Raw genomic sequence first — 57,334 nt, forward strand, 5'->3', positions numbered from 1 at the left:
AATTACCAAAGCCACTGTGATAATCTGCTTTGTAAATGTCGCGATAGGGGCGCCAACAATGCTAATTTTAAATAAATTTAATGAAAAATATGTAAGCGAATTTCCTGTGTATTTCACAAAAAGATAATCGATTAAAAGCAGTATTATATACGCAAAGCATAAAACGCAAGCCAAGAGCAATGAGGTCTTTGTGCGCAAAAATTTTATTAAAAAGATTGATAGTAAAAATAAGATTATGGAAAAATAAATCAAATCAGCCCTACAACAAATTTAAATCATTTATTAAATACTTTAAGAAGCGATTTGGCAATATCATAAATTTTAGTTAGATTTTCAACTTTGTCTTGGCTTTCAAAGATACAATCCGAAATATAGGCGAAAAGTTTTTTAAATTTTTCTCCTATGCTTGTAGATTTATCTATGATTTCTTGGAATTCTTTTTCATATTTTTCATTTAGTTTTTGGTTTTCTTTTAATCCTTTATATAATTCACCTTTATCGCCAAATTCGTTGAAAATTTCAGACATAAGGATTAAAAATTTTTCTGGATCAACTTTGATAATCTCGTTATTTATACCGTATTCCGCCGGCACATAACCACGACTTTTAAGAGCGTGTTGAAGCTCTCTTTTTTCTATCTCTTTTTCTAAAAAAAATGTTATTTGTTTTTCATTATCACTTAGTGCTTTCCCTTTTTCTAAAAATCTTTTAAAAATATCAAATAAAATTTCTATATGTCTTTCATCGTTTATTTCACCGTATCGCAAAGAAGCGTTAAGTTCTAAATTTTTAACCCTTGTTTCTGATATTTTTAAAAAATTTGATAATTCATAATTAGACGCGTTATCTATATTTTCTTTTATGAAACGAAAAAGTAAAATTTCTATATCGGTTTTGTTAAATTGTCCAAAACCTCGTTCCAGATAAGCTTTAACAAATTTTTCACCTATTATTTTATAAGCACTATTATCTAAAATTATCATTTGATTTATCTTTTAAATTATACAAATAAAAAAGGCTCGGAAGCCGAAGCCTCCGAGCCAAAGTTATCAAAGTATAATCCAATCGGATTATAATCCTACCACTCTACTGCGCTACCACCAGCTTGGTGATGTTTCATCTTTTTATCAGCTGTTAGCATGCCTGATTTGCTTAGTGCATTATTTACGCCAGCTACGATAGCAGTGCTACCACAATCAGCAGCAGGAGATACTGTAACATTACCATCTGTTGTTGTGCCAATCGCAACGCAGCTGTTACCTTTCGCTTGGACATTACCACTTTTTGTAGTATTTGTCATATCATCGATTTTAGCAGCAAAGCCGTTATTATGAGATGTATAATAAGCTGTCAAATCACTAACAGCAGTAGCGACATTTGTAACTACTTTTGAAACCTCAGCATCATCTCTCGTAGCTGCAAGTCTTGGGATAGCAACAGCTGCTAAGATACCTAGAATAACGATAACGAAGATCAACTCGATCATAGTGAAACCTTTTCTCATGGTTTCCTCCTTGTAAATAGATTTCATTTTACATACATATATGTAAAATGCTATGATTTACGAGGGATTTTTTGCGCTTTAAATAGCCTAAATTTGGGAATTTTAAAGCAAAATTTAGTTATTAAAATTTGCACTGAAATTTGGCTGAATTTTAAATTTTAAGCTCCTTTTAAGTGCAAATTTTAGAATTAAATTTGCGTCTAGTTTTGTCATAACGAACAATGATTTAATTGCGTGACAATCTACAAATTTTAAATTTAGTGTCAATATTTTAGCAAAATTTCATATAATTTTAAATTTTTATGAATTAAATGTTTGGAGATTTTTTCCCATAGCAATACAGATTAAAACTAAGAAAATTCTAAATTTTTTATCATATTGCTTTCTTTTGGGGTTATAATAAAATCGTTATTATAACCCCTACATTAAATTTGGCTAAATTTATAGCGATGCGTAGCGCACCATGAGGCAAGTGTCGAGTTTAGCAAGCTTTTCGAGGACTGATTTTTGCACCTGAGAATCGACCAAAATCACGGCTAGTGCGTTGCCGTCCTCGCCTCTGCCTAGGCGGAAGTCAGCGATATTGATATTCTCATCGGCTAAAATCGTGCTTATGTTTTTGATGACGCCAGGGACATCGGTGTTTTTAAAGATTATCATCTTGCCTTTTGGCTTGAAATCAGTTTTAAATCCATTGACATTTACGATGCGACCCTCTTTGCCGTCAAAGACCGTGCCCACGACGCTCGAAGTGTCCTTGTCTGTGATAATCGTAACACCAATCTCATTTTTGTAGATACTGCCCACGCACTCTTTATACTCGGTTTCGATACCCTTCTCATCGGCTAGGAATTTTGCATTGACATAATTTAGCGAATCGCCCAAACTATCGTGTAGTGCGCCCACGATAGCGAAAACTAGCATTGAATTTAGATATTGCGAAATCTCGCCGCTACCCTCGATTTTGATAGATTTTATCGGACCTTTGTTGATTTGGGCGGCTAGATAAGCCATTTTTGATATCAAATCCACATACGCTTCGATTGAGGCTGGTAAGTCCTCGGATTTGATAGGCAAATTTAGCGCATTTGGGTAGCTGATACCGCGTGCTGCGCTGATAGCTTGCTCTGCGGCCTCGACCGCGATATTTCTTTGTGATTCCAAAGTATTCGCGCCAAGGTGCGGAGTGGCGGTTAAATTTTCGATATCTAAGAAATCATGCGAAGTGGCTGGTTCTTTGTCGAAAACATCTATGCCTAGATATGCGATTTTGCCTGATTTTAGGTTTTTTACTAGGGCTGCTTCGTTGTATAATCCACCGCGTGCGCAGTTTATGAGGCGCACGCCGTCTTTCATCTTCGCAATTTGTGGCTCATCGATCATATTGATAGTTTCGCGGTTTTTTGGCGTATGGATTGTGATGAAATCGCACGCTAGGATATCGTCGAAATTCGTAGTATATTTCACGCCTAGTTTCGTGGCCTTTTCTGGATCGATATATGGATCATACGCGATGACGCTCATACCAAAGCCAAGTGCGCGCACACCCACGCGAGAGCCGATATTGCCGAAACCGATAATGCCTAAGCTTTTTTTGTATAGCTCGGTACCATACCATTTTTCGCGTTTCCAAATGCGATTGATTTTCAAATCATTGCACGAATTTACATATTTTCGCGCGGCATTTAGCAGGTGGCACATGGTCATCTCCACGGCGGCGATTGTGTTTGCCGTAGGGACATTCATAAGGATAATTCCACGCTTCGAGCAGCCGTCGATATCGCAGTTATCCACGCCCACGCCAGCGCGCACGATAGCTTTGAGATTAGTTCCTGAATTTAAGAATTTCTCATCTACCGCAGTCGAGCTTCTAGTGATTGCTACATCTGCATCGCCAAGCATGCCGTAAAGCTCGTCTTTTGGGACATCGGTAGCGTCGATTACATGGATATCTGATTCTTTTGAGAGAAGTTCAAAACCTATATTGTGGATTGCGTCGCAAACTATTACAGTTTTCATAAATTTCTCCTATTTTGTATGTGGAGTTGCAAGGCAAAACTGCCTTGCAAGCGGGGTTATTTTAGTTGATCTTTGATAAGATCTCCCAAAGTCATTTTTTCGTCATCGCTATTTACTTCGTTTAAAAGCTCGCGCTCTTTTTGGTGAGCTAGTCTGCGAACACTTAGGCGAATACGATTTTTCTTTTCGTCGATAAATGCAATCGCAGCTTCGATTTCATCGCCGATTTTGATCTCATCTGCGCTCTTATCGCCCAAATCCTCTTTGCGAAGTAGCGCATCTACGCCACCTTCTAACTCTACGAAGATTCCGAAATCTTTGATATCGCGAATTTTACCTTTTACGACATCGCCTTGTTTGTGAGATTTCGCATAATCGCTAATCGGGCTATCGCCTAGCTCTTTGCGATTTAGTGAAATTTTTTGTGTATCGTTGTCGATTTTGATAATTTTGACTTCTAGTTCATCGCCGATTTTGAATAAATTTTTGCATTTTTCGTTTCTATCCCAAGAAGCGTCTTCATTGTGCAAAAGACCCTCTACGCCGTCGATTCTAACAAATGCGCCGAAATTTGTGATTGTTGTGATTGCACCTTTTACCACATCGCCGACTTTGTATTTTGCCAAAAATTCATCAAATGGTTTTGGAAGCAAGTTTTTAAGGCTTACTCTTAGTCTTCTTTCATCTGGGTTGATTTCTACGACTTCTACATCGATTTCTTCGCCCTCGCTGATGAAGTCTTTTGGATTTTTGATATTTTTATCCCATGAAATTTCGCTAATGTGCAAAAATCCCTCGATATCGTTGCCTAAATCAACAAATGCGCCATAAGGCTCGATATTGCTGATTTTTACGCGGATTGTGTCGCCGACTTCTAGGCTGTCTTTGATCTCGTTCCAAGGATCTGGCATTGCAGCTTTGATTGAAAGAGATAGGTGTTTTTTGTCGCTATCGTATTTGACGACTTTGACTGGGACTTTGTCGCCGTCTTTATAAAGCGAGCTAGGATTTACAGGGCCTTTATATGAAATTTCGCTGTAATGAACTAGACCATCTACGCCGCCTACATCGACAAACATACCATAAGTTGTGATTTTCTTGACTGTGCCTTCGATGACACCCTCAGTAGCTACTATTTTTTCGATGATTTCTTTGCTAGCTTTGCGATCCTCATCAAGCAATTTTTTGCGTGAAACCACGATACTTAGCTCATCTTCATTTACTTTTAGAACTTTTACTTTAAAAGTCTTGCCGATAGCGCCATTTGGGTTTTTAAGCGCACTTTGAGAGCGTGGCATAAAAAACTCAACATCATCTTCGCTAACGCAAACATAACCGCCTTTGTTAAAAGAGACGATTTTGACATCATATACATTTTCTGCATTTTCATCGTAAGAATCGATAAACGCTTTAACTTTTTCTTTTTTTATAGCTTTTCTATATGATACGACCGGGCGACCACCTCTACTTCCGATTATCGCGACTTTAATGTCATCACCTACTTTTACACACAAGTTTCCTTGGGCGTCGCTCACTTCGGATACATCCAAAGCTCCTTCTAGCTTTCTACCCACATCTACGAAAATCTCGTTGTCTTTAACAGCGATAACCTTACCTGTGACTACCTCATCGTGTGATTTTTGGTTGTCATACTCTTCTAACAATTTCGCAAAATCTTCATCTGCGTGATTTTGAACTTTCTCGTTCACCTCGGCCATAAAGCTTCCTTTAAATTTATTTACATTTTTAACAAAAATGCTAAAAACTAAATCTTACCTAAATTTTGCTTTTAATCAACTAAATTTTTTTAAATTTTGATATGTTAAATTTGAGATGAAATTTTAAAATTTTGATATTTTTTCGATTTTTTCAACGACTTTTTTGATAATCCAATCAGGCGTGCTAGCCCCAGCCGAAATCCCGCATAAATTTTTGTTTTTAAACCAAATTTGCTCGATTTCGTCTTCGTTTTCGATCAAATAACTATCCTTGCAAAAGCTTTGCGAAATCAAAAAAAGCTGCTTTGTATTTGATGAATTTTTGCCACCCACGATTATCATAATATCGGCTTTTTTGGCTAGCTCGGCGGCTGCTTCTTGGTTTTCTAGCGTTGCGTTGCAAATTGTGTTAAAAATACGCACCTCGCGCGATTTTTGCATTAAATAATCCACGATTTTGACAAAATTTTCGATTTTTTTCGTAGTTTGCGAAACTACCGCAACCTTTGAATTTAGCTTAATCTCGTCCAATTCGCTTGGCTCTAAAACCACAAAAACTCTGCCCTTAGCATAGGATTTCACCCCTTTTACCTCTGGGTGGTTGCTATCGCCAAAAATCACGATATCATACCCCTCATCGCTCATTTTTTCGACGATTTGCTGTGGTTTGGTCACAAAGGGGCAGGTTGCGTCAATGAGCTCTTTATTTTGCTCTCTTAGGCGCGTCAAATCCTCTTTTTGGATACCGTGTGTGCGGATTATGAGCTTTTTTTCATCGCTTACTTCGCTAGCGTCTTTTAGGGTTTTAACGCCAAAATTTTGCCTTAGACGATTGATCTCTTCTGCGTTGTGGATTAGCTCGCCTATCGTCGAGGCTTCGCCTGCGTTTTCTGCGATTTTAATCGCTCTTTTTACCCCGAAGCAAAAGCCGTAGCTTTTGGCCATTTCAATCCTCAACGCTAGCTCCGATTTGTTTTAAAATTTCGCTGAAATTTGGAAAAGATGTCGCGATACATTTGGCATCTTCTATCATCATACCGCATTTAAGCCCCAAAATAGCGAAGCTCATCGCAATTCTGTGATCGCCATGAGGCGTGATGATTGCTGGGCTCATTTCTCCACCGCCTATGATTTCAAAGCCATCTTCTAGCTCGCTAGCTTTCACGCCACACGCCTTTAATCCCTCGACCATGACAGCTATGCGGTCGCACTCTTTGACGCGAAGTTCTTTTGCATTTTTTAGAGTGCTTTTGCCCTGCGCGCAGGCAAACGCCACGGCTAGGGCTGGGGCTTCATCTATCATCCACGGGATATTTTCGCTAACATCTACGGCGTGAAGCGGGGCGTAAGAAATTTCGATATCGCCGATTTCTTCGTAAATTTCATCGGTTTTTTTGTAGCTGATTTTCGCGCCCATTTTCTTTAAAATTTCGTAAGCTTCTATGCGAGTTTTATTTAAAAGCATATTTTTTAGCACGATATGTGAGCCCGGGATTATCGAGGCTGCCACAGCGTAATAAAACGCCGAGCTTGGGTCGTTTGGCACGAAAATTTCAAGCGGTTTAAGTGGCGCGCGTAGTGGCTCTACACGCAGTTCAAGGCCGTTTGTGCTAATATCCGCTCCCATAGCTTTTAGCATTTTTTCGCTATGATCGCGGCTTAGCTCAGGTTCGCTAAATTTGCAACCATTGCTATTAAGGGCGGCTAAAATCATAGCGGTTTTGACCTGAGCAGATGAAATTTTGCTATCAAATTCGAAATATTCAAGCCTGTTTCCCTCGATTGCAATCGGAGCTTTGTTCGCATTATCACGGCCGTAAATTTTCGCCCCTACTTTGCTTAGGGGACCCCCTATTCTGCGCATTGGGCGCTCATTTAGGTATTTATCGCCACTTAGGACAAAAAATCCCTTAACCGAGCTTAAAAGCCCCATAAAAAGGCGAATCGTAGTGCCTGAGTTCCCGCACTCTAATGGCATATTTGGCTCTTTTATCGCGCCTTTTGGCGTGATTTCGACCAAAGCACCCACTCGCTTAACCTCTGCGCCCAGAGCCTCTACGATTTTTAGCGTATTTAGCGTATCCTCAGCTAGCAAAAAATTTGAAATTTTGCTTGTCCTATCCGATAGAAGCGCGAAAATTGCGCTTCTATGAGAGATCGATTTATCTGAGCCGATATTTGAAATTTCGGCATTTAATGGCGATTTTTGAGCGAAAATTCTCATCGTAATTCTAATCCTAAATTTTGATTTAATGCTTGTAAAATTTTATCCATAAAGCCCGCTACTTCGTCATCTTCTAGGGTTTTATTATCGTCTTGGAAACTAAATTTAATTGTCAAACTTGCGCTATCTTTTAGGCTTTCGTCTCTGTATAAATCAGTCGGCAAAAATTCCTTCAAAGCGTCGATTTTAAGGGAGCTTATAACCTCTTTAATCTTCTCAAATCTAAGGTCATTTGGCACCAAAATACTTAAATCGCGCGAAATACTAGGGAATTTCGAATAAGCATTTGCCATGATTCTTTCAAATTTTAGCTTTTCAAAATCAATCTCGCACAAATATGTTTTTTCTAAATCGCGACTTTTTTCCACATCGCCATCTACGCGCCCTATAAAGCCCACAATTTCGCCATTTTGCTCGATTAGGGCTTGTTCAAATTCGCTTAAAAAGCCGATTTTTTGCTCTGGAATTTTCACGCTAAATTTGCCAATCACGCTTTGAATTAATCCCGCAAAGTATAGAAAATCCACAGCCGCAGGTTTCGCGCCGTTTGCGATAGAGCTTTCGTTTTTTAGTCCGCTTGCGACAAATCCCAGTTTTTGCGATTGCACGCCCTCAGCGTCAAAAACCGTGCCAAGCTCGAAAAGTTTGACGCTTTTTTTCGAATTTTTCAAATTTCGCTCAGATGAAGCCAAAAGATGATTTATCAGCGTTGGGCGAAGCGCGTCTAACTCGCTATTGATCGGGTTTAAAATCTCTTTTTTGCACGGCGCAAATCCAAGAGAGGCTAAAATTTTGCTATCGTCAAAGACATAATGCACGCACTCGAAAAATCCCAAAGCAGCCGCTTTTTTGCGCACTTTGCGTGAATTTTGCAAATTTATATAAGTTTCGTTTATGCGTGTTTTTTCCTCGAATTTCATCGGTGCTGAGGCGATATTATCAATGCCTACGATTCGCACGATTTCCTCGCAAATATCGTGTGCATTTAGCACATCGTGCCTAAAATGCGGAACTTTGGCGTTGATGAAATCAGCCTCTATGCTGATATCAAATCCTAGTTTTTTTAGAATTTTTACGATTTGATCGCGCGAAATATCTGCGCCAATCATTTTATTAATCTCTTTGTCGCTAAATCTAATCGTTACAGGCTCATACGCGCTCGAAATTCTTTGCGCGCCAGCATACGGCAAAATCGAAGGATTTTCGCCCAAAATGCGAAATAAAAGATCTGTGCCCACGCCAAGGCTTGGCTCGCTACCACGAGATGAGCGATAAACCTGCTCGTCGCCTTTCAGGCTTTTGTTTTCGTTTATGGCTTTTGCGATGACAAGGGGTTTGGTGTAGTTTGCCTCGATGATTACGATTTTTGCCTCATCGCAGGCTTTGAAATTTTCATCTTGACAAATTCCAGCGATACTTAGCAGTTTTTCACCGCAATACACGCCAAATTCGCCGTTTTGTAGCTGTTTAATGTCAAGTGAAATTTTTTCGCTTCCATTAGCGATTTTTTCGAAATCATACGCCCTTAGCAAAACTCCCGTCGCGTGTGTAACATAAGCTAAATAGTTTTGCACAGCGCAAGAGCCTAGCAAATCGGCAATCGCAAGACGCAAAATGTGTTTGAAGGAAAGGCCGAAATTTTTCTTTGCTTCAAAGGCGCGAAACGAAAATCTCGCGTTGCTTTCGGCGTTTGTATGGACATTTAGAATTCTACCGATTCCCGGGGCATTTTCAGGGTCTTTGAACTCGACTTTTTCTTTCAACGCTAAATTTAACCCAGCACTAAGATCTCGCGCGATACCTAAAATACTAAGGCAATCGCCCCTATTTGCGGTAAGCTCAATCTCGATTATGTCGTCGTTAAAAATTTCATACTCATTTAACGCCTTGCCAGGGATTAGCTCGCCGATACTTTCGTCTAAAATCATAATCCCGTCAAAGGTCTTAGGAAGCCCAAGCTCGGTCGATGAACAAATCATACCAAAGCTCTCTTCACCACGAAGCTTGGCTGGTTTAATCTCCAATCCGCCAGGAAGCTTCGCTCCCACGAGTGCTACTGCTACGAACTGCCCAGCATCGACATTTTTGGCTCCGCACACGATTTGGAGCGTTTTTTCGCCGACATCGACTTCGCAGACATTTAAATGGTCTGAATTTTCGTGGCGTCTTTTGCTTTTAACAAGCCCCACGACGACCAAATTTGGGATATTCATGCGAGTGTGCGCATCGACCTCTAAACCAATCGAATTTAGCGTAAGGGCTAAATTTTCTGATGAGACTTCGCTTAAATCAATCCAATCTTGTAACCAATTTTTCGTTATTATCATTTAAATTGCTCCAATAATCTAATATCGCCTTCAAAAAGTGAGCGCAAATCAGGAATTTTATGAAGTAGCATAGCAAATCTCTCGACCCCAAGCCCAAAGGCATATCCGCTCACATCGCTCCATTTTACCGCTTTAAACACATTTGGATCTACCACGCCACTTCCTAGCACTTCTAGCCAGCCAGTTTGTTTGCAAACACGACAGCCCGATCCGCCACAGAAAATACAGCTAATATCAACCTCTGTGCTAGGCTCGGTGAATGGGAAAAAGCTAGGGCGAAATCGCACCTTTACATCGCCAAACATATAATGCAAAAAATCCTCTAAAATGTATTTTAAATTTGCAAAGCTCACATTTGCGCCCTTTTCGACGACTAAACCCTCTACTTGGTGAAACATCGGCGTATGTGTCAAATCCATATCGCGTCTAAATACCGCACCTGGGGCTATCATACGCACTGGCGGAGTTTTGAATTTCTCCATTGTGCGGATTTGCACGCCGCTAGTGTGTGTGCGCAAAAGCTCGCCTGAATTTAGATAAAATGTATCTTGCATATCGCGCGCTGGGTGGTATTTCGGTAAATTTAGCGCTTCGAAATTGTGAAAATCATCTTCGATTAGCGGACCAGATTCTACGCTGAAATTTTGCGATACAAAATAATCGATTATCTTATCCATAGTCTCCATTACAGGGTGAAGTGCCCCGCTAGCGACATTTTCGTTAAATAGCGTAACATCGATCGCCTCTTTTTTCATCGCCTCTTTTTGCGCGATTGCCTCCAAGGCTGATTTTTTCGCACCAATTAGCTCGGAAAAAATATCTCGCTTTTGGTTTGCCTCTTTTGCAAATTCCTTTTTTTGCTCGGCAGGGACGGACTTTAACTGAGCGAAAAGCTCGGTGATAACGCCCTTTTTGCCAAATAATTCAAGGCGGATTTTTTCGATTTCATCTAAGCTAGTGGCTGCTTCGATTTTGGCTTTGATTTCTTGCAAAATTTATCCTTTTTGTAAAAAAATGAATTTTGCGATTGTAGTTAAAAATTGATAAAAACAAGGTAAAAATTCATAAATTTGAAATTTTTAGCTATAATTCGCCCTGATTTTTTAACCCAAAAAGGATTTATTATGAATATTTTCGAAAGAATTGTTTCAGGCGAAATTCCATGCAACAAAGTCCTAGAAAACGACGATTTTCTGGCATTTCACGACATTAGCCCAAGGGCGCCAATCCACATTTTGGCAATTCCGAAAAAATGCTATGAAAACTTCCAAGTAACCCCGCCAGAGGTCATGGTGGGTCTTAGCAGTTTTATCAAAGAAGTCGCTGTGAAAATGGGGCTAGATAAGACAGGTTACCGCCTAGTGTGCAACTGCGGCGAAAACAGCGGCCAAGAGGTCATGCACCTGCACTTTCATATCCTTGGTGGAACGAAACTTCCGTGGGATAACACAAACGGCGCGAATACGCACGATAAATTCTAAAACTCACAAATTTCACAAGTCGCCGAATTTGGCGACTTTTATTGAGGTTTTCAAAGATTATTTTGCAAGCATTGCATCAAGCATCCAAAGGCGTTTTTCATATCCACCAAGTTTGTCTTGTGCGAAATTTGATGTTACGATATCGCCTGCTTCGTCTGCGATTTCGGCTAGTTTTTTGAACTCTTTTAGCAAATATTCATAGGCTTTTTTCACATTTTTTAGCACCTCTTCTGCGCTATAATCGTCTTTTAGATCGATTGGAGCAGAGGCTAGTTTGATTAGCTCTTCGGCTTTGATTACTGGTTTGCCACCGATTTGCAAGGCTCTTTCAGCTGCGTCATCGAAAAGCACGCCAAACTCATCGTAAGCTTCCTCTGTGTAAGAGTGGATTGGCGCGAATTGAAGACCCTTGATATTCCAGTGATATGCGTGAAATGCGACAAATAGCGCGTGTGCATCTGCTTGGATTTGGTTTAGTTGTTTTGTTACTTTTGACATTTTCATGTCTCCTTTCTTAATTTAAATTCGGCGGTATTATAAACGATAAATTTAAATAAAAAGTATCTAATTAATAAATTTTATTATTTAGAACTCTCAAATTTACAAAATTTACATATAATTAAGGTTTTATATCAAAATTTAAAGAGCAGAAATGGTAAAAGTTTTTTTGATCGAAGATGACGCAGAGTTTGCTGGATTGATAGCCGAATTTTTAGGTTCGCGGGGCATTAGCGTGGAGGCGTGCGAGGATCCGTTTTTGGCGATTAGCACGGATTTGGCGCAGTTTGATTTGGTTTTATTGGACCTGGGGCTTCCTGGCATGGACGGGCTGGAAGTTTGCAAAGAAATCCGCAAAAAAAGCAAAATCCCGGTTATCGTTTCGAGCGCGCGCGCCTCGACCGTCGATAAGGTAAGCGCCCTGCAAATCGGGGCTGATGACTACCTGCCCAAACCATACGATCCAGACGAGCTATACGCGCGCATAATCTCGCTTTTGCGCAGGGCAAATGATTTTAAAGAAGAGAGCGAAAATTTAGCGTTTAGCGTGGATAAAAATCTAGGCGATGTGCTATTTAACGGCATAAATTTAGGGCTTACGCTGGCTGAGTTTGAAGTGCTTGGCGAGCTAGTTCGCAACTTCCCAGCCGCTGTGAGCAAGGAGCAAATTTTGCGCGCCTCGCCCTCGATTGTATCGGCAAATGAGAAAAATTTGGAGATGATAATCAGCAAAATTCGAGCCAAAATCAAACCTCACAGCGAGGCAAATCACATAATCTCGCTTCGTGGCAGAGGGTATCGCCTTGCCAAATAGCGAGCAAAATTTGGCGCAAAATTCGGCGCAGACAGATACGCAAAAGGGTGCAAAAATTTCGGCGCAGTATTCAGCGCAACCTAGTCTGCAAAACAGCGCACAAAAGTCCATTTTCAGGCGCATTTTGATACTTTTTTTGGTAGCGTTTTTGGGGGTAGTTTTTTTGTGGTTTGGCGTGCATAGCTGGAAGGATTATCGCTACAAAGAGACTTTGCGCCTAAATTTACGGCTAAATTTGCAAAGTTTCCAAGAAGAGCTTTTAAACGCTAGCTTGCCAAGCGATGAAATTTTGGCGCAAAACGGCTTTGTTTTAGCCGAAAATTTCGGCACCAAAAACGCCAAAATCATCGAGAGTTTCGGCGATAAAAATAGCGGCTATCAGATCGTAAAATCAGGGCGCGAGGAGCTGTTTTTCATATACACGCCGATTAATTATATGGTTTTGCGCGCCTTGGATAATGACCGAGATTTCGCGGTTTTCGACATTTTTTTCTGCGTTTTGCTAGGTATTTTGGCACTACTTTTTTTCTTTTTAAATAAGGCTTTGGCGCCATTAAATTTGCTTTATTCAAATTTGCTAAATTTAAAAAACGGCGAGTTTAAAATTTTGGAAATCAAAAGCGATTATAAAGAAATTTCTCGTATCCAAAACGCCTATAATAGCGCGATTTTGCGCATAAAACAGCTTCTTGGCACCAGAGAAATGTTTAACAAAATCTTTATGCACGAGATGAAAACGCCCCTTGCCAAGGGCGCATTTTACCTAAAAAACGCTCCCAGCCCGCAAAATCAGGGCAATTTGGCTAGGCTTTTTGCGCAGATAAACGAGCAGTTAGAAAATTTCAGGCTTCTTGAAAGTCTGGTTAGCTCCGAGGCGGTAGAGTGCGAGCAAATGGGCTTTGGCGAGGTTTTTGAGCGCACACGCGAAAAGCTAAATTTGCGCGAAAATGATAAAATTTGCATTGATTTAGCGCGCGATTTTAAAATTTATGGAAGCGCCGAGCTGTGGGAGATATGTCTTAAAAATTTAATCGAAAACGCACTGAATTACTCGCCAAATCACGAGATTAAAATTTACGCCACGCATGGCGCGATAGTTTTCGAAAACAGCGGCGAGCCCTTAGCCAAGGACATTTCTAGCGCGAACGGCGAGCTGGAACTAAACTGGAAATTGGATAAAAGCGTGCGCCATAAAAGTTCGAGCGGGTATGGATTTGGGCTATTTATCATACAAAAAACAGCGATTTTAAACGGCTACAAAATCGCCTATTCGCACGAAAATGGCGTGAATTTTATAAAATTTATAAAAAAGTGAAACAGAATTTGCGTAAATTTGTTAAAAAATTTTTTAAATTTATCGCTATATTGATGGTGATATATTTTTTACCGATAGTTTTGTTATTTTTTAGAGAACCTTTCATTATAAAAGCGATGAAAGATGATTTGATAAATTATGAGTTGTATTACCTAAAAAGTCATTATAACGCTAAACTTAAAGCACTAGATAAAAGCGATGATGAGATAGAAAAGCTAACAAAGGAGTATGATAAGATTTTAGAGAAACAAAGAGATAAATTTTATAAAACTTGTAAAAAGTATGTTAGCTATACGCTTTCGCATTTTGATTCTGTATATTTTTATGTTACTTGTAAATTTGATGATGAAACCAAAAAATTATATTCGGATTTGCAAAAAGTTATTAAAATCAATGATGAATATCGTTTAATTACTAAAAAAGGGGCTCATATAATGTTTTCTAATATGCCTGCAATGTATTCTTATGAAGTGCAACAAAAACATTTAAATCACGATGAAGAAATATCATATATGGAAGTTAGCAAAGATATGCTTTCAAAATCCGTTCAAATACCTGATTATTTTGAGGCAAATGATATTAAGCCAAGAATATTTGTTTATGATGAAAAACAAGAAATTTACTTTAAAATCAAATAAAGGAAACGAATTGCAAACTGCGAATTTAAAATTTTAGTAGTTAGGTGTCGGCTCGCAATGACAGCAAATTTAGCGCAAGGAATTTTATGCTCGTAGATTGCCACGAAACGGCTTGCGCCGTTTCTCGCAATGACAATAGCGAGCATATCGGCGCAGTATTTCAAAACTCCAAATTTATCGTAAATTTCTGCCAAAGTTAGCTTCGGTTAGCAACGCGTGGGTTTTGGGGTTAGTTTGCGCGCGTATAATCACGCCAACTTTAAAGTAAAGGAGAAAAAATGAAAAAGTTAGTTCTATCATTAGCGTGCGCTGTTTTGGCAACTGGGGCTTTCGCACAAGATCCGCAAGGCGGACAAACTCCGCTTCCATGCGCAAACGCCCAGCATAAATGCGCTCCAAATTTAATGCCAAAAATGGGCGGATTTAAGGGCGGCTTCCACGAGGATTTCAAAGGTGGTGCAATGCCGTGCGCTGGCGATATGAAAAACTGCCAAGCAAAGGGAGCGAAATTTGGCCAAGGTATGAAAAAATTCCACAAAATGGGGCACAATGACCGCTACACAGGCGCGATTATGCGCGAGCTTCCACGCCTTGATCTAAGCGATGAGCAATGGGCGAAGGTGCGCAGAATAATGTTTGAGGCAAACGAAGCGCGAATCGCCAAAAAATCAGAGCCACGCGAGAATTTGCTAGAAGATATCGCTAATTTTGACAAAGCAAAATTTATCGAAAATAATAGCAAAAAATTTACCGAGCAAATCACCGCCGAAGCTGGTGTCATCGAGGCTTTGCTTGGTGTGCTAAGCAGCGAGCAAAAGTCAAATTTGGCTAAAAATTTAAAAGAGCGCAAGGAAAAAAGAGAGGCGCAAAAAGAGCTTAAAAAAGATAAAAAATAAGCCTTCCTAAAATAATTTCATACTCCCCTAACCCTGCGAATTTCGCGGGGTTTTTTAAATTTATCACTAAATTTAGCACCAAATTTTCAAAACTGCGCAAATTTCAAAATTTAACTCACACAAAAATATTTCGCTTCGTATTTTAAGTAACAAAAGGGTAGAATTACAAAATTTAGAATTTTTAAGGAGAAGAAATGGGAAAATTTGTGAATAATGTCGATGAATTTTTCAAATTTTGCGAAGAAAACGAAGTTAAATTTGTCGATTTCCGCTTTACGGATATGAAGGGATTTTGGCACTCTATCAGCTACAATATCAAAATCGTCGAACCAGATCAGTTCAAAAATGGTATCCCAATGGACGCTAGCTCGATGGACGGCTGGCAACCAATCGATAAAAGCGATATGCTAATGATGCCAGATGTGGAGACTGCATTTTTAGATCCATTTACAGCTGATCCTACGGCTGTGGTTTTTAGCGATATTTTCGATATTTACAAGGGCGAACTTTACGAAAAATGCCCTCGCTCAATCGCCAAAAAGGCTATGAAATACCTAAAAGATAGTGGGCTTGGCGACGAGGCGTATTTCGGGGCTGAAAATGAATTTTTTATCTTTGATAATGTCAAAATCGTCGATAGCACAAACTGCGCTATGTATGAGATAGACACCGAAGAGGGCGAGTGGAACGACGATACGAACTTCTCATCAGGATACAATAGCGGCCACCGCCCACGCAAAAAAGGCGGATATTTGATGACTCAGCCAATCGATACAGCCACTGATTTAAGAGCTGAGATGATGCAGGTTTTGGAGCAAGTGGGCTTAGATGTCATGCTAGGACACCACGAAGTAGCCCAAGGCCAAAACGAAATCGGCGTGAAATTTGGCAATCTAGTCGAAATGGCTGACAATGTGCAAAAACTCAAATATGTCATCAAAATGGTAGCCCAACTAAACGGCAAAACCGCAACTTTCATGCCAAAACCGCTTTATGGCGATAATGGCAACGGAATGCATGTGCATCAATCAATATGGAAAAACGGCAAAAACCTATTTTACGGCGAGGGAAATTACGCGAATTTAAGCGATTTCGCACGCTGGTATATCGGCGGAGTGCTAGCTCACGCAAGAAGCGTCGCAGCCTTTACAAACGCCAGCACAAACAGCTACAAACGCCTAATCCCGGGCTTTGAGGCTCCGTCGATTTTGACATATTCTAGCCAAAACCGCTCAGCTTCTGTGCGAATTCCTTATGGCGCAGGCGAAAAGAGCGTGCGGGCTGAATTTCGCTTCCCAGATAGCACTTCAAATCCATATTTAGCCTTCGCTGCAATGCTAATGGCAGGACTTGATGGCGTGAAAAACAAAATCGAGCCAGCAGGGCCAATGGACGAAAATCTATTTAAACTCACCCTTGATGAGATTCGCGAGCGCGGTATCGAGCAGTTCCCGCACACGCTTCGTGGCTCGCTAGAAGCGCTGATTCGCGATAGAGCGTATCTCAAAGATATCATGAGCGACGATTTTATCCAAGCTTATCAACACATGAAATTTAAAACCCAAGTTTGGCCATACGAAGCACGCCCTACTCCGTATGAGTTTAAGATGAATTTTTCGTGCTAAGGGCGCGTGGGCGAAAGTGATTTCGCCCAAATTTCAAAATTTTGAAACTCAAACTCTTTTATAACAAAAAAGAATTTTGCCTATTTTCGCTTTTTATCGTTTTGATTTTTGCGCTAAATTTGGCGTTTAAATACCACGAATTTTGCGAATTTAAATCAAATTCTCGCATATTTTTACAAAGCCAAATTTTAAATTCCTACGACAAAACAAACGCCAAAGGCCGCACATACACCGTGCTAAAACTAAAATCAGGGAATTTTACGATTTATACCACGACCAAAACCGGGCGCAAATTCCCACGATTCGCGCGCCTAAGCGTGGGTATCATCACGCAAAATTTGAGTTTTTTGGATTTTGTGAAGGCTAGATTTTATGCGCCAAATTTTAAAATTTCCGCCCCGTTTTACGAAAACTCGCCCAAAACCAAAGCCATAAATTTTATTCGTTCTCAGCACGCAAACCCCCTTATAGCCGATCTTTACAGCGCGCTGTATTTCGCCACGCCCATGCCTTATGATTTGCGCCAAAACATCACGCACTGGGGGATTGCGCATATTGTTTCGATTAGCGGGTTTCATTTGGGGATTATTTTTTCGTCGTTTTTTCTGATTTTTGCGCCGATTTATCGCATTTTGCAAAGGCGATTTTTCCCATGGCGAAATCTCAAATTTGACCTCAGCGTTACGGCGATTTTGCTGATGATTGGCTATCTTTTTGTGCTGGATTTCACGCCTAGTTTTTTGCGTTCGCTGGCAATGTGCGTGGTGGGATTTTTCCTTTTGTGGCGCAATTTCGAGCTTTTAAATTTCGCCAATTTATTCCTTAGCATTGCCCTTTTACTAGCCGTTTTTCCGCATCTAGCTTTTAGCGTGGGGTTTTATTTTTCCTCCCTTGGTGTGCTTTATATTTTTTTGTATTCGCACCATTTTTGGGGCAAATTTGGCACTCTCGCAAATTTGGCGCTTTTTAATCTTTATGTCTGGTTTGCGATGAATATCGCGGTGTATTTTTTCTTTCCGCTGGCTTCATTTCAGCAACTTAGCGTGATTATCATCGGATATATTTTTGTGATTTTTTACCCTCTTAGCGTGATTTTGCACCTGTGCGGATTGGGCGGGGTTTTTGATGAGGCTTTGATTAGTTTTTTAAATTTCACGCTTCCAAGCTTTGAAGCGCAAATTCCACTATGGCTTTTTGTGCTTGCAAATTTATGTGCTCTTGGCGCTATTCGCTCTAAAACCTGCGCCTTGATATGCCCTATTTTAGGAATTTTGCCGATATTTTTTGTAACTTAAATTTTAGAATTTATTTTGGAATTTAAGCAAAATATACACCTCATCGCTGTATAATAAAAAGTTAAATTTTCATTTCATTTTAAGGGGTAAATTATGTTAAAGATTCCTTATGGCAACACCTTTATCGACTTTGACGAGGGGGACGCAAATGTTTTGCGCTCTAAAATCGACGAGCTTAAAGCCGAGGGTAGCGGCCTAGAAATCGTCAAAAAAGCTATGGCAAACCCAATCGATAGCCCGCGATTGTGCGAGCTTGCCAAAGGCAAGAAAAACTGCGTCATCATCATCTCAGACCACACCCGCCCAGTGCCAAGCAAGGATATTTTGCCAAATATGTTTGCCGAGCTAAAAGAGGGAAATCCCGATATCGAAATCACGCTTTTAGTTTCCACTGGATTTCACCGCCCTACCACAGAGGCCGAGCTTCGCGCCAAACTAGGCGATGAAATTTACGAAAGCTCAAAAATCGTGGTGCATGATTGCTTCGATCCAGACTCAAACACACAAATCGGCATTTTGCCATCGGGTGCGCCCCTCGTCATCGACAAAGTAGCCGTAGAGACCGAGCTTTTGGTATCAGAGGGCTTCATCGAACCGCACTTTTTCGCTGGATTTAGCGGCGGCAGAAAGAGCGTTTTGCCCGGCGTTTGCGACAAAGTAACCGTGCTAGGAAATCACTGCTCGAAATTCATAGATAGCGAATTTGCCCGCACTGGCGTGCTAGATGGCAACCCATTGCACACAGATATGCTAGCAGCGGCGAAATTTGCCAAACTCGCCTACATCGTAAATGTCGTAATCGACGAGGATAAAAAAACGGTCGCAGCGTTTGCGGGAAATTATGTTACAGCGCACAGAGCAGGTTGCGACTTTTTGCTAAGTTACGCCAAAGTCGAGCCAAAAATGGCAGACATCGTCATCACATCAAACGGCGGCGCACCACTTGATCAAAATTTATACCAATGCGTCAAATCAATGACCGCGGCTGAGGCTACCTGTAACCCTGGTGGTGTCATCATCGAGTGCTCATACTGCGCCGACGGACACGGTGGCGAGGGATTTTATCGCTCGCTTAAAGATTGCGAAAGCGCGCAAGCCTTTTACGATCAATGTATGGCAACCCCACAAGAAAAAACAATCCCAGATCAATGGGAGAGCCAAATTCTCGCGCGCGTTTTGATCAAACACACAGTCATCATGGTAACACGCCCTGAGATTAAAACCATGGTCGAAGATATGAAAATGAAATATGCCGCTAGCCTTGAAGAAGCCCTAGAAATGGCGCATGCGCTAGGCAAAAAGAGCCTAACTGTGATTCCAAACGGAATTTCCGTAATCGTAAAAAAATAAATTTTACTCGGGGGCTTCGCGCCCCCTGATTTTTGCTTTTTTAAAATTTAATCTCCAAAATTTATCAAATTTGTCAAAATTTGTCATTGCGAGCATAGCGAAGCAATCCAGTAAAATTTTCAGCACACTTCAACTTAAATTTTACTTCCAATTTGTCATTGTAAGAATTTTGAGTAAGCAAAATTCTCGGCGCAGTATTCCCCAACCCTGCCACAAAACAACCAAAATTTCAAAATTTAGCGAAATTTTAAGCGTTATATTAGTTTTATTCGATATAATGCGATTTCTTATTACTTGGACAGGTGGGTGAGCTGGCCGAAACCACACCCCTGCTAAGGGTGCAGCTTCTAACCGGGGCTCGAGGGTTCGAATCCCTCCCTGTCCGCCACCAATCAAAATCCCAAAATCTACCCTTTCATTACTAATTTTCTGTATAATAGGCAAATTTTATGAAAGGTGAAATCATGAAAAATATCAAACAAATCTCACACCCCCTAATCGAGCACAAACTCTCAATCCTGCGAGACAAAAAGACAGATCCGTTTCAGTTTAGAATGCTAATCGACGAGATTAGCTACCTAATGCTTTTTGAAGCAAGCAACGATTTGCGCCTAAAAGACGCGCCGATTACGACGCCTGTGGCGAAAATGACAGCAAAAAGATTAGACGAAAAGATTATGATATGCCCTATTTTGCGCGCTGCGCTTGGTATGCTGGACGCTGTCTTTAAGCTAATTCCAGATGCGAGCGTCGGATTTTTGGGCTTTCAGCGAAATGAAGAGAGTTTGCAAGCTGAGTTTTTCTACGCAAAACTCCCGGCCGACTACAAAGAGCGCACCGCAATCATCATAGATCCGATGTTTGCCACCGGTGGCACGGCGATTGACGCGGTGAAATTCCTCAAAGAAAAAGGCGTGAAAAAGATCAAATTTATCTCTATCATCGCAGCACCTGAGGGACTGAAAAAATTCAGCGAAATCTACCCAGATGTGCCTGTATATACCGCCGCAATCGACGAGAAACTAAACGAAAACGGCTACATCGTCCCAGGTCTAGGAGACGCTGGCGATAGGGTGTTTAATACGATGAAATAGGCAAATTTGGGCATTTTATGACGCTTAAATTTGATTTATGGCGCGCTGGTTTGGTGCTGGTGCGCCAAAATTTTAAAATTCGCATAAATTTGGCGGGTTATTTGCGATACTGCGCCGAAATTTAAAAATTCGGGCAGTTACTCGGACTTGCGTGTGTGCTAAATAAAAATGTGCCGTTTTGTAAGTAATGATCATATTTTGCCGACATGCCTAGTTTCAAAAATATTTTCATATTTAAATCAGTGCAATAAACATTTGTTAGCGTCTCTTGCATTTCGTTTTTTAACTCATTAATAATATTGCTATTTATATCGCTATCTTCGATATCGACTATTATGCGATAAATGTAAGTACCATTAACGCAACTCGCATTTACTAAGCGCCTCCCATCTCCTAAATCTAGCGGTATTTGGGCGTTAAGGCTATTTATTTCTTCTAAGGCATATGTTTTATCACAACTATTACTTAACTTGGTAAAATTTGGACATTTTTTTGGATCCATTTTAGTAGCATAGATTAAATCACCCTTGTCAGACCTTATATCGTATTCAATCAAAAGCCCCAAATCAGCATAAATCTCATTTCTATCATCTGCGCAAATACCCTGATTTACCATTACATCAAATTTTTGTTTATCGGATTGACGAATTTTATCACCACGAAGCATGTGCATATTTACTATCATAGTGTTATTTTTGCATTTGCTTTTGCCAAAATAAAAACCTTGCTGTTTGGCTTTTGAATTATTGCTTAAATTTATGCTATCTACTCTATCTACCCACTCTTTCATATATTGTTCATCGCAAATATCTTGCCCGAAAGCAAACCCACATACCAAGACCATAAAAATCAATGCTCTACACATAAAATCCCTTAATAGCAGTAATTCTCTCCATTTGCATGGTTTTAAATTATACCCTTATGTTTCAAACTAATCAAATTTTTTCAATCAACTCTAATCAAATTTCGCTACAATTCGCCCCGAAAAAAGCAGGTCTGCTTAACTTATCCAAAAGGCAATTTAATGCCAAAATCAACCATACTTTTTATCATTTCAGGTGCCCTTCTTGGCCTTGGCGGAGCCGCGCTCGTGCATTATGGCAACCCCGCGAATATGGGCGTTTGCGCCGCTTGTTTCTTGCGCGATACAGCTGGTGCGCTCGGCTTTCATAGAGCGGCCGTGGTGCAATACATACGCCCAGAAATCATCGGCCTTATCATCGGCGGTTTTATTGCCTCGCTAATTAGTGGCGAGTATCGCACACTCTCGGCCTCATCGCCATTTACGAGATTTATCTTAGGGATTTTTGCGATGATTGGCTGCTTGGTGTTTTTGGGCTGTCCATGGAGAGCGTTTTTGCGCCTAGGCGGAGGCGATATGAGCGCGATAGCTGGCGTAGTGGGGCTATTTGCCGGGGTGGCTTGTGGCAGGTTTTTTAAGGCTAGCGGATACGAAACGGAGCGCGAAAACGAGCTTTCAAAACCGCTTGGCGCCATGCCACTAATCATTGGAATTTTGCTTTTGCTAGCACTCATTAGCGGTGTAAAATTCGGCGAAAACGGCGCGATTTTTAGCTCGACTTCGGGCCCTGGTTCGCAACATGCGCCGATTTTTATCTCCCTAATCGTAGCCATCATCATCGGCGCGGCTATGCAAAGAAGCAAATTTTGCTCCGTTGGCGCACTTTCGCGCACTTTTAACGGCGATTTTTCTATGTTTTGGGGCATAGTGGCGGTAATCGCGAGTGCCTCAATCGCAAATTTGGCGTTTGGGCAGTATAAATTCGGCTTCGAAGCTCAACCAATCGCGCATAACGAATTTATCTGGAATTTCGCCGGCATGGCATTGGCGGGGCTGTGCTTTTCGCTGTGCGAAGGCTGTCCTGGCAAACACCTAGTCCAGGCTGGAAGCGGAAACCTAAACTCTGCGATTTTCATCGCTGGCATGGCGTGTGGCGGGGCTATCGCACATAATTTCTCGCTAGCTAGCTCGGCTAAGGGGATTAGCGAATTCGCGCCGTATGCAGTGGCTCTTGGCTTTGCATTTTGTGCGTATTTTGGAATTTTTAGTAGGCAAAAAGCCTAAATTTGAAATTTGGCGCGATCTAACACTCGCGCCAAATTTTTAAGAAGTTAAAATTTTAATCAATGCGAATTTCGCGGTGATTACATATTTAAAAATTGGCTGTATAAATCATCTAACAAAAAGTAGTGTTTAGGGACATTGCCGTTATAAAATGGCCCGATTGTCTCATCGTATTTTTTATCGAAATACCCTGCTTGTGAGAGCTCAAAAATCTTTTGATCGACCAATTGTAGCATATCTCTGTTGCCCTTTTGGGTGACGACGCAGTCGAAAAATGTCTCGCCGATTTTTGGGATTGATACTTCGAAATTTAGATCTAGCACCGGCACAGAGGCGACTGAGACGATATTGTGCATATACGCGTCAGCCTCGCCACGATTGACCTTGTCGTAGCAGTCTTTGTTGTTTTGGCATGGCACTGGGGTGATATTAGGGTTTTTGCGCACCCAGACATCTGAGTTGCTCTCGCCGATGACGGCTATTCTTTTGCCCTCTAAATCCTCGATTGATTTGATACCAGCTGATCTTTTCGAAACGGTCGAGAGATTGATAGAAAAATACGGCACCGAAAAATCAACCACTTTGGCGCGTTTTTCGTTTCTAGTGTATGCTGCGATTAGCAAATCGACCTTGTTGTCTTTGACATAATCCAGGCGCTCTTTTTGAGGCACGCCTACGAACTCTATCCTGCCCTCATCGCCTAAAATAGCCTTTGCGATCTCTTTTGCGAAGTCGATCTCAAAGCCCACAAATGAGCCATCACTTTGCAATACGCTAAATGGTGCCATATGCTCGCTCACGCCGATTCTTAAAACCTTGCTAGATTTGATTTGATCTAGCGTGTTTGCGCTGGCTACGCTAGCACCCAAGCAAGCTACGCCCGCCAATGAACAAAGAAATTTTTTCATGATTTCCCCTTTTAAAAATACTCTTCATTATACCCCCCCCCCCCCTTAATTTTGCTTAAATTTGAGCAAAATTTGAATAAAAATTTAGTATTTTTGTATAAATTATCAGATTAGGATATTTTTGATAAATTTGGATAAAATTTGTAGAATTTTAAAAAGGGGCGTAAATTTAAAATTTACGCCCAAGCAAGGGATTTTGGATCGATTTTTTCTGCGCCAAAATACTTGCCATACACATCGTTGTAGATAATTCCCAAGCACTCTTTAAATCTCGGATCCTCTTCTGCGCTAATCGCGTTTAAAACAGCTGTTTTGACGCTAGCAGGGTTTTTAGGCTCACCGCTTGTGCGAAGCGCGTCCATAAATTTGTCATAAAGCTCGTCAGCATGGACATAGCTCATCAAAAATTTTGCCTTTTGGTAAGCTGATTTTTCAAACGCCATATCGCCGACTAACGAAGGTTTATCTGCGAAAATAAAATTCTCACTTTTTTCAAATTTCTGCTCTTTTAGCTTTTGATCTACTAGCCCAAGCGCGCTAGCTAGCCCGTATAAAATGCCAGCTGGGTGCGGAGGACAGCCTGGGATAAAGACATCGACTGGAATTACGCTTTGCGCACCGCCCCACACGGCGTAACTATCGTGGAAGATTCCGCCACTTGAACCGCACGCGCCCAAGGCTACGACGATTTTTGGCTCAGGGATCGCCTCATACGCGCGCAAAAGCGGATAATACATCTGCCTAGTAACTGGCCCAGTTACTAGCAAAATATCGGCGTGGCGCGGGTTTGCGACGAGCTTGAAGCCAAATCTCTCTGGATCCCATTGTGGAGCAAGAGTGGCGAAAATCTCGATTTCGCAACCATTACAGCTACCGCAATCGACACGAAAAACGCTGAAACTTCGCCTAATTTGTTTTAAAAATTTTAATTTATCATCGCCGCTCATCACACAATCCTTTGATAATCATTTTCTCGCATTTTCGCTGCTGTGTTTTCGCGTTTGCAAGCAGGGCAAATTTGCGTATATTCTCTGGCTAGCTTTTTGCGATCATCGCTCATATTTGAAGCCGCGATTCTACTAAGCGCGGTTTGGACAAAACGCTTCGAAGTAAAGGCCTTGCCGCACTGCGAGCAGTTATGCGCCTCCATAGTGCCACACACATGCAAATCAGCTCGATTGAAATTCACGCCTAGTTCAAATTTAGAGCTAAGTTTGATAGCCTTTGTAGGGCAGACCTCCTCGCAACGACCACAAAAAATGCACCTGCCAGTATCGTATCGCCACACTACTGACTTTTCATCTTCGATTTTGACGCTGATTGCGTTTGGCGGGCAAGCCACGCCACAAGATGCGCAACCAATGCACAAAGCATAGGTGTATTCTGGGCGGCCTCTGAAATTTTCGCTCATTTCATACGGCGCTAACGGATAAGGCTTTGTAACAACTCCCTTTTTTTTCACTAAATCAAAAATTTTCATCTAATTTCCTTTTTGGCAAATCGCTTTAAGCTCTTTTCCGGCTAAAATTTTGCTTTTTCCGCTTTTTATATCTACTACGGTTAGCCTTTCGGTGCATGAATAACAAGGATCTAAGCTGCATACGATAAGCGCGGCATCAGCGACAGTGTAACCACGAAGCTGATGAGCTAGGGCTGGCCAGTTGCTAAATGTAGGGGCTTTGACACGCCATCTATAAACCTTTTGGCTACCACTTTGCATTATCCAGTGTATATCCTCACCGCGTGGGGCTTCGATATAACCAATTGCGTAGCTGTTTGGTTTAACCCTATAATCGCTACTTACGATGATATCGCCACCTGGCATTATATCAATACACTGCCTAATCACACTAATCGCGTCTTTTGTGTCGTGGTAGCGCACCTTGACCCTGCCATAGACATCGCAACTACTCTCGGTATTTATGTTAAATTTGAGTTTTTTCGTAAATTCATCAGGGTAATCGTAGCGAACATCTCGCTTAAATCCACTAGCCCTGATTGTAGGTCCTACTGAGCCATAATCCCTACCGACCTGCGGATCTAAAACTCCAATTCCCTTCCAGCGAGACATTTGTCTTTCATCATTTATGATGACTTCCCAGACATCTTCAAATTCTTGCTCGATTTTAGAGAGCAAATTTAAAATCTCTTTTATCTCTTTGGCTCTGATATCTCGTCTCATACCGCCTACGGTTACTGTGCCGTAAGTTTTCCTGCCACCTGTTAAAATTTGGGCTAAATCGAGTGTGTATTCACGCACTCTAAATACATGCATAAATGCAGTGTAGTTTCCTGTAACTTCACACGCTAAACCGATATTTAGCAAATTTGAGTGAAGTCTTTCGACCTCTGCGCTCATTATACGAAGCGCTTGCGCGCGCTCAGGGATTTCTAGCCCCATAGCGTTTTCTGTGGCTCTTGCCATAGCGATAGAGTGCGCAAAACCGCAAATTCCGCAAACTCTCTCGGCTAAAAATGCCATTTGAGTGTAGTTCATACGATTTTCAGCTAGTTTTTCCATGCCTCTATGCTCATAATACAGCCTATAATCCGCATCTACAATCGTATCACCGTCACAATAAAGCCTAAAATGTCCCGGTTCATCAGCCGTGATATGAAGTGGTCCAAGCGGAATGGCTTGGGTATTTACGCCAGTTGGCTTTTTAAATTCATAATCAGGCTCTACGCTTAGTGGATCTGGACGAAATTTATAATTCATCTCATCTTTTCTAAGCGGATATAAATCTAGCGGCCAATCATCACTCATAGCAAGTCTTCTTGGATCTATTAGCCCTTCCGCTCTAAGCCCAAAGAGATCGAAAGCTTCTCTTTCATACCAAACAGCAGCCTTAACGAGTGGCGTAACTGAGGGATAAACAGGATCATCAGCCGGAATTAGAGTTTTAACGGTTATAAAGCATTTCTCTTCTAATTCATCATCTTGGCTAAATTTAGAACCCTCCATAGAAAGCACATAATAAAGCGCAAAATGTTTATTGATAGACCTTTCATCGTTTGCTACCATCGTCACTAACCAACCGCCGATACCATAATATAGCTTATTTACCACAGCAGGCAGGTCGTTTCTATCGACCAAAATCGTTATTTGTTTATCGGTTTGTCTAGTGGTTTCAAGTATGTTAAATTCGCTTTCGATTTGACTAATGTATAAATCACCTATCATCTTAAATCCTTTATTAAATTCACGCTCAAATCAAGCAAATTCCAGAAAAACTCAAATTTCCAAAGTCCGAAAGCGATAACAAAAAAGCCCAAAAATATAAGTGGTAAATTTTCAAACAAACTCATCTCTTTATCGTATTTTAACTCGCTTTGGTTTTTGCCAAATGAAGCTAAGAAAAAGTGTGAAAAGTCTGCTATGAAAATAACTGCTAATGCAATCGCAAAAATAATCGCTACGACATATCGCTCTGTCAAAATTGCTTGTGTAAAAGTCATAAATTCGCTTACAAAAATCGCAAATGCAGGAACTCCAACAAGTGAGCAAATCGAAATTCCAAAGAATACGCAAGTAAGCGGTGCAGTGTAGGCTAGACCGCCCATTTTGTGCATATTGTTTGTTTGGTAAATTCTCCAAGTATTTCCCGTGGTAAGGAAAGCTAGGGCTTTTGTAAGGCTGTGAGCCAAGCAGTGGAAAAGTGCTGCTGCTACGCCGATTTTCCCGCCAACTCCCAAAGCAAATGCGATAACGCCCATATGAACTACGCTGTGATAAGCAAGCATGCGTTTTACATCGTGTTGAGTTACCAAGAAATACCCAGCCACATAAAGCGTAATCACACCACTTACAAGCATAGTATCCATTACAAATTCCATACCGACTGAATTTGCAGCGATAAAATAGTATCTAATGAGAGCTAGCATTGCCACTTTTAGCACGATACCGCTAAGCACAGCAGAAGTCGGAGATGGACCTTGTGCGTGAGCATCAGGAAGCCAAGTATGAGTTGGAACAAGACCTGCTTTTGTGCCAAATCCCACAAGAGCTAGGATAAAAATAACTTTCATCGTAAGCGGATCGATTTTTTTATCAATTAAATCCGTAAATAAAATCCCGCCACTTGAATAAAGCAAAATAGTAGCCAGCATAGCAAATGCTAGACCAAGAGAGCAGACCATTACATATTTATAACCGGCTTCTACAATTTGTTTTTTCTTGTTATAAACAACCATAAAAACGCTACTTAGCGTTGTCGCTTCAACAGCCGCCCACATAATAGCAATATCATTTGCCACAGCAGAAAGTATCATAGCAAATGTCGTGATATAGGCTAAAACTAGCATTTTTTTGATTTTTTTAGGGCTTTCATCTCTCCAACCAAGATAAGTAGGAAAATATAGCGTTACCAAAGTCCCTGTAATGCCGATGATTGTCAGATAAATTCCACCCAAGCTATCTAAAAACAGCATTTTATTTAGCGCGAAAAGCGGAGTAAAGCCTATCAAAGAGATAGCTTTAAATATAACCGCACAAATAACGAGCGCAAAGGCTAAATTTGCGATTTTTATCAGCCTATCAGGCACGAAATAAATCAACGCCGCACATATTAACGGCAAAATAAGCATTAAATATATTATCATACTCAACCCTTTAACTCGCTGGCTAAATTCGTATTTTGGCTACCAAAGACCTCTTTGTATCTAACCGCCAAAATAGCCATAATCGCGATTCCAAACACAGCATCGCTTAAAATTCCAAGCTCGACTAGCGAACTAGCATTACAAGCGTTTGTGGCTAAATTTAGATGAACCGCGTTTTCTATCAAACAATAAGCCAAAATTTGTTTTAAAAACGACCTTCTTAAAATAAATCCGCAAACCCCAATCCAAAATGTAAAAATCGCAGCACAAATGACAAATTCATTTTGGATAATTGCAAATTTCATAAAGATTGGCGTCAAAAGATAAGCTAGCCCAATCGAAAAAGCAAAAGCTATCACAGGCGATAAGAAAAAGCCAGTGTATGGGTCGTTTTCGTGCTTTTCATCGATTCTAATAAGGGTAAAGAAAAGTATTGCAGGCACCAAAATCACCTTAGTAATGACAGCGATTATTGCCCACGAATACAGCTCGCCAGCTCCAAATTTGGCCGCCATGATAAAAAATAGCGTCACCAAACAAACAGTATTTAACGCATAAAGAGAAATTGAAATTTTATAATCCCTAAACGAAAATACCGCCAAAGAAATCATCATTAAAAGTATTGCAAATGCTTCCATATTAAACCCCCGCAGCAAACAAAATCACGCTTAAAATGCCAAGTCCTAGCATCCACGAAGCGTTTAATTTCAAAGTAGAAAGCATTGCATACCTAGGACCGAAGTTATCGATTAACACAGCAAGCGTTGTGGCTAATTCGACCAAAATTATCGTAAAAATGCAATCTAGTAGTAGATTATTAAACCCAAATGGGATAAAAATTTTAACAAACAGGCAAATTACGGCAAATTGTTTTAGCATAGCGCCAATGTCAATGAGCGCCAAATCTCTACCGCTAAATTCAGCCACGACACCTTCTTGGACCTCTTGTTCTGCTTCTGCTATATCAAAAGGCTTTCTTGACATTTCGATATAAACAGCCCACAAAAACACAATCCCAGCGACTATAAACGATGCTTTTGCGCCGATTTCGCCATTTATCACAGCTTGGTGAATTTTGACCAAATTTGTATCGCCAAACATCGCACAAACCACGATTACACCGCAAATCATAATAGGCTCAGCATAAAGGGCTAGCATATTTTCTCTGTTTGCGCCGATTGCTGCAAATGGGTTTAGGCTATCAAATGCTGCTAAATTTAGAATAACTCTAAATGCGACAAGCAGATACACGATGACAATCAAATCCGAAACCGCCTCGCACCTAGCAGCCGTTAGCATTACCAAAAATGCTCCGATTGCCACAAGTAGATATGGCGTCCATTTAAAGACAAAATGGGCTGAATTTGGAGCCGTTCGCTTTCTGCGCAAAAGTTTTAACAAATCATAATAAGTTTGCCAAATCGGAGGTCCTTGACGAGACTGGATTTTTGCACGCAAACTTCGACAAATACCGTCAAATAGTGGCATCAAGGCAAGAGCTAAAAGTAGTTGTAATATCATAGTTTGCCTCCAAAAAAGTAAAATATTCCCACGCCTAAAATACCAAGATAAAGCACCATATAAAATGCGTAAGTCGCACTCTTGCCGTTTTGCATAATGGCGATTTTATCGGCTATTTTCATATTTATATCAATTATTGGCTTATAGATATACTCCATAAAAACATCTTTTACGATAATGCTGTAAGACGAGCCTTTTTTACGCATTTTTATGCACATAAATTTAGCCAAAACTCGCCTTAAATCGCCTACGGCTGTGTTTGAATTTGGCAAGAAATCGTTGCTGAATTTAAATCCGTTCGCCCACGGATCGCTTAGTTTTGGTTTATCAAAAGGCGATTTGAAAACTAGCAAAATCACAAATGGCAAGATTAACATAGCAATCAAACATAGCCAAAGTAGCGAAAATGATAGCGTCGCTCCACTATCTGATACTGGCATAAATGACCAAATTTTGCTTACAAACATAGGCGATGAAAGAGCTAAAATCACGCAGAAAAGTGCCAAAATCACCATAGGCACGAGCGAGAAAATCGAAGCCTCCCTATACTCGCCTTTGGCTTTGCCACTAAATATTAATCCGTAAAATTTAACAAAGGCAAACGCACAAAGCACGCCAGCTAGCGTCAAACCGATAGTTGAAAGCGCAAAAACTAATCTTGAAATTCCAGGATCTGTTTTTGACAAAAGCGCTTTATATATCAGCCACTCGCTCGCAAAGCCGTTAAATAGCGGAATTGCGACTATGCTTAACACAGCTATTAGCGAACAAAACGCAGTGATTGGCATAAATTTGGCCAAACCGCCCAAAGAGTTGATTTTTAGCTTTTTGCTTGCATTGTAGATATTTCCAGCAGCAAAGAACAAAACAGCCTTGAACACGCTGTGATTTAAGCTATGTAAAATCGCACCAGCCAAACCAAAAGCTGCCAAAATATTATTTTCAGTAGCAAGCCCGTAAAGTCCAGCACCAAGTGCTAGCAGGATAATTCCCATATTTTCAACAGAACTATATGCGATTAGTTTTTTATACTCGTTTTGAAGCGCAGCAAAAATGATACCCCAAACAGCACCAAATGCGCCCAAAATCATCATAGCTAAGGCAAAAGAGGCAGGAATTTTGGCAATTAACATAAATTTAATCAAACCAAAAATCGCGACCTTACTCATCGCAGAACTAAATAACGCTGAAACATTTGAATTTGCAAGAGGATATGCTAGCGGGCTCCACACATGAAACGGCGCAAGACCAGCCTTCGTGCCAAACCCGATAAAAAGCAAAATGCAAATAAATAAAGATGAGGTATTGAAATTCCAGTCGCTAAAATGCAAACTTCCAGCACTATGCGCCATAATCAAAAACGCTATAACGATACAAAACGCACCCACTTGCGCCACGCCAAGATATAGCATAACTGTGAAATTTGAGCTTGGAGTGTCGTTGAATTTGAGCATTAGCGCAGAAACTAGCGTCATTAACTCCCATAAAACCACGAATCCAAAGACATCGTTACTACTAATAACCATTAGCATGCTTAGCATAAAAAAGCTAAAAAGCGCAGATTTTACAGCGAAATTTAGCTTGAAATTTTGCAAATATCCAAGCGAATAAATTGCACTCATCGCGCCTATAAAACATACTATAAAACTAAAAAACGCACCCAAAGGCGTTAGCAAAAAGCTTGGTTCAAACAAAAATCCCCTAAGCACAAATTCGCTACTTCCATGCAGTTGCGATAGGAAATACAGCGCGCCCACTACCGAAATAGCGGCATTTGAAATAAATCCAAAATACAAAGCAGTCTTTTGCGAATTATAAAGAGCCAAGCTGATAACGCCTATTAATAAGTATGAAATAAAAATAAATTCAAGCATTGTCATCCTTATTATCGTTAGATTTCAAATTCGGATTTTTTGCCCCTTTGCTCTCTTTTTTTGGTTTAGAGGCTACTTTTTGCGGTTTTATCTCATCACTAGGCTTTGGCTCTACTTTTGGCTCAGCTTTTGGCTCGGTTTTTGCTTCGACCTTTTGAGAAGCCGGTTTTTGAGCTACTTTCTCAGCTGGCGCAGAAGTTAGGGCAGGAGCTGTTTGTGTGGCTGGTTTTTCAGCCAGTTTTTGATCTGACGCACCCTGTGGCGCAGAAGCCGTGTCAGGAGCCACTTTTTCAGCTGGTTTTTCAGCCACGCTCGCTTCTGGCGCAGGTTTTGGCGCAGGTGGAGCCACGAACTCGCTTAGATCAACATCTCTATCGCTGATAGCCTTGATGAAATTTTGCATATTTTCCGTATTTTTGAGTTTTTTTCCGATTTTATGCTCTGAATTTGAATCTAGCATTATAATCGCACCTTTTGGACAGGCTTCGACACAGGCCGAGCCCTCTTCTCTACCATCACAAATATCGCATTTGACAGCGAGACTTGGAAATCCCGGTTGGCTAAGATAGTTCGCGTCTTTTTCGACTCCAAAAACACCGGTGCTATCTAATGAGACGGCGCCATACGGACAGGCTACGGTGCAAAGCCCACAGCCGACGCATAAATGCTCATTGAGATGGACAAAATCTGTTAAATTTTGCAAAGCACCGCTTGGGCAAACTACGGCGCATGGAGCATCGTCGCATTGGCGACATTGGTTTGTAGAAGAGGTTTTTTCTACTTTGAATACTCTAATGCGTGTAATTCCTAGTTTGCCGCGTTTTATAGATTCTTTAACACAAGCCTTCTCGCACGCCTTACAACCTATGCAAAGCTCCGGATTTGTGATTACAATTTGATGAATTTTACTCACACGACAGCCTTTTCAAAGAAATCTGATAATTGACATGCAAATTTATCAAAATTCGTCTAAATTTAGGTTGAAAAATTTATTTATTATTAAAATTTTATTAATATGAAACTAAAATTTAACTACTAAATTTCAAAATTTTAAAATTTCGGTGTGAAAAATGTGTCGTCGTGGATGTTGTTAAACGCGCTTTCTAAGCTGATAAAAAATTTCGGGTGAGCCTTTTCATACTGGGCTAAAAGCTCCTTTGTCGCGGCTCTGGCGATTGGTTCCTTGCCTCCGTATTGTTTGGCTGGGCAACTATCTTCTTCGTTCATCACTGGAAGCTCATTTTGCGCCGCACACGCGCTTAGCTGACGCTCTCTGGCTAGGATTAGTGGGCGGATTATTACTAGGCCGTTTTTGGCGGTGTATTTTGGAGCTAGGGTGCGAAGTGCGCCATTGTAGGTGAAATTCATAAAAAAACTCTCCGCAGCGTCGTCTAAATGGTGAGCTATGGCGATTTTGTTAAAGCCATTTTCGAGTGCGTATGTGTAGAGATAGCCTCTGCGCATGCGCGAGCAAAAACTGCAAAATGTGGTGTTTGCGCGGATTTTTTCCTTGCCAAATTCGAAAATTTTGGTTTCAATGATACGATATGGGATTTCGTGTTCTTTAAAATGCTTTGAAATTTCGCTCAAATCCTCGCCGATACCATAGCTTATCGTTACGGCTTCAAACTCCCATTTTAGCGGACTTACGGATTGGAAATGCTTCAAAATGTGCGCCAAAGACATGCTATCTTTGCCACCACTTAATCCAAGCAAAATTTTATCGCCCTCTTCGAACATTTTGTATTTTGCGTTGGTTTGACCGACCACGCGCAAAAGTTTTTTGGAGATATTTATCAAAGAAGTTCGACCATTTTTAGGGCTAAATTTGCGCTGATTTTCGCGCTTTTTACGACGAATTCGTCGAAATCAAACTCGGCCTTGTTTCCAGCCTCGTCGCTAATGGCTCTTAACACGCAAAAGCTAACGCCTAGCGCATGGCAAACCTGCGCCACGCTAGCGCCCTCCATTTCGACTGCGCTCGCGTCGAATTCGGATTTAATCCAAGCTTTGCGCGCCTCGTCGCATACGAATTGATCGCCACTTGCGATAATGCCTGATTTTAAATTTAGCCCCAATTCCCTTGCCGCGCGCTGTGCGATTTCGTTAAGATTCGCGTCAGTATCCACAAAAATCGGGCTTCCTGGCACAAATCCGTGCGGATGACCAAAGGCCGTGATATCCAAATCATGCTGGACTAGGCGGGTAGCGTATAAAATTTCGCCGATTTTCAAACCCTCTTTAAGCGCGCCTGCAACGCCCGTGAAAATAAGCTTCTCCGCGCCGAATTTTTCTATCATCAGCGTGGCAGTAAGGGTAGAATTTACCTTGCCAATTTTTGAGTAAGCGATGATAAGCTCGTGCGCGCCGAATTTCGCAAGGTAGAATTCGTTGTTTGCATAATCAATCTTTTTGGCGTCTAAATTCGCCAAAAGTGGCTCTATTTCCTCTGGCATTGCGCCTAAAATTGCGATTTTCAAGCGTTTTCCTTTGCGAATTTTACAAATTCTTCTAGCGAGCTTAAATTTGAAATGCTAAAAGTTGGTTTGTCTGTGATTTTTTTGTTTATCCCTTTTAGCACGCTTGCGCCAAATTCGACGAAGCAATCCACGCTATTTTCGTAGTTTTTCACGCTGTGTTTGTATAGCACTGGGCTGATTAATTGCGCTTTTAAAAGCCCTAGGGCTTCACTTTTTGTGCTGTAAATTTTAGCCGTTGCATTGGCTACGACTGGGGCGAAACTCTCATTTAGCGCAGGCTCTAAATGGCTCACAAGCTCGTCGCTTGCGCTTTGAAGCATTGGGCAGTGGCTAGCTACGCTCATATTAAGTAGCATTGCGCGCTTTGCGCCAGCTTCTTTAAATTTGGCTTCCAAACTCGCCAAATCATCGCGGTTGCCAGCCACGACGATTTGTCCGTCGCAGTTGAAATTCGCGGCCCAAACCTGCTTGCCCTGCGCCCTAGCCTCGTCGCAAATAGCGCAAACTACCTCATCGCTAAGGGCCAAAACCACCATCATACCGGCATTTTTGCCCTCGCAAGCATTTTGCATTAATTTCCCGCGGATATTTACAAGCCTTAAAATTTCCTTTGCCTCAATCGCACCAGCAGCGCCAAGTGCGCTAAACTCGCCAAGCGAGTGGCCCAGCAAAAACTCAGGCGAAATTTTAATCTGCTCATTTAGCGCCAAAACACACATCATCGAATTTAGCGCAATAGAGGGCTGAGTAAATTCAGAAATATCAAGTTTGTCATTTGCCTCAAAAAGCAAATTTGCAAAATCGATTTTGGTATGCGCGCTAGCAGTGTCCAAAAGCTCTTTTGCACTGGCAAAATTTTCGTAAATTTCTCTGCCCATACCCACACTTTGTGAGCCTTGACCCGGGAAAATAAATGCGTATTTCATATCTTAGTCCTCGTGGTGATGACCGTGTCCGCCGCAGCACTCATGATCGCCATGGTGGTGGTGTCCATGCCCGCCACAACACTCGTGATCGCCATGGTGGTGGTGTCCGTGTCCGCCGCAGCACTCATGGTCTTCGCCATGATGATGTCCGTGTCCGCCACAACCGCAAGTATGCTCGCCCTCTGGCACGCCTGTCATTAGCTCGTCTTCGCTCGGCTCGCGGTTTTCGACGACTTTAACATTAAATTCTAACTCTTTGCCTGCAAATGGGTGGTTAAAGTCGATTGTAACATCTTCTTCGCCGATTGCTTTGACGATTACGCGGGTTGTCGCGCCGTCTTCTGCCTGACCGAAAAGCTCCATGCCTACGACCAAGTCAATACCTGCAAATTCCTCTTTTGGTAAAATTTGGATAGCGTTTTCGTTGTATTCGCCAACGCCGTCACTTGGTGAAATTCTAACGATTTTGCTCTCGCCCTCACCTAAGCTTAGAACTTCATCTTCAAGTTTTTGGATAATTTGCTCTTTGCCAGTGATGAAGGCAATCGGATTTGCGTTGAAATTTGACTCTAAAATTTCGCCTGAATTTGCGTCTTTTAGCTCATAATACATTTTTATAACTCTGTTTTGCGCCATAAAATTCTCCTTAAATTAAAATTTATCAAATTTTGATTTTAGCGTGTTGGTGCAGCTTTGGCCTCTTTTGAATCAGGGTAAGATGATTTTAGAGCGTTGTAAAATTTCGTTCCGCTTGCGCTATCCCCGATTTTATCGAAGCTAATTGCTGTGTGATATAAAAGTCTTGGTGTGTAGTCTTGTTTTTGATTGTGCGAAATGCTCTTTTTGTAGTAATTAATCGCGTCCCCGTAAGAGCCCGAAAAATACGCCACTTCGCCTAACATATAATTTGATCTTGCTGGTTGATAATTTTTGCTAGCAAGGTAAGCGTAGCGCTCTTTGGCGCCTGCATAGTCTTTTTTCTTAAATAATTCCTCTGCCTCTTTTGCGACCAAGGCATTGTCTTTGGCGCTAAAATTTGATTTATTTGTGGTAGTTGCACTAGCGCCCTTGGCACTTTGAGCGCCAGTATTTTTGCTTATTTCAGCGTTTTTTTTTACGCTTGAATTTCCAAGTTTTGCATTAATTTCAGAAATTTGAGATTTTAGCCATGCGATATCTTTTTTCATCTGATCTAGCTCGCTACTGCCGTTACTGCGACCAGTCGTGCGAATCTCTAAATCAGCCACTCTGCTTTCTAAATTTGAAACTTTTTCATTAGCTCCTTCTACGACAGTGCGCAAACCCTCCATGTTTTCATTAACACTATTTAGGTTGTTTTGCATATCATTTACTTTTTTACGATTGTCGCGTAGGAATTGCTCGTTTTCTGTCAAACCATAAGAGCTGTCTGAACCGATATTGCCAGCGTCAAATGCCGAAACTTCTGCATGCAAAAAAGCTGTAACGCCAAGAAGCGCCACAGCTAAATTTGATTTGAAACTCAAATTAGAAACCTACTTTGAATTCGTCGCGTCTGTTTTGAGCGTCGCACTCTTTTGTGCCATTTTTGCATACTGTGTTGCTCTCGCCGTAGCTAACAACTGATAGTCTGTCGCCATTTACGCCTTGTGCAACCAATGCATCTTTTGCAGCTTTTGCTCTTTTTAGACCAAGAGCATAGTTGTATTCATCTGTGCCCCACTCATCGCAGTTACCTTCAACTTTAACAGTTAAAGCCTCTGCGCCAGCTTGGTTAAATAAAGCTGCGTTGTTGTTGATTGTACCTTGTTGATCAGCGCGGATATTAAATCTATCGAAATCAAAATATACATTGCCAACTTCGCTTTGAATTTGAGCAGCTAATGCAGCCAATCTGTCAGCATCGCTTAAATTTGAATCTACCTCTGGATTCTTTTTAGAACAACCGCTCAAAAGTAGAGCAGCAACTGCAACTGAAGTTAAAACTAAATGTTTCATACTTATCCTTTCAAAAAAAATTACAAGATTATAGCATAAAAATATTTAAAATTACCAATCAACCGATTGAATTTGACCGATTTTTAATGGAAATTGAAAACTTTTATTCTCATTTACACGGATAATTCCTACTGAACTTCCACCGCCTGCTTGTTTGATATACATAACACTGCCGCCGTCGCTAGAAAATCTAGGGAACATATTTTTGCCACCAGATGTTAGCTGGCGAATCATATCTGTTTGAGTTGAGATCATATAGATATTAAAGCTACCAGATCCGTCGCGACTAGAATAAACTATGTAGTTTCCATTTGTGCTAATTGAGTTGTTATTTTTGCCGTGATATACCATTTGTGTTACATTTCCGCCATTTATGCTAGTGGCAAAAATATTTGGATATCCAAGTCTATCACTTACGAAAGCTACCCTTGAATCGCCGTCGATGAAATTTCCATTTACATCGATTCCAGGATAATCTGTAATCTGTCTAGCCGAACCCGAGCCTATATCGTATAAATAAATATCTGGTTGGTCTTTTGGTGCGTTTGTGATTAGAAGTTTGCGACCATCAGAGCTTACATCGCCTACGATTGTCATACCTTTGCCTGTGAAAATTTTACTTTTTGAGCCGTTTGAAAGGTTGTATTTATAAATCGCAGGGGTATTTTGATTCACATAGTAAGTATAATAAAATTCATTTTGTGCCGCACTCGCCCATTTAGGGAAGATATTTAATCCGCCACGCAAAACTACCTTTTGATATGTCAGCGTATAATCAGCCACCATAATCTCACTCTCTTTTGTCGAAGTATATCGAGAGAGTAAAATCATCTCTTTCATCCAATCCACATCAGAATATCCTAGCTCTTTTACGATTTCAGAAACTGCCATGTGAGCCAAAAATGGGTATTTCTCGGCGTTTGAGAGAGAAAAGCTTTTCTCATACATTACTCTGCCAGTCCCAGCTTCGATGACTTTGGCCTTTAAATTCATAGGCGATGTTTTGTCGCTAACTGCGTATCTTACGATAAGCGCAGCCCCTAGCTCGCCCAAATTTGAATTAGCGTCCCCGTTATAATCGCTCACCAAATACTCGTCGCTAACATCGAAAGTAGCGCCAACCTTTAAATCCCCTACCATGAGTTTAAAAAATTTGTTGTTAAACTCAGCGTTTGAAAGATTTGATGCATTTTGAACGACAATTCTTGGCAGGCTTACGCCCTCGTTTGTAATCGTAGTCGTCGCATCTGCCGCAAAAACAGCCATACAAAATGCAAAAATCAACATTAAATTTTTCATTATCTCTCCTTGCAAAATTTTAAAAAAATGCAATTGTAGTAAAAATTTGTAAATTAAAATTTATTTCTAACTACATCGTTTAAATTTATCTCATAAATAAAAGGCTTTCCGTCAGGCGATTTTGGGAAATTTTGCATTTCCAAATTTCCTAGGAAATCTCTTAGTTTTTGGTTAAATTCGGTATTTGCTCCAAGTCTTTTGATCTGATAATCGCTAATCCTGCCGTCTCCACCAAATGTTACAACGACGGTAGAATCGTCATTGACAGTGGTTGCGTATTTGCTCCAAAGGCGTTGGAGGATTTTATTTATCTTGCCACGATATGCGTCATATTCGCCAGTAAGCTGGGTTTTGCCGGTAACGACATTTGATTTTACTAGCGCGTTGCGCGAAGTCGCCTGATTTTTCGCCTTGGTTTGGGTTTGTTTGTCTGATTTTTTGCTACTTTGCACGGCGTCGTTTTTAGAAACACTCTCGCTTAACTTTTTGTTATCTTTCGTAGTATCAGAAAACAGATCGTTCAAATTTGGCTCAGGCTCTTTTTTAGCCTCTTCTTTTGGTTTTGGCTCTTCTGGCTTTTTCTCTGGGATTGGTTCTGGCTCAGGCTCTGGTTTTGGCTCTTCTTTTTTTACTTCCTCTTTTGCTGGCTCTGGTTTTGGCGCAGGCGGTGGAGGTGGGGTAGTAACCTCAGTCGTAGTTTTTAGAGTTTCTTCTTCGACTGGCTTTTCTTCTTGCTCGTGTTGGTCGCCCTCTTTGTCCTCTTCGGCGATATTTGGGGCTGTTGGTATCGGCGAATCGTCAAAATCTATCGGGATTGCGATGTCCATAATCGCGCCCAAATCATCGGTGTATTTTTTCGCTTTGTTTTTGTATTCTGAAATTTGATAAAGAAAAATAGCAAGCAAGCTAAAATATAGAGCCAAAGCGATTAGAAATGATCTAAAATTATCATATCTAACCCCGGTGAAATTTGAATATCTAGCCATTTGTTTGAAGCACAACCTTATTGAAACCAGCTTGTTTTAGCGTCTTTAAAACAAACATTACATTATCATAAATGATTTTTTTATCGGCTTGGATATAAACTGGCTTATCCACAGCGTATTTGCCACTGCTTTTGATGAGTTGCAAATTATCTGGAAATTCAGCCAAACTCATAGAGCTAGTGTCGATATAAATTTTGCTATCTGCATCTACGCGCACGAGCATAAATTCGGCTGTATTTTGCGATGAAGCCGATTTCGAACCGCTTGGAAGCTCGATTCTCTCATCATAAATAATCGCAGTTTGCGCCACCATTAAAATAGCGAGCAAAACCAGCATAATATCGACAAGCGGAGTTATATTTAATTCAGGATTTTCATCGAAATTATACATACAACTCTACTTTGCGCCTGCTTTATGAAGCAAGATATCAGATGTGCGGTTTATAATGCTTGTAACCTCATAAGCTTTACGCTTAATAAGTAAAGCAAAAGTATATGCAGGAATAGCGACGAAAATTCCACAACCTGTCGCAACCAAAGCCTCGCTAATGGCTGGTGCGATGGTATCTATTCCCGAATTTCCGCCCCCTAGCTTTGAAAATGTATCCAAAATACTAACAACCGTTCCAAAAAGCCCTATAAATGGCGATGTCGAAGCGATGATAGAAAGCCAAGTTAGCCCACTAGTAGCGTCGCGCTCAGCCTTGCTTTTATAGACATTTAGGGCCTCTTTGGTCGTTCGCTCGGGAGTAATTTTTTGAAAAATCGATCCAGAAAGTGCAATCTTGCCACCCATTAAAAGCGATTCTAACGCCTTTGTTTCTTTGACTTGCCATGCACTAAGCCCTGCGTAGCGCGAAATTAAAATGGTAAATGTAACTATAAAATATATCGAAAGCCAAGAAAGCACAAATATCGTAATAAATGTGCTTCTTGTAAAATAACTTAAAATAAGATCCAACATACTTATTTTTGCCTTGCAAATTCATCAACTCTGGCCATGATAGCAGAGGTAGCCATAGTATCTGTGCTGATAGAATTTAGCAATTCTTTGGCTTTTTGTAGCGATTTTGCGACAGCATTTTCGCTATCGCCACCTATCGCCACAGCCTGAGTTGCCAAAATAGTGGTTTTTTCCTCATCGACTTTTAAAAATCCACCATTTACTATGACTAATTGTTTTTTGCCCTCTTTATCTACAATCTCAACGATACCACCCTCGTTGCCGTTTTTCAGACCAGTCAGCAAGGTAGAGTGTCCAGGCAAAACGCCAAGTTCGCCGGTTTGACCTGGAAGTTGGACAGACGCAACTTCGCCAGAGAATACCAAACCCTCTGGCGTAACGATTTCTAATAGTAAAAATTTATTCATAGCAGATTCCTATGCCTTCATTTTTTCGGCTTTTGCCACTACCTCGTCAATATTTCCTACCATATAGAAAGCATTTTCAGGTAAATCATCATATTTACCCTCTAAAATTCCCTTAAATCCAGCGATAGTCTCTTCAAGGCTGATATATTTGCCCGGGCTTCCTGTGAAGACTTCGGCGACAAAGAAAGGTTGTGAAAGATAACGCTCAACCTTTCTAGCTCTATCAACCACAAGTTTATCCTCTTCGCTAAGCTCGTCCATACCCAAAATTGCGATAATATCTTGCAAATCTTTGTATTTTTGAAGCACAGCTTGAACACCACGAGCTACTTTATAATGCTCTTCACCGATGATTTGAGGGTCAAGCATTCTTGAAGTTGAATCAAGTGGATCAACCGCAGGGTAAATTCCTTTTTCTGCAATCGCTCTGTTTAGAACGGTTGTTGCATCAAGGTGAGCAAAAACCGTTGCAGGAGCAGGGTCTGTAAGGTCATCAGCAGGAACATAAACAGCTTGAACTGATGTAATTGAACCTTTTTTAGTTGATGTAATACGCTCTTGAAGTTTTCCCATCTCACTTGCCAAAGTCGGTTGGTAACCAACGGCACTTGGAATTCGTCCTAGAAGCGCTGACATCTCTGAACCTGATTGAGAAAATCTAAAAATGTTATCGATAAACATCAAAACATCTAGTCCTAGCTCATCACGGAAATACTCAGCCATTGTAAGACCTGTCAAAGCGATACGGTTTCTTGCTCCCGGTGGTTCGTTCATTTGACCATAGGTTAAGGCAACTTTATCCAAAACGCCCGATTCCTTCATTTCGTTATAAAGGTCATTTCCCTCTCTTGTTCGTTCACCAACGCCAGCAAATACAGAATAACCGCTGTGTTTAAAAGCAACATTGTGGATTAGCTCCATAATAATAACGGTTTTACCAACGCCAGCACCGCCAAATAGACCAACTTTACCACCTTTTGCATAAGGAGCTAGCAAATCAACAACTTTAATACCGGTTTCGAAAATTTCGCTTTTTGTGCTTTGATTTTCGAAGCTTGGTGGATCTCTGTGGATTGACCAGCGAGTTTCGAAATTTTCTTCTTCACCTTCGTCAATCAAATCGCCTGTAACATTAAAAATTCTACCTAAAACTTTTTCGCCAACAGGAACGCTAATAGGCGCACCAAGTGCCACGGCCTCCAAACCACGGCGCAAACCATCGCTCATATCCATAGCGATTGTTCTTACGCGGTTATCACCTAAGTGAGCTGCAACTTCTAAAATTAATCTTTTTGATTCGCCTTCGACATCGTATTTGACTTCGATAGCTTCGTTAATTTTAGGTAAGTAGTCATTGAAATCAACATCAACGACAGGACCCATTACCTGAGAAATTATTCCCTTCATTAATTCTCCTTTCATTTATTATTTCATTGATTCTACGCCACTGATAATCTCTATCAGCTCAGTAGTAATAGAACTTTGTCTAGCTTTATTATATGCCAAATTTAGCTGAGCGACACGCTCTTTTGCGTTGTTTGTCGCGTTTTCCATAGCATTCATTCTAGAACAATGTTCTGCTGCAAGTGAATCTATCAGAGCATAATACATACTATAACTCAAATAGCTTTGCACCAAATTCATCATCAAAATTTCTTCATCTTCTGGATACTGAACTTCTACTTCCATTACAGAACCAGTTTTAAAAGCACTCTCATCAATCTCTGGCTGTCCGATAGGCACGAGGGTAGAGACTCTCATTTCTTGCGAAATCATATTCAAATATCCATTGTGGATAAGAACGATTTTATCAGTTTTGCCCTCTCTAAAATCAGCAACCGCAGCATTTACGATATCGTTAGCCTTCTCAGGATTTGGCGATGAGCTTACGCCAACATATCTTTCTAAAAGCTCGACACCTTGGAAGTTAAAATACTCAATGCCTTTTTTGCCCACAGCTCTTAGGCGAACTTTTACATTTTTCGCTTTATACTCTTCGATTAGGGCTTTTACTTGTTTAATGGTATTGATATTAAAACCACCGCAAAGTCCCTTATCTGCTGTGATAAAAAGCAAATCAACAACTTTGACTTCTCTGCTTGTGTTAAAAATTTTTAGCTTATCATCATCACCCACGCTAGCGGCTACATAGTCTTTGATTCGTGCTGAAATTTCGCCAAGAACATCGTTGATCTTCACAGCATAAGCACGAGAGCGCATAGCAGCTTCTTTGGTATTTTTAAGCTTTACATTAGAAACAAGCTTCATAGCTTTTGTTGTTTTTTCTGTATTTTTTACGCTTTTTATCTTTAACTTAATATCTTTTAAATTTGCCATTTTTTAGCCTTATTATGCCGAAAATGTCGCTTTAAAGTCATTTAATGCTTTTGCCAAATTCTCTTCTAAATCTTTTTCCAAAGTCTTTTTGGTTCTGATTTGCTCGAAAATTTCAGGGTATTTAGCCTCGATAAATGGATAAAGCTCGGCTTCAAATTTGCCGATTGCGCTTGGTGCGACATCGTCTAAATATCCCTTGCTACCTGCAAAAATGATAACTATTTGATTTTCAACTGGAAGCGGGCTGTAAGGTGGTTGTTTTAGGATTTCAACCATTCTTTGACCGCGGTCTAGTTGTTTTCTACTGCTTTCGTCCAAATCGCTTGCAAATTGTGCAAATGCTTGAAGTTCGCGGTATTGAGCAAGGTCTAGGCGAAGTGTGCCTGAAACTTTTTTAATCGCTTTGATTTGCGCTGAACCACCAACGCGGCTAACTGAGAGACCAACATTGATCGCAGGGCGGATACCTGAGTTAAATAGACCTGATTCAAGGAAAATTTGACCATCAGTAATCGAAATAACATTTGTAGGGATATATGCTGAAACATCGCCCGCTTGTGTTTCGATGATAGGAAGCGCTGTTAAGCTACCAGCACCCAAAGCATCACTTAGCTTACTAGCTCTTTCAAGTAAGCGAGAGTGAAGATAGAAAACATCGCCCGGATAAGCTTCGCGACCTGGTGGTCTTCTTAAAATCAATGACATTTCGCGGTATGCAACAGCGTGTTTGCTTAAATCATCATAAATAATCAAAGCATGGCGTGAGTTATCTCTGAAATACTCGCCCATTGTGCAGCCTGAATATGGGGCTAGGTATTGAAGTGCAGCGGCCTCGCTAGCACCAGCTGAAACTACGATAGTGTATTCCATAGCGCCGTATTCTTCTAGTTTTTTAACGACTTGCGCTACGGTTGATTGTTTTTGACCGATAGCAACATAGATACAAACAACATCTTGACCTTTTTGGTTGATGATAGTATCAACTGCAACGGTTGTTTTACCTGTTTGTCTATCGCCGATGATTAGCTCTCTTTGACCTCTACCGATTGGAACAAGGGCGTCGATCGCTTTAAGACCTGTTTGAAGTGGCTCATGAACTGATTTTCTAGCCATAATGCCTTTTGCTTTTTCTTCAACGAATCTTGTTGTATTCGTATCGATTGGACCTTTGCCGTCAATCGGCTCGCCAAGGGCATTTACAACGCGTCCGATTAGCGCGTCGCCTACTGGAACACGCAAAAGTTTGCCAAGTCTTTTTGCGCTACTTCCTTCATTGATACCGCTTGTATCGCCCAAAATAACGACACCGACACTGCTTTCTTCCAAATTCAGCGCAATACCGCGAGAGCCGTTTTCGAACTCAACCATTTCATTAGCCATAACATTTTTTAGGCCATAAACATTAGCAACGCCATCCGCGACAGATACGACTTTACCTGTCTCTTCGACATCAACGCTAAGATCAAAGCTTTCAATTCGCTCTTTAATTATGCTACTAATTTCGTCTGCTTTAATTTTCGCACCCACACTTTACTCCTTATTAAATTGCTTTTAAAATATATTCACTCATTTTTTGTTTCAATCTATCGATTGAAAAACTAATCTCAAATCCCAAATCCTCGACCTCGATTTTGATACCCTCATAGTCGCATTTGACTAGTTCGAGTAAAATTTCGGCGTTAAATTTCTTTGAAATTTTGCCTTGCAAATCTTTGATTTTATCCTCGCTAATATCTTGATTTGAGTAAATTTTGCCGTGGAATTTGTTATCCATAGCAGAGATATTTTTACGCAAATCATCTGTGATTTGAGGAATCAAACCAATTCTTCTGTTTTTGGCAAGAAATTTGATGAAATTTACGATTTTATCGCTTGGATCTTTGATAAAAGAAAGTATTAAATTCACTTTATCAGCGTCTTTGATTGTTGGAGATTTTATAATATCGCCAAATTTTGAAACCTTAAACGCAGATGAGATAGTCTCCAATGTGCCTAAAACAGCGCCTAATTCGTCTTTTTTATAGGTTTTAATTAGCGCGCTTACATATTTTTTCGCCGTATTATCTATCATCACACAGCCTTTTTCTCAATGATATCAAGAAGCTTGTCTTGCTTAAATTCCATAGTATCTTTTGCAAAAACCTCATCTAAGATTTCATTTACGACCTCTTTTTCGATACGGCGTGTTTCGAAATCTTTTTGCTCAGCGAAAGATTTGTTTAAATTTTTAATCTCTTGCTCGCTCATTGCTTTTACTTTATCAGCTGCAAACACAGCCTCTTTTTTAGCAGTTTCGATTAACGAAGCGCCTTGGGCTTTTGCCTCTTCTAAATCTTTTTTTGCTTGTTCTTTTTTCTCATTTGATTCTTTTAAAATTCTTTGATTTGTTTCAAGGCGTTTAGCGATACTATCGATTCTGGCTTTGAAAGCGTCTTTTGCAGGGCCTTTTAGAAGGTAATATAAAATGCCGAAAAACAATACGAAATTTATCGTTCTCCATACTATATCGTAGTCTTTGGGGCCGTCATGTCCGCTAGCTAGCGAGATAAGTGGCAAAATAAGGAAAATTAGATATTTTTTCACGCCGACTCCTTAAATTTTTGAAAGTGCAGATTTGATTTCGTCTTTGAAATCAGGGATTTTCGCACTCAAATCACTTTTTAAGCTTGCTTTTTGCTCGTTTAAGCTTTCGCTAAATTTCGCAAAATCGGCCTCTAATTTAGCTTTTTGCTCAGCAATTTCCTTGCTAGCAACCTCTTTTGCGCTATCTACCGCTTCTTGCTTAATTTTACTTGCCTCGACCCTCGCAGCGTCAAGAACCTTTGCTATCTCTGCTTTGTTAGAATCAACATCTTGTGCGTTTTTTCTAGCATTTTCCTCATCTTCTCTAATCGCTTTTTCGCGCGCTTCCATGTGCGCAAGAAGCGGTTTGTAAAGCTTGGTATTTAAAAATGCTATTAGAGCTAAAAACACAATGATTGTCGTCAGCATTGCAGATACACTAATTTCTAGCATTACACCTCCTTGGCTAAATTTTATATAAACTTGGGATACTACAATAATTAAGATTAAAATTTAATATAATTTTAACCTATCTGTTTCATAAAATCTGAAATTTGTGAAATTTCGCTAAATTCTATGAGAATTTTCTTATCTTTCACGCTGATTTTTCCAAATTTGTTTAATTTTTCTTTCAGCTTCATAAGTTCTGGCTTAAAGGTTTGGAATTCTTTATGGTTGTTTGCAGTTTTGACATTTTCTTTGCTTTTTAGCTTTTTGATCAAATCCTCGGTCTCTCTGACGCTGAGTTTTTGCCCAGTGATTGTATTTAAAACCAAAATTTGCTCATCTTCGCTAAGACCTACGATGACCTTAGCATGGCCTTGACTGATTTTTTCCGTGCGCAAAGCATCTTGGAGCGGGGCTGATAAATTTAGCAAACGCATGGTGTTAGTAATTTGCGTGCGGGATTTTTTGATGATATCAGCCAACTCTTCTTGCGTGATTTTATACTCTTCGATTAGTTCGCGGTATGATTTGGCTAGCTCGATTGGGTTTAAATTCTCCCTTTGGATATTTTCGATTAGGGCTAGTTCGCGCATGTTTTGCGAACCAAGGTCCGCTACGACGGCTTTGATTTTGCCTAGACCTGCTAGTTTGGTTGCTCTTAGTCTTCTCTCGCCGGCGATTAGGACATAGGCGCCATTTTTTTCGATGACTACGATTGGCTGGATAAGGCCGTGTCTAAGGATACTCTCGCTTAGTTCGCGAAGTGCTTCTTCGTTGAAATTTAGCCTTGGTTGATATGGATTTGGCGAAATTTTATCCACATCAATTTCGATGACTAAATTTTCAGATTGTCCATCTTCTAGCTCTTTTGTGTATGCCTTTTCGACATCTTCTAAAATACTGCCTAAACCCCGTCCTAGCACACTTTTTTTGACCTTGCTCATCTTTTCTCCATTACTGCTTTTGCTAAATCCTGATACGCTAGCGAACCAGCCGATTTTTTATCATATAAAATTACCGGTTTGCCAAAGCTTGGGCTTTCGGCGAGTTTTACATTGCGTGGGATTACGACAAGGTTTTTGTCCTTGCCGATGTAAAATAGCTTTTCACCAAAATACTCTTGCAAATTCGCCACGGTTTCCTTGGCAAGGTTGTTTTGCGCAGAATACATTGTCGGCAAAAAGCCCCTGATTTGCAAATTTTTATTTATGGTTTGTTTGACGATTTTTATGGTATTTAGCACGAGTGCGACACCCTCTAATGCGTAAAATTCGCACTGGATCGGGATTATCACGCTATTGCTAGCTGCCAGGGCATTTACCGTGATACTGCCAAGCGTAGGCGGTGAATCGATAATGATATAATCATATATATCTTTTATCTCTTCGATTTTGTTTTTTAGGATTAGTTTGAAATCAGCCTCGTCTGCACTTTCGCGCTCGATACCCACCAAACCGATATTTGAAGGGGCTAGATCCATATACTCCATTTGTGTTTTTTGTATGACTTCGGAGAGTTTTTTGCGACCAGTTAAGACATGGTAGATATTAAACTCAAAATCGCTTCTGTTAAACCCAAGCCCAGTCGTGGCGTTTGCCTGAGGATCGACATCGATTAGAAGCACTCGCTTTTTTTTCATCGCAAGCGACGCGCTTAAATTTATCGCTGTGGTTGTCTTGCCTACACCGCCTTTTTGGTTTGCAATCGTTATTATCTCGCTCATCTTAAACTATAAATCCTCTTTTTGTTTATTATTATCGCCCCGTCGTCGCAAAGCTGCGCTTGCGAGAGTGGGACCTTTTCGCCCTCGATATGAGCGCAAAAATTTTGAGACAGGCGAAATTGTAACGAAAATTTACTAAAAATTTGCTTCCACGAGATTTTATTTTTGTATAAATTTAAAAACCCCTCCACAGCGTCTTTTGGAGTGATTTTTATGTCTAATATACCCGCAAATTCGGGCGCGCTAACTAGGTTTATACCTATGCCACAAACTAGGATATTTTTTATTTTTTTTGTCAAAATTCCGCCGATTTTGCGATCATTTATGTAAAAATCATTTGGCCATTTAAGCCAAATTTCAGAACCGCACGAAGCGAGAAATTCTCTCATTATCATCGCAAAATATATACTGCTCGATTGCAGTGGCACGCCCTCTGGCAAATCACTAATCTCCATGCAAAACGAAAACGCCAAATTTCCGCTTGCACTCTCCCAGCTATTTCCGCGTGAGCCCAGACCGCTACTTTGCGCCTGCGCCACTAGACAAAACGGCGCGCGAACGCTTCCATTTTTCAATCTTTCGATTAATTCGCTTTGCGTCGAGGGCAAAATCCCAGCAAATTCTATCTGCATAAAAACTCGCCCACGCCCAGGCGTTTGCCATTTATAAAATCACTCGCACTTATGGGCTTTTTGCTTGGTTCTTGCAAGGCCGTGATTTTAATCGCGCCCCTTTTGCAAGAAAGGCAAAATCCGTCTTTTTGGATACTTAAAATTTGCCCAAATTTATCAAATTCTCTGTCTTTGAAATCCTGCGCTAACTCTAAATTTAAAATTTTAAGCCCCGAGGCAGTGTAAATTCCAGGCCACGGAGTTAGAGCGCGAAATTTATTATAAATCTCGCTTGCATTCTCATTAAAATCCACAAGACCGTCTGATTTAAGGATTTTTTTGCAATGCGAAGCAAGGGCATCGTTTTGTTTAATAGGCGAAATTTGGGTGAAATTTTGCAAAACTTTGACAATCAGCCCCGCTGCTAACTCTCCAAGCTCGTCAAAAAGCTCGCTAGCCATTTTGCCCTCGCACGAAGTGCGGGCAAAACCCAGCATATCGCCAGTATCTAACCCCTCGTCCATGAGCATCGCCGTTACGCCAGTTTGCGCCTCTCCCGCTAAAATCGCGCTTTGGATAGGGCTAGCGCCACGGAATTTTGGCAAAATAGAAGCGTGCAAATTTATACACGGCGCAATCTCTAAAATCCCTTTTGGCAAAATTTGACCATACGCTGCCACGACGATAAAATCGGGTGCAAGCTCCCTGATAATGCGCTCATTATCGCCCTCGCGCAATCTATTTGGCTGAAAAATCGGCACGCTTTTTAAATTTTCCTGCGCCCAGATTTTCACGCTTGGCGGGGTTAAAATTTGTTTTCTACCCACAGGGCGATCTGGCTGACAAAATATCCCCACAATCTCAAATTTAGCCGCCAATGCCCTTAAAATCGTCGTCGCATACTCTGGCGTGCCCATAAAAACTATTTTCATTTTTCCTCTTTTTTCACAAGTTTAAATAGCTCAAATTTTAGCTCGTTTATACCTGCGCCCACAACGCTTGAAATCCCCATAACAAAGGCTGGTTTGCTCTCATCGAGCTTGCCAAACATTTCGTAATCTTGCCTTTTTTCATATCCAAATTCGCACAAAAATTCATCGCATTTTTCCTCAAAATTTTCGCATGCGTCAAATTTCGTAAGCGCAATCGCAAAGGCGCGCTTTGCGAGATCTGGCGAGAATTTTTCAAGCTCGGCGCGAAGTGCGCGGTATTGCTCGCCTAGGCTTCGATAATTTGCAAGATCAAGCATAAAAAGCAAAATTTTAGTGCGCTCGATATGGCGCAAAAATTTTAGCCCAAGCCCCTTGCCGTCGCTCGCCCCCTCGATGATACCAGGGATATCAGCGATGACGAAATTGCTAAACTCATCTACGCTAACCATGCCAAGCTTTGGCGTGATTGTGGTGAATTCGTAGTTTGCGATTTCGGGTTTGGCGTTTGAAACGACAGAGATTAGCGTGGATTTGCCGACATTTGGGAAGCCTACTAGTCCGACATCTGCGATGAGTTTTAGCTCTAATCGCACATTTTTTGCCTCGCCAGGAAGCCCTGGTTGGGCGTATTCTGGGCGCTGATTTACTGAGTTTTTGAAATGCACATTTCCAAGGCCCCCTTTGCCGCCCTTTAAAAACAGCTCCGTTTGCCCGTCAATCGTCAAATCAAGCAAAAGCTCGCCACTATCATCGTCATACACCGCCGTTCCAGGTGGCACTATGAGATATAGATCCTCGCCACTTTTGCCAGTTTTCTTGCGACCCTCGCCAGGCGCGCCATTTTGGGCTTTGAAAGCGCGTTTGCCCTTATAAAATGAGAGAGTGTGAGAGTTTTTATCTACTTTAAAAAATACATCGCCACCTGCTCCGCCGTCTCCGCCGTCAGGTCCGCCTAAAATGACAAATTTTTCGCGTCTAAAACTTACGCACCCTGCTCCGCCCTTGCCGGAAGTTACACTAAATTTTGCACTATCTATAAACATAACAATCCTTAAATTTAAAAACGGCAATTATAGCCAAATCGGTTAAAAATACTTTTTAAAGTGGAAATTTTAAGAAGAAAAGGGGCGAAATGCCCCTAAAATTACGCAACAGGATAAACTGATACTTGTTTGCGATTTTTGTCTTTGCGCTCGAATTTTACTACGCCGTCGATTAGAGCGAAGATTGTGTGATCGTTGCCAAGACCTACATTGCTACCTGGGTGAGTTGCAGTGCCTCTTTGGCGGATGATGATATTGCCAGCTCTAACAAACTCGCCACCGAATTTTTTCACACCTAAGCGGCGTCCGATACTATCACGGTTATTTTGGGTTGAACCTTGACCTTTTTTGTGTGCCATTAGCTATCCTTTATGCGTTGATTGCGACAACTTTGACGCGAGTGTATTGGCGTCTGAAACCGCGTTTTAATTTTGAGTCTTTTCTTCTGCGTTTTTTGTAGATTACGACTTTTTTGTCTTTACCCTCTGTAACGACCTCTAAAACCACCTTTGCACCCTTAACAAATGGCGCACCTACCTTTAACTCGCCGTCATTTAGCGCTAAAACTTCGCTAAGTTCGACTTTACTTTTTGGCTCTGCTGCAAAATGATCTAGATTTAGGTAGTTTCCCTCTTCTACTCTATATTGCTTGCCGCCGTGTTTGATGATTGCATACATCAAAGCTCCTTAAAAATTTGGTAGCCAAAAGGGCATTTGCATTGCAAAATTTAATAGCCCGATTTGGTAATAAACTTAGGATTTTATCTTAAATTTTATAAATTCCTACTGAAACACATAATAAAATTTAAGATATTTGCAGTTTTAATTTTAAACTAAACATAAATGTGATACTATCAGCCTGAATTTATTTTAGGAGAATTTAGATGAAAAAATTAGCTGCGATAATCCTTTTATCCGCTATTTTCACAGGCTGTTCTAACTGGAATATAGCCAACCAACCAACCGGCGCACGCACTCAAAGCGCTTCTCAAACCACTGCCCCAGCAAATGAGCCAAGCATAAGTGGCGTGACAGACAAAGTCCAAGAGGTCTCAAACGACACCGTAGAAATGGTCGAAGAGAACCTACCAGATGCAAGCACAACCGATGCCGTAGTCAATAAAAGCGATGCTTTTCATATCAACCAAGTAATTTCAGCGTGGAATAAACAGCCAGATTCTATCCGCACTACCGCAAACAACGGTAATATCTACACTTGGAAAAACTACAAACCAGGTTGCGATGTCTCTTTGACTAGCGATTCTGAGGGTTATGTCCCTAAATCTGCGATCTCATCAGCAATCTCAAAATGCTTATAATCCACCTTCCTTGCCGAATTTGGCAAGGAATTTTTAAAATTTAATCTTTTGTCATATAATCGCCACAATTTTTGTAATCAAAGGATTTATAATGAATAAAATTTTACTCTCCACAGCGCTTTTTGGCGTATTTTGCGCGAATTTGCACGCTAGTAATTTCATCGAAATTTATCAAGGCCTAACCTGCGAGTGCTGCCACAAATGGTCGGCTTATCTGCGCGAAAATGGCTTTGAAACCAAACACATCTACCTAGACGATGAAGCTTTTATCCAAAAAAAATACGACGAAAAAGTCCCATTGGAGCTTGCTAGCTGCCACACTGCGCTGATTGATGGCTATGTCGTCGAAGGCCATGTCCCAGCAGGCGAAATCCGCATAATCCTAAATCAAAAACCAAGCGATATTGTAGGAATCGCAGTTCCTGCCATGCCACTAGAAAGCCCTGGTATGGAAGTTGGCGCCGAGCCTGAGATTTACGATGTCATCGCAATCAAAAAAGACGGCACCACAAAGGTCGTCGCCACATACAAAGGCAAGGAAAAAATCAAATAAAATTTGGCGAAATTTAAGGCAAAAATTTACTCAATCTATCTTTGCAAAGAAATGCGAAGCATTTCCGTAAAAATAAAACTAGCTAAATTTAAAAAGCAACGCTTTTTAAATTTAGCCACTTCTAGCGTTTTACAGGGGTGGGGGTTGGTAAGGGGGAGGGTAGCGTCTCGCAAAAAGCGCGCCCTCCCCCTTACAAGAAATTTCACGGCGCAGGTTAAATTCAAAAAATCGTTCAATGCAAAATTTAGGTTGAATTTTACTCTGAATTTTACTGGATTGCTTCGAAAACTTCGTTTTCTCGCAATGACAGCAAATTTAGCGCAAGGAATTTCAAAGTCGTAGATTGCCACGCCGTGCAAAAAGCGTCTTGACGCTTTTTTTGGCTCGCAATGACAAATTAAAGGTGCAGAAATTTCTTAAATTGCCACGCGCGCGGTGCGCACTCGCAATGACAAATCAGACAAATTCGAGGCAGTGTTTGCGAAAATATAAAATTTAGCAAAATTTGGCGAACGCAAATTCGCCAAATTTCAGGGTTACAAGAAGTTTTAGTTAAATTTATAGTTGTATCCAGCATATCCGCCAAATGTAGATTTGTCGAAATCTGGCCAATCGCTAGTGCCGTTGTGCCATGATTTATCAGCCTTGATACCTGCTTCGAACTGACCAATCTCGCTATCTATGATAAGTCCCACATGGCCGCCGATGATGAAGCCTTTTTGAGTTTGGCTATCGCTAAACTCGCCATCGCTTAGGCTGACTTTTAGCAGCGAAAGACCCATATATGGGCCAACGGCTAGTTTTAGGTTTGAGCTAAGCGCTGGCGTGTAGTCTGCGCCTACTAATAGCTCGTGTCCGCTAAGCTCGCCTTTGGCTAGAAGGGTGTTATCCATATAGACTTCCTCTGAATACTTTGTGTTGTAGTTGTATTGTGAGTAAGCTCTAAAATCGCCGAAATCATAACCGCCCTTGACGCTGATTACGCCTTGTTTGACGCTATCTAGTGAGCCGACATCTGAGACATCTACATCGCCAGCGAAGTTGTATCCGCCACCAATACCGATAAATGCGCCCTCGTCTGCGAAGCTGCAAGCGCAAGCCAAAGAAGTTGCTAAGAAAATTTTAGCCAAATTTGATTTCATAAAAATCCTTTCGAAAAAATTTTATCCAAATTTCAAACTCAGATAAATTTCGTCATTATACCCCCCCCCTTAAAAAAATCTTAAAGTATGCTAAAATGGGGGCTTTGAAAGGAATTTCATAAAAATTTTGGAAAATTTGTGGAAGTAAAATTTGGATGGGCTAATAGGGGTCGAACCTATATTCACGAATCCAGAGTTCGTTGTCCTGCCATTAGACGATAGCCCAAGGGGAATTATAAATTTTGTTTGATTAAACTCACCGCTGCATAAGCGTTTTCGCAGACAAACTCGCAGTGCTTTCTAAGCTGCGCCTCATCGCCATACCCACACATTACACCTACGCTACGCGCTCCGGCGTTGCTCGCTGCTAGTGCGTCTAGCTTCGTATCGCCCACCATAAAAACGCTCTTATCCACAGGCAAGCCTAATCCCTTCATCGCGTTTATAATAGGCTCGGCGTGCGGTTTGACATGCTCTACATCTTCTCTGCCGATTATCACGCTGAAAAACTCGCCAACGCCAAGTTTGTCTAGCAAGAGTTTAGAGAATTTCGATGTTTTCGTGGTAACCACGCCTAAATTTGCAAATTTAGCACCAAATTCCACAGCTTCGTAAGCACTCTGCAAAAGCGTGGTTTGATCTAGATAAATTTTGACATATTTTTCTTTGTAGAGCCTTACATATTCGCTCGTATCGCCCACTACACCAAGTCCAGCGAAAATTTCATCGAGTGGATAGCCGATTAGTTTTTTGATTGCTTCATCATCTGGGCAAGCCTCGCCCATTTTAGAAAAAGCATAAGCAAAACCCTCCAAAATCGCAGAGGTAGAATCTATCAAAGTCCCGTCTAAATCAAATAAAATTGTAGTGTTAAATTTCTGCATTTTTGTAAATAAAAAAAGCGGAGCCTAAGCCCCGCTTAAAATTTTTAGAAAGATTATTTTCTAAATTTAGCATCAACGCGTCTGTTTTGAGCGCGGCCTTCTTTTGTAGCGTTTGTAGCGATTGGTTGAGACTCGCCATAGCCTACGCTAGAAATTCTAGCAGCATCAACGCCGAAGTTTTGCAATGCGCCAGCAACAGCAGCTGCTCTTCTCTCAGATAGTTTTTGGTTGTAAGCATCTGAACCAGTGCTATCTGTGTGGCCTTCTAGGATTACGCTGTAATCTGAGTGCTCATTTAGGTAGTCGCTTACATTTTTGATTTCGCTCATGTATTCATCTGAAATTTTTGAGCTATCAGTAGCGAAATTTACGCCTAGGTTTAGTCTGATTACTTTTTCGCAGCCGTATTCATCTACAACTACACCAGCAGCTGTGCCTGGGCATCTGTCCATATCATCGCATACGCCGTCATTGTCTGAATCTACGCAGCCAGTTGCAGCAGCGTCAGCGAATCTTTTACCGAAATCAACAGCGAAGCCAAGTGTGTAGAATAGAACATGGTTGCCGTCTTCGAATCTGATAGCGTCTCTTGCTTCAAGTTTTGTAGCGAAGTTTCTTGTGATGTAGTATTTCATACCTAGACCATATTGCCAGAAACCGCTGTCTTGGTCGCCGTCATTATATACATCTTTGCTATAATCCATATAACCAACACCAGTTAAGCCATATAGTTTGAAGTTGTCAGTGAAATTTACTAAATCTTTTACCAAATTGATGTGGTAGTATTTAGCGTTTGGCTCTTTGCCACCATTTCTGTGAGCAAGGTCCTCTAAACCGATATCGCGAGAATAGTCAAAACCTAACTCGATTTGATCGATAAATGAATCTTGAAGGTTTTTAGCTAGGCGAAGACCTGCCATGAAATTTGAATCCAAATCCATGTTACCTTCGTGAGTCATGCCACCGATTGTAGGAGTAATCTCCCAGTGATAATCCGCATCTGTTGCAAGTAATGCACTTGATGCACACAAGCTTAGTGCAAGTAAAACTTTTTTCATTAAACATCCTTTCGAAATGAATTTAAAACTTTTAATTATAGTAAATCTTTTTTTAAAATTTTTTAAAATTTTCCAATTAAGTTTAAAAAAACCTTGAAAAATAACAGCCAAAACCCTATTATCTTTTTGAGAATTGTGGGCTTCTGCGCGCTTTTCTGCGACCAAATTTCTTTCTTTCTACTGAGCGAGAATCGCGAGTTAAAAGACCTTTTGGTTTTAGAGCTGCTCTGAAATCCTTATCCATAGCTGCAAGTGCGCGTGAAATACCGTGGCGCAACGCCTCTGCCTGAGCTGAATAGCCACCGCCTAGTGTTTGAGCAGTGATATCCATAGATGTCTCTTGTTTTGTAACTAAAAGTGGTTGAATAACCTTTAATTTAATAGCTTCGTGACCGCCAAGCCAAGTATTTAGGTCCATACCATTTACAACCATTTTACCGCTACCTGGTTTTAACCATACCTTAGCTACGGCTGTTTTTCTTTTGCCTGTTGCGTAAATTGTTGCCATAATTATTTTCCTTTACTTGTTGTTTGCGCTGTATGTGGGTGCTCGCTACCCTCATAAACGAAAAGCTTTTTAATCATTGCTTTACCTAGTTTTGTTTTAGGAAGCATACCGCGAACTGCAAGTTTGTATAATTTAGCAGGATTGTTTTTCAACATATCCTCAAATTTAACGCTTTTTAGACTTCCAAAATACCCTGAATAGCTATGATATAGCTTATCCTCGCCTTTGTTTGCACCTGTAAAAACTGCTTTTGAAGCATTTACGATAATGACATAATCGCCACAATCAACATTTGGTGTGTAGCATGGTTTGTGTTTGCCGCGCAATAAAACTGCGACTTCGGTTAGCATTCTACCGAATCTTTTGTTGGTTGCATCAATAACAACCCAGTCGCGTTTGACTTCGCTAGGCTTTGTAATTTCTGTCATGATTTCCGCCTTCTTTAAAATTTTGAAAAATGGGATTTTACAGAAATAACCTTATAAAAAACTGAATTTAAGTAAAATTTAAAGAATTTAAGTTTTTTAGGGCAAAATTTGGCGAAATTTTGACACCTTAAATACATTTTCTTTAAAATTTTTTTAAAAAATAATTAAAGTATTCTTTTTTATTTATTATTTATTTATTTTTGTATAGACTTTCGATTTGAGAATTATCAAAAGATAATCTAAATTTATCTTGCAAAGGAGATCTAACGATGCATACCTTGCTGGCCTTTTTACCTATTGTCGTCATTTTGGTTATGATGATAGGGTTTAAACTTAGTTCTAAGCTCTCGCTTAGTGTTGCCATGTTTTTAGCGATTGGTATAGCTCTGTCTGCGTTTAGTGTAAATGCCGATGGCACCAGCGTTTTGGCGTATGTGCTTTTGGGCTTTATGAAGGCGTTTGATATCTTAGTCATCATTTTTGGTGCTATTTTGATCTTAAACACCATGAAATACTCAGGCGCTATGAACTCAATCAACAACGGCTTTACCAAAATTTCAACTGACCGCCGTGTTCAAGTATTGATTATTGGTTGGGCGTTTGGTGCATTTATTGAGGGTGCGGCTGGTTTTGGAACACCTGCTGCTTTGGCAGCTCCGCTTCTTGTCGGTCTTGGTTTCCCAGCTCTTGGTGCAGCTCTTGCATGTCTGGTTTTAAACAGCTCTCCTGTTAGTTATGGTGCGGTTGGAACCCCTACATTTGGTGTTAAAACTACCGTTCAAAGTCTTGTAGAAGGAAGCGGTGGAAATATAGATTCATATATCACTACCGTTAGTACAAACACTGCTATTATCCACTCAATAGGTGCTATTTTTATTCCTTTTATCGTTGTTATGATAATGGTAAAACTATTTGGTAAAAACAAAAGCTTTAAAGATGCTTTCCCTGCATTGCCATTT

Annotated in this window: 61 protein-coding genes and 2 tRNA genes (1 of these 63 cut by a window edge); 14 read left to right on the plus strand and 49 right to left on the minus strand. The window is 40.7% G+C overall.

Translation table 11 applies throughout. The features are described 5' to 3' along the window. Positions 1–275 precede the first annotated feature (275 nt). The 8 genes from OFN67_RS03505 to pheS form a co-directional block, all read right to left on the minus strand. On the minus strand, positions 276–983 hold the full coding sequence (locus OFN67_RS03505) for a hypothetical protein (RefSeq protein ID WP_270868424.1): 708 nt from the start codon (positions 981–983) through the stop codon (positions 276–278). 95 nt (positions 984–1,078) lie between these two features. Continuing rightward, positions 1,079–1,486 (minus strand): type II secretion system protein, encoded by a 408-nt coding sequence (locus tag OFN67_RS03510; RefSeq protein ID WP_443101030.1) that lies wholly within the window; start codon positions 1,484–1,486, stop codon positions 1,079–1,081. 459 nt (positions 1,487–1,945) lie between these two features. Continuing rightward, entirely contained in the window at positions 1,946–3,523 is a 1,578-nt protein-coding gene (gene serA, locus OFN67_RS03515) for a phosphoglycerate dehydrogenase (RefSeq protein ID WP_270865567.1), read from the minus strand. 56 nt (positions 3,524–3,579) lie between these two features. Next, positions 3,580–5,241, minus strand: a complete 1,662-nt coding sequence (locus OFN67_RS03520) for a 30S ribosomal protein S1 (protein WP_270868426.1) — start codon at positions 5,239–5,241, stop codon at positions 3,580–3,582. A gap of 123 nt (positions 5,242–5,364) precedes the next feature. Next, positions 5,365–6,198, minus strand: coding sequence for a 4-hydroxy-3-methylbut-2-enyl diphosphate reductase (locus OFN67_RS03525; RefSeq protein ID WP_270865917.1), 834 nt, complete (start codon positions 6,196–6,198; stop codon positions 5,365–5,367). Next, complete coding sequence (aroA, locus tag OFN67_RS03530) at positions 6,188–7,465, minus strand: 3-phosphoshikimate 1-carboxyvinyltransferase (protein ID WP_270868427.1); 1,278 nt, start codon at positions 7,463–7,465, stop codon at positions 6,188–6,190. The genes OFN67_RS03525 and aroA overlap by 11 nt, the downstream gene beginning before the upstream one ends. After that, positions 7,462–9,792: a phenylalanine--tRNA ligase subunit beta gene (gene pheT / locus OFN67_RS03535; RefSeq protein ID WP_270868428.1), complete on the minus strand. Its 2,331-nt coding sequence runs from the start codon at positions 9,790–9,792 to the stop codon at positions 7,462–7,464. Before pheT ends, aroA begins: the two co-directional genes overlap by 4 nt. After that, positions 9,789–10,784 carry a phenylalanine--tRNA ligase subunit alpha gene (gene pheS, locus OFN67_RS03540; protein WP_270868429.1) on the minus strand — a complete coding sequence of 332 codons (996 nt, stop codon included), beginning with the start codon at positions 10,782–10,784 and terminating at the stop codon, positions 9,789–9,791. The genes pheT and pheS overlap by 4 nt, the downstream gene beginning before the upstream one ends. Before the next feature lie 132 nt (positions 10,785–10,916). On the opposite strand from pheS, the gene OFN67_RS03545 reads away from it, so the two are divergent. After that, entirely contained in the window at positions 10,917–11,273 is a 357-nt protein-coding gene (locus OFN67_RS03545; protein ID WP_270865914.1) for a histidine triad nucleotide-binding protein, read from the plus strand. A gap of 57 nt (positions 11,274–11,330) precedes the next feature. Here the strand turns inward: OFN67_RS03545 and OFN67_RS03550 are convergent, their stop codons facing one another. Further along, the gene (locus tag OFN67_RS03550; RefSeq protein ID WP_270858336.1) at positions 11,331–11,771 is read right to left on the minus strand and encodes a Dps family protein; all 441 of its coding nucleotides are present in this window, start codon (positions 11,769–11,771) and stop codon (positions 11,331–11,333) included. 154 nt (positions 11,772–11,925) lie between these two features. On the opposite strand from OFN67_RS03550, the gene OFN67_RS03555 reads away from it, so the two are divergent. From OFN67_RS03555 to upp, 9 genes are all read left to right on the plus strand, one after another. Then, complete coding sequence (locus tag OFN67_RS03555; RefSeq protein ID WP_270865572.1) at positions 11,926–12,585, plus strand: response regulator transcription factor; 660 nt, start codon at positions 11,926–11,928, stop codon at positions 12,583–12,585. Further along, positions 12,557–13,900 carry a hypothetical protein gene (locus OFN67_RS03560; RefSeq protein WP_270873964.1) on the plus strand — a complete coding sequence of 448 codons (1,344 nt, stop codon included), beginning with the start codon at positions 12,557–12,559 and terminating at the stop codon, positions 13,898–13,900. Before OFN67_RS03555 ends, OFN67_RS03560 begins: the two co-directional genes overlap by 29 nt. Positions 13,901–14,016: 116 nt before the next feature. After that, on the plus strand, positions 14,017–14,538 hold the full coding sequence (locus OFN67_RS03565) for a hypothetical protein (protein WP_270865912.1): 522 nt from the start codon (positions 14,017–14,019) through the stop codon (positions 14,536–14,538). 278 nt (positions 14,539–14,816) lie between these two features. Next, positions 14,817–15,434, plus strand: coding sequence for a hypothetical protein (locus OFN67_RS03570; RefSeq protein WP_270868432.1), 618 nt, complete (start codon positions 14,817–14,819; stop codon positions 15,432–15,434). A 194-nt stretch (positions 15,435–15,628) separates the two neighbouring features. Continuing rightward, positions 15,629–17,059 (plus strand): type I glutamate--ammonia ligase, encoded by a 1,431-nt coding sequence (glnA, locus tag OFN67_RS03575; RefSeq protein WP_270868433.1) that lies wholly within the window; start codon positions 15,629–15,631, stop codon positions 17,057–17,059. 41 nt (positions 17,060–17,100) lie between these two features. Further along, positions 17,101–18,354: a ComEC/Rec2 family competence protein gene (locus OFN67_RS03580; RefSeq protein ID WP_270873965.1), complete on the plus strand. Its 1,254-nt coding sequence runs from the start codon at positions 17,101–17,103 to the stop codon at positions 18,352–18,354. A gap of 93 nt (positions 18,355–18,447) precedes the next feature. After that, complete coding sequence (gene larA / locus OFN67_RS03585; protein WP_270868435.1) at positions 18,448–19,704, plus strand: nickel-dependent lactate racemase; 1,257 nt, start codon at positions 18,448–18,450, stop codon at positions 19,702–19,704. A 296-nt stretch (positions 19,705–20,000) separates the two neighbouring features. Continuing rightward, positions 20,001–20,092, plus strand: a tRNA-Ser gene (locus OFN67_RS03590). A gap of 76 nt (positions 20,093–20,168) precedes the next feature. Next, positions 20,169–20,798, plus strand: a complete 630-nt coding sequence (gene upp / locus OFN67_RS03595) for a uracil phosphoribosyltransferase (RefSeq protein ID WP_270868537.1) — start codon at positions 20,169–20,171, stop codon at positions 20,796–20,798. A gap of 121 nt (positions 20,799–20,919) precedes the next feature. Here upp and OFN67_RS03600 read toward each other — a convergent pair whose 3' ends face one another. Further along, complete coding sequence (locus OFN67_RS03600; RefSeq protein WP_270868436.1) at positions 20,920–21,663, minus strand: hypothetical protein; 744 nt, start codon at positions 21,661–21,663, stop codon at positions 20,920–20,922. Between the two features lie 159 nt (positions 21,664–21,822). Here OFN67_RS03600 and yedE point away from each other — a divergent pair, with 159 nt between their 5' ends. Continuing rightward, positions 21,823–22,884 carry a YedE family putative selenium transporter gene (yedE, locus tag OFN67_RS03605; RefSeq protein WP_270868437.1) on the plus strand — a complete coding sequence of 354 codons (1,062 nt, stop codon included), beginning with the start codon at positions 21,823–21,825 and terminating at the stop codon, positions 22,882–22,884. A gap of 80 nt (positions 22,885–22,964) precedes the next feature. Here yedE and OFN67_RS03610 read toward each other — a convergent pair whose 3' ends face one another. The 33 genes from OFN67_RS03610 to rplU all read right to left on the minus strand — a co-directional run bounded on the left by OFN67_RS03610 (position 22,965) and on the right by rplU (position 51,161). After that, positions 22,965–23,792: a transporter substrate-binding domain-containing protein gene (locus OFN67_RS03610; protein ID WP_270868438.1), complete on the minus strand. Its 828-nt coding sequence runs from the start codon at positions 23,790–23,792 to the stop codon at positions 22,965–22,967. A 176-nt stretch (positions 23,793–23,968) separates the two neighbouring features. After that, a complete protein-coding gene (locus OFN67_RS03615) occupies positions 23,969–24,739 on the minus strand; it encodes an NADH-quinone oxidoreductase subunit B family protein (RefSeq protein WP_270868439.1) in 771 nt (256 codons plus the stop codon). Continuing rightward, entirely contained in the window at positions 24,739–25,272 is a 534-nt protein-coding gene (locus OFN67_RS03620; protein WP_270864854.1) for a 4Fe-4S dicluster domain-containing protein, read from the minus strand. The genes OFN67_RS03615 and OFN67_RS03620 overlap by 1 nt, the downstream gene beginning before the upstream one ends. Next, positions 25,273–26,976 (minus strand): NADH-quinone oxidoreductase subunit C, encoded by a 1,704-nt coding sequence (locus tag OFN67_RS03625; RefSeq protein ID WP_270868440.1) that lies wholly within the window; start codon positions 26,974–26,976, stop codon positions 25,273–25,275. Continuing rightward, positions 26,973–28,394, minus strand: a complete 1,422-nt coding sequence (locus tag OFN67_RS03630; protein WP_270861446.1) for a proton-conducting transporter transmembrane domain-containing protein — start codon at positions 28,392–28,394, stop codon at positions 26,973–26,975. Before OFN67_RS03630 ends, OFN67_RS03625 begins: the two co-directional genes overlap by 4 nt. Positions 28,395–28,396: 2 nt before the next feature. Further along, positions 28,397–29,032 carry a hydrogenase 4 membrane subunit gene (hyfE, locus tag OFN67_RS03635; RefSeq protein WP_270868441.1) on the minus strand — a complete coding sequence of 212 codons (636 nt, stop codon included), beginning with the start codon at positions 29,030–29,032 and terminating at the stop codon, positions 28,397–28,399. A 1-nt stretch (position 29,033) separates the two neighbouring features. After that, positions 29,034–29,915: a respiratory chain complex I subunit 1 family protein gene (locus tag OFN67_RS03640; RefSeq protein ID WP_270862241.1), complete on the minus strand. Its 882-nt coding sequence runs from the start codon at positions 29,913–29,915 to the stop codon at positions 29,034–29,036. Beyond that, positions 29,912–31,789, minus strand: a complete 1,878-nt coding sequence (locus OFN67_RS03645) for a proton-conducting transporter transmembrane domain-containing protein (RefSeq protein WP_270868442.1) — start codon at positions 31,787–31,789, stop codon at positions 29,912–29,914. The genes OFN67_RS03640 and OFN67_RS03645 overlap by 4 nt, the downstream gene beginning before the upstream one ends. Next, the gene (locus OFN67_RS03650) at positions 31,782–32,702 is read right to left on the minus strand and encodes a 4Fe-4S dicluster domain-containing protein (protein WP_270868443.1); all 921 of its coding nucleotides are present in this window, start codon (positions 32,700–32,702) and stop codon (positions 31,782–31,784) included. The genes OFN67_RS03645 and OFN67_RS03650 overlap by 8 nt, the downstream gene beginning before the upstream one ends. Positions 32,703–32,839: 137 nt before the next feature. Then, complete coding sequence (locus OFN67_RS03655; RefSeq protein ID WP_270868444.1) at positions 32,840–33,589, minus strand: tRNA 2-thiocytidine biosynthesis TtcA family protein; 750 nt, start codon at positions 33,587–33,589, stop codon at positions 32,840–32,842. Next, complete coding sequence (locus OFN67_RS03660) at positions 33,586–34,269, minus strand: 5'-methylthioadenosine/adenosylhomocysteine nucleosidase (protein WP_270868445.1); 684 nt, start codon at positions 34,267–34,269, stop codon at positions 33,586–33,588. Before OFN67_RS03660 ends, OFN67_RS03655 begins: the two co-directional genes overlap by 4 nt. Continuing rightward, positions 34,266–35,195: an ACP S-malonyltransferase gene (fabD, locus tag OFN67_RS03665; protein ID WP_270868446.1), complete on the minus strand. Its 930-nt coding sequence runs from the start codon at positions 35,193–35,195 to the stop codon at positions 34,266–34,268. The genes OFN67_RS03660 and fabD overlap by 4 nt, the downstream gene beginning before the upstream one ends. Before the next feature lie 3 nt (positions 35,196–35,198). After that, positions 35,199–35,831, minus strand: a complete 633-nt coding sequence (locus tag OFN67_RS03670; RefSeq protein WP_270858363.1) for an FKBP-type peptidyl-prolyl cis-trans isomerase — start codon at positions 35,829–35,831, stop codon at positions 35,199–35,201. A gap of 38 nt (positions 35,832–35,869) precedes the next feature. Further along, positions 35,870–36,700 (minus strand): hypothetical protein, encoded by an 831-nt coding sequence (locus OFN67_RS03675; RefSeq protein ID WP_270873966.1) that lies wholly within the window; start codon positions 36,698–36,700, stop codon positions 35,870–35,872. Between the two features lies 1 nt (position 36,701). Next, the gene (locus tag OFN67_RS03680) at positions 36,702–37,172 is read right to left on the minus strand and encodes an OmpA family protein (protein WP_270858365.1); all 471 of its coding nucleotides are present in this window, start codon (positions 37,170–37,172) and stop codon (positions 36,702–36,704) included. Between the two features lie 51 nt (positions 37,173–37,223). After that, positions 37,224–38,471: a Tol-Pal system protein TolB gene (gene tolB, locus OFN67_RS03685; RefSeq protein WP_270862171.1), complete on the minus strand. Its 1,248-nt coding sequence runs from the start codon at positions 38,469–38,471 to the stop codon at positions 37,224–37,226. A 53-nt stretch (positions 38,472–38,524) separates the two neighbouring features. After that, complete coding sequence (locus OFN67_RS03690) at positions 38,525–39,457, minus strand: TonB C-terminal domain-containing protein (RefSeq protein WP_270864845.1); 933 nt, start codon at positions 39,455–39,457, stop codon at positions 38,525–38,527. Further along, complete coding sequence (locus OFN67_RS03695) at positions 39,450–39,848, minus strand: ExbD/TolR family protein (protein WP_270868448.1); 399 nt, start codon at positions 39,846–39,848, stop codon at positions 39,450–39,452. Before OFN67_RS03695 ends, OFN67_RS03690 begins: the two co-directional genes overlap by 8 nt. 6 nt (positions 39,849–39,854) lie before the next feature. Next, positions 39,855–40,421, minus strand: coding sequence for a MotA/TolQ/ExbB proton channel family protein (locus tag OFN67_RS03700; protein WP_270862173.1), 567 nt, complete (start codon positions 40,419–40,421; stop codon positions 39,855–39,857). Positions 40,422–40,423: 2 nt separating this feature from the next. After that, the gene (gene atpC, locus OFN67_RS03705) at positions 40,424–40,828 is read right to left on the minus strand and encodes an ATP synthase F1 subunit epsilon (protein ID WP_270858370.1); all 405 of its coding nucleotides are present in this window, start codon (positions 40,826–40,828) and stop codon (positions 40,424–40,426) included. A gap of 9 nt (positions 40,829–40,837) precedes the next feature. Then, positions 40,838–42,235: a F0F1 ATP synthase subunit beta gene (gene atpD / locus OFN67_RS03710; RefSeq protein WP_270858371.1), complete on the minus strand. Its 1,398-nt coding sequence runs from the start codon at positions 42,233–42,235 to the stop codon at positions 40,838–40,840. Positions 42,236–42,253: 18 nt separating this feature from the next. Then, entirely contained in the window at positions 42,254–43,165 is a 912-nt protein-coding gene (gene atpG, locus OFN67_RS03715) for an ATP synthase F1 subunit gamma (protein ID WP_270858372.1), read from the minus strand. Positions 43,166–43,177: 12 nt separating this feature from the next. After that, complete coding sequence (atpA, locus tag OFN67_RS03720) at positions 43,178–44,692, minus strand: F0F1 ATP synthase subunit alpha (protein ID WP_270858373.1); 1,515 nt, start codon at positions 44,690–44,692, stop codon at positions 43,178–43,180. A 13-nt stretch (positions 44,693–44,705) separates the two neighbouring features. Continuing rightward, entirely contained in the window at positions 44,706–45,236 is a 531-nt protein-coding gene (locus OFN67_RS03725; protein WP_270858374.1) for a F0F1 ATP synthase subunit delta, read from the minus strand. Continuing rightward, positions 45,236–45,748, minus strand: a complete 513-nt coding sequence (locus OFN67_RS03730; RefSeq protein WP_270858375.1) for a F0F1 ATP synthase subunit B — start codon at positions 45,746–45,748, stop codon at positions 45,236–45,238. Before OFN67_RS03730 ends, OFN67_RS03725 begins: the two co-directional genes overlap by 1 nt. A gap of 9 nt (positions 45,749–45,757) precedes the next feature. Continuing rightward, the gene (locus tag OFN67_RS03735) at positions 45,758–46,180 is read right to left on the minus strand and encodes a F0F1 ATP synthase subunit B family protein (RefSeq protein WP_270858376.1); all 423 of its coding nucleotides are present in this window, start codon (positions 46,178–46,180) and stop codon (positions 45,758–45,760) included. Positions 46,181–46,251: 71 nt separating this feature from the next. Further along, a complete protein-coding gene (locus OFN67_RS03740) occupies positions 46,252–47,118 on the minus strand; it encodes a ParB/RepB/Spo0J family partition protein (RefSeq protein WP_270864843.1) in 867 nt (288 codons plus the stop codon). Beyond that, on the minus strand, positions 47,115–47,897 hold the full coding sequence (locus OFN67_RS03745) for a ParA family protein (protein ID WP_270858378.1): 783 nt from the start codon (positions 47,895–47,897) through the stop codon (positions 47,115–47,117). Before OFN67_RS03745 ends, OFN67_RS03740 begins: the two co-directional genes overlap by 4 nt. Beyond that, positions 47,894–48,529, minus strand: coding sequence for a biotin--[acetyl-CoA-carboxylase] ligase (locus OFN67_RS03750; protein ID WP_270868449.1), 636 nt, complete (start codon positions 48,527–48,529; stop codon positions 47,894–47,896). The genes OFN67_RS03745 and OFN67_RS03750 overlap by 4 nt, the downstream gene beginning before the upstream one ends. After that, positions 48,520–49,440: a methionyl-tRNA formyltransferase gene (gene fmt, locus OFN67_RS03755; protein ID WP_270868450.1), complete on the minus strand. Its 921-nt coding sequence runs from the start codon at positions 49,438–49,440 to the stop codon at positions 48,520–48,522. Before fmt ends, OFN67_RS03750 begins: the two co-directional genes overlap by 10 nt. Further along, the gene (gene obgE, locus OFN67_RS03760) at positions 49,437–50,483 is read right to left on the minus strand and encodes a GTPase ObgE (RefSeq protein ID WP_270868451.1); all 1,047 of its coding nucleotides are present in this window, start codon (positions 50,481–50,483) and stop codon (positions 49,437–49,439) included. The genes fmt and obgE overlap by 4 nt, the downstream gene beginning before the upstream one ends. A 101-nt stretch (positions 50,484–50,584) precedes the next feature. Then, entirely contained in the window at positions 50,585–50,842 is a 258-nt protein-coding gene (gene rpmA / locus OFN67_RS03765; RefSeq protein WP_270858382.1) for a 50S ribosomal protein L27, read from the minus strand. 10 nt (positions 50,843–50,852) lie between these two features. Continuing rightward, complete coding sequence (rplU, locus tag OFN67_RS03770) at positions 50,853–51,161, minus strand: 50S ribosomal protein L21 (protein WP_270858383.1); 309 nt, start codon at positions 51,159–51,161, stop codon at positions 50,853–50,855. A 206-nt stretch (positions 51,162–51,367) separates the two neighbouring features. Between rplU and OFN67_RS03775 the strand changes: the two genes are divergently transcribed. Both OFN67_RS03775 and OFN67_RS03780 read left to right on the plus strand, forming a co-directional pair. Beyond that, positions 51,368–51,802: a hypothetical protein gene (locus OFN67_RS03775; protein ID WP_270858384.1), complete on the plus strand. Its 435-nt coding sequence runs from the start codon at positions 51,368–51,370 to the stop codon at positions 51,800–51,802. Between the two features lie 91 nt (positions 51,803–51,893). Further along, positions 51,894–52,355 (plus strand): DUF411 domain-containing protein, encoded by a 462-nt coding sequence (locus OFN67_RS03780; protein ID WP_270862181.1) that lies wholly within the window; start codon positions 51,894–51,896, stop codon positions 52,353–52,355. Positions 52,356–52,903: 548 nt separating this feature from the next. On the opposite strand, the gene OFN67_RS03785 is transcribed toward OFN67_RS03780, so the two are convergent. The 6 genes from OFN67_RS03785 to rplM form a co-directional block, all read right to left on the minus strand. Beyond that, complete coding sequence (locus OFN67_RS03785) at positions 52,904–53,497, minus strand: hypothetical protein (protein WP_270868452.1); 594 nt, start codon at positions 53,495–53,497, stop codon at positions 52,904–52,906. A gap of 152 nt (positions 53,498–53,649) precedes the next feature. Further along, a tRNA-Gln gene (locus OFN67_RS03790) sits at positions 53,650–53,723 on the minus strand. Between the two features lie 7 nt (positions 53,724–53,730). Next, positions 53,731–54,381, minus strand: coding sequence for an HAD family hydrolase (locus OFN67_RS03795; RefSeq protein ID WP_270858387.1), 651 nt, complete (start codon positions 54,379–54,381; stop codon positions 53,731–53,733). A 53-nt stretch (positions 54,382–54,434) separates the two neighbouring features. After that, the gene (locus tag OFN67_RS03800) at positions 54,435–55,439 is read right to left on the minus strand and encodes an OmpA family protein (protein WP_270868453.1); all 1,005 of its coding nucleotides are present in this window, start codon (positions 55,437–55,439) and stop codon (positions 54,435–54,437) included. Between the two features lie 118 nt (positions 55,440–55,557). Then, positions 55,558–55,947, minus strand: coding sequence for a 30S ribosomal protein S9 (gene rpsI, locus OFN67_RS03805; protein ID WP_270858389.1), 390 nt, complete (start codon positions 55,945–55,947; stop codon positions 55,558–55,560). 2 nt (positions 55,948–55,949) lie between these two features. Further along, on the minus strand, positions 55,950–56,375 hold the full coding sequence (gene rplM, locus OFN67_RS03810; protein WP_270868454.1) for a 50S ribosomal protein L13: 426 nt from the start codon (positions 56,373–56,375) through the stop codon (positions 55,950–55,952). 317 nt (positions 56,376–56,692) lie between these two features. Between rplM and OFN67_RS03815 the strand changes: the two genes are divergently transcribed. After that, positions 56,693–57,334, plus strand: partial view of an L-lactate permease gene (locus tag OFN67_RS03815; protein WP_270868538.1) — the 5' end (the start) only. It continues 987 nt past the right edge of the window; 642 of the gene's 1,629 nt are visible here — the first part of the coding sequence; it begins with the start codon at positions 56,693–56,695; the stop codon falls past the right edge of the window.

This window comes from Campylobacter sp. JMF_11 EL3 (genome assembly GCF_027736965.1).
In the GTDB taxonomy this organism is placed as follows: domain Bacteria; phylum Campylobacterota; class Campylobacteria; order Campylobacterales; family Campylobacteraceae; genus Campylobacter_B.

Coding starts and splice junctions, on each gene's coding strand:
- OFN67_RS03520 (WP_270868426.1), bottom strand. CDS start 5,241: ATGGCCGAGGTGAACGAGAAAGTTCAAAATCACGCAGATGAAGATTTT.
- rplM (WP_270868454.1), bottom strand. CDS start 56,375: ATGACAGAAATTACAAAGCCTAGCGAAGTCAAACGCGACTGGGTTGTT.
- serA (WP_270865567.1), bottom strand. CDS start 3,523: ATGAAAACTGTAATAGTTTGCGACGCAATCCACAATATAGGTTTTGAA.
- OFN67_RS03725 (WP_270858374.1), bottom strand. CDS start 45,236: ATGATAGATAATACGGCGAAAAAATATGTAAGCGCGCTAATTAAAACC.
- atpD (WP_270858371.1), bottom strand. CDS start 42,235: ATGAAGGGAATAATTTCTCAGGTAATGGGTCCTGTCGTTGATGTTGAT.
- rpmA (WP_270858382.1), bottom strand. CDS start 50,842: ATGGCACACAAAAAAGGTCAAGGTTCAACCCAAAATAACCGTGATAGT.
- glnA (WP_270868433.1), top strand. CDS start 15,629: ATGGGAAAATTTGTGAATAATGTCGATGAATTTTTCAAATTTTGCGAA.
- OFN67_RS03510 (WP_443101030.1), bottom strand. CDS start 1,486: ATGATCGAGTTGATCTTCGTTATCGTTATTCTAGGTATCTTAGCAGCT.
- atpC (WP_270858370.1), bottom strand. CDS start 40,828: ATGAATAAATTTTTACTATTAGAAATCGTTACGCCAGAGGGTTTGGTA.
- OFN67_RS03505 (WP_270868424.1), bottom strand. CDS start 983: ATGATAATTTTAGATAATAGTGCTTATAAAATAATAGGTGAAAAATTT.
- OFN67_RS03780 (WP_270862181.1), top strand. CDS start 51,894: ATGAATAAAATTTTACTCTCCACAGCGCTTTTTGGCGTATTTTGCGCG.
- OFN67_RS03555 (WP_270865572.1), top strand. CDS start 11,926: ATGGTAAAAGTTTTTTTGATCGAAGATGACGCAGAGTTTGCTGGATTG.
- OFN67_RS03745 (WP_270858378.1), bottom strand. CDS start 47,897: ATGAGCGAGATAATAACGATTGCAAACCAAAAAGGCGGTGTAGGCAAG.
- OFN67_RS03695 (WP_270868448.1), bottom strand. CDS start 39,848: ATGTATAATTTCGATGAAAATCCTGAATTAAATATAACTCCGCTTGTC.
- OFN67_RS03700 (WP_270862173.1), bottom strand. CDS start 40,421: ATGTTGGATCTTATTTTAAGTTATTTTACAAGAAGCACATTTATTACG.
- OFN67_RS03620 (WP_270864854.1), bottom strand. CDS start 25,272: ATGAAAATTTTTGATTTAGTGAAAAAAAAGGGAGTTGTTACAAAGCCT.
- OFN67_RS03740 (WP_270864843.1), bottom strand. CDS start 47,118: ATGAGCAAGGTCAAAAAAAGTGTGCTAGGACGGGGTTTAGGCAGTATT.
- OFN67_RS03645 (WP_270868442.1), bottom strand. CDS start 31,789: ATGCTTGAATTTATTTTTATTTCATACTTATTAATAGGCGTTATCAGC.
- tolB (WP_270862171.1), bottom strand. CDS start 38,471: ATGAAAAATTTAATGTTGATTTTTGCATTTTGTATGGCTGTTTTTGCG.
- hyfE (WP_270868441.1), bottom strand. CDS start 29,032: ATGGAAGCATTTGCAATACTTTTAATGATGATTTCTTTGGCGGTATTT.
- OFN67_RS03550 (WP_270858336.1), bottom strand. CDS start 11,771: ATGTCAAAAGTAACAAAACAACTAAACCAAATCCAAGCAGATGCACAC.
- OFN67_RS03735 (WP_270858376.1), bottom strand. CDS start 46,180: ATGCTAGAAATTAGTGTATCTGCAATGCTGACGACAATCATTGTGTTT.
- OFN67_RS03785 (WP_270868452.1), bottom strand. CDS start 53,497: ATGAAATCAAATTTGGCTAAAATTTTCTTAGCAACTTCTTTGGCTTGC.
- OFN67_RS03775 (WP_270858384.1), top strand. CDS start 51,368: ATGAAAAAATTAGCTGCGATAATCCTTTTATCCGCTATTTTCACAGGC.
- OFN67_RS03750 (WP_270868449.1), bottom strand. CDS start 48,529: ATGCAGATAGAATTTGCTGGGATTTTGCCCTCGACGCAAAGCGAATTA.
- upp (WP_270868537.1), top strand. CDS start 20,169: ATGAAAAATATCAAACAAATCTCACACCCCCTAATCGAGCACAAACTC.
- OFN67_RS03690 (WP_270864845.1), bottom strand. CDS start 39,457: ATGGCTAGATATTCAAATTTCACCGGGGTTAGATATGATAATTTTAGA.
- obgE (WP_270868451.1), bottom strand. CDS start 50,483: ATGTTTATAGATAGTGCAAAATTTAGTGTAACTTCCGGCAAGGGCGGA.
- OFN67_RS03630 (WP_270861446.1), bottom strand. CDS start 28,394: ATGATAATATATTTAATGCTTATTTTGCCGTTAATATGTGCGGCGTTG.
- OFN67_RS03670 (WP_270858363.1), bottom strand. CDS start 35,831: ATGGCGCAAAACAGAGTTATAAAAATGTATTATGAGCTAAAAGACGCA.
- rplU (WP_270858383.1), bottom strand. CDS start 51,161: ATGTATGCAATCATCAAACACGGCGGCAAGCAATATAGAGTAGAAGAG.
- OFN67_RS03615 (WP_270868439.1), bottom strand. CDS start 24,739: ATGAGCGGCGATGATAAATTAAAATTTTTAAAACAAATTAGGCGAAGT.
- OFN67_RS03600 (WP_270868436.1), bottom strand. CDS start 21,663: ATGTGTAGAGCATTGATTTTTATGGTCTTGGTATGTGGGTTTGCTTTC.
- OFN67_RS03795 (WP_270858387.1), bottom strand. CDS start 54,381: ATGCAGAAATTTAACACTACAATTTTATTTGATTTAGACGGGACTTTG.
- OFN67_RS03800 (WP_270868453.1), bottom strand. CDS start 55,439: ATGAAAAAAGTTTTACTTGCACTAAGCTTGTGTGCATCAAGTGCATTA.
- OFN67_RS03610 (WP_270868438.1), bottom strand. CDS start 23,792: ATGAAAAAATTTCTTTGTTCATTGGCGGGCGTAGCTTGCTTGGGTGCT.
- rpsI (WP_270858389.1), bottom strand. CDS start 55,947: ATGGCAACAATTTACGCAACAGGCAAAAGAAAAACAGCCGTAGCTAAG.
- larA (WP_270868435.1), top strand. CDS start 18,448: ATGTTAAAGATTCCTTATGGCAACACCTTTATCGACTTTGACGAGGGG.
- OFN67_RS03680 (WP_270858365.1), bottom strand. CDS start 37,172: ATGAAACATTTAGTTTTAACTTCAGTTGCAGTTGCTGCTCTACTTTTG.
- OFN67_RS03640 (WP_270862241.1), bottom strand. CDS start 29,915: ATGATATTACAACTACTTTTAGCTCTTGCCTTGATGCCACTATTTGAC.
- fmt (WP_270868450.1), bottom strand. CDS start 49,440: ATGAAAATAGTTTTTATGGGCACGCCAGAGTATGCGACGACGATTTTA.
- OFN67_RS03625 (WP_270868440.1), bottom strand. CDS start 26,976: ATGATAGGTGATTTATACATTAGTCAAATCGAAAGCGAATTTAACATA.
- fabD (WP_270868446.1), bottom strand. CDS start 35,195: ATGAAATACGCATTTATTTTCCCGGGTCAAGGCTCACAAAGTGTGGGT.
- aroA (WP_270868427.1), bottom strand. CDS start 7,465: ATGAGAATTTTCGCTCAAAAATCGCCATTAAATGCCGAAATTTCAAAT.
- OFN67_RS03545 (WP_270865914.1), top strand. CDS start 10,917: ATGAATATTTTCGAAAGAATTGTTTCAGGCGAAATTCCATGCAACAAA.
- atpG (WP_270858372.1), bottom strand. CDS start 43,165: ATGGCAAATTTAAAAGATATTAAGTTAAAGATAAAAAGCGTAAAAAAT.
- OFN67_RS03565 (WP_270865912.1), top strand. CDS start 14,017: ATGAAAGATGATTTGATAAATTATGAGTTGTATTACCTAAAAAGTCAT.
- OFN67_RS03570 (WP_270868432.1), top strand. CDS start 14,817: ATGAAAAAGTTAGTTCTATCATTAGCGTGCGCTGTTTTGGCAACTGGG.
- yedE (WP_270868437.1), top strand. CDS start 21,823: ATGCCAAAATCAACCATACTTTTTATCATTTCAGGTGCCCTTCTTGGC.
- pheT (WP_270868428.1), bottom strand. CDS start 9,792: ATGATAATAACGAAAAATTGGTTACAAGATTGGATTGATTTAAGCGAA.